Genomic DNA, 56,876 nt, shown 5'->3' on the forward strand with positions numbered 1-56,876 from the left:
TCTACGTCGCCAGCGGCGTCCAATTGACTGGGCGAATACACCAGGGACGAGCCCGTGGCGTTGCCTTCATTCGTGTCAATTCTTTGGCCGCCGCTGGCGCCGAAAAAAGAATCGGGCTGCAACCTGCTTTCAAGGAAAGAGCTGTCAACCTGGGCCCCGCCTGCGCGCTGGCGGTACCGGTAAAAGCCGAATCCGGCGAGCAACGCGACCAGAAGGCCTACGCCCGGCAATACCAGGGGGTTCTCCATCAGTTCGTCTAGCAGGCTGGGTTCAGGCGGCGGCGGCGGTGGCGCAACGACCGGCTTTTTGGGTACTACTGGAGCGGCTGCGACCGGAGCAGCGGGCTCACTGGCCGCGGGGGCTGGTTGTGAAGCCGCTACAAGCGGCTCGGCGCTTGCGGCCGTCGCTGAGGCCGCAGAGGCGGGTGCCATGGCAACCGCAGGCGTCGTGCCGGCAACTGCTGCTGCGCTGGCCGCCTGTGTGGTTGTAGCGGCTGCTTTGGCGGAGGTTGCCGATGATGCGGCGATGGAAGGCGCCGAAGCTGCCGGAGCCGCCGCGGGCACCGTGACGCTGGACGGGGCTGGAACAGCCACACCTGGCGTTTTGGCCGCGCTGGCTGCGGGTGCCGCTGCCGGACCGCTTCCGAGTTTGTTGAGCTCGTTAATATTTTTGGACAGCTCCGCAACCCGTGTCGAGGCTTCTTTGGCTTGCCGTTCCTTGGCAATCTTTTCTTCGGCGGCTGTCGCTGCCTTGCCCTTGACGGCTCCCTTGGACAGGGTGAGCTTGTCGGGGGTGGTGCTGGCAGGCGCCCGGTCTTCCACCTTGGCCTCCACCTTGCCGCCGGCCTGGCGGTCGGCACCGGCTACCTGTGCCGCCGGCACGCCTTCTGCGAGTTTTCGGCGGAAAGTGTTGAAGTCCTTGCTTTGCGCGACGATGGTCTGGGTAGCTTCGCCGGGGGAGACAGCACCGGCCGATTCCGCGGTCGGAATGTCCAGCACGGCGCCGGACTTGATGCGGTTGACGTTGCCGCCGATGAAGGCATCCGGGTTGCTTCGGAGCAAGGCGACCAGCATCTGGTCCAGTGAAATGCTGGACGGCTTGTTCTGGGCAGCGATTTTGCCTGCGGTGTCACCGGATTTGACGGTGACCTGCGTGTCGCCAGCAGGGGCTTTTTCCGCCTTTGCCGCAGGTGCCTTGGCTACGGGGGCGGGCCTGGTGGCACTGGAGCCGGGGCCTGACGGGGAATAGGGGATGGACGCGATGCCTTTGGAGGGCGGCGCGGCATTGGGCGAACCGGGGCGTGACAGCACAGGTGCAGTTGGCGCAACTGCTGTGCCGCTACTGCCGGACCGCAGGGCCGGCGGGTCAAACAGCATGGTGTAGTCGCGTGTAATTCGCCCGTTCGACCAATTGGCCTCCAGGATGAGGTCCACGAAAGGCTCGGTAACGGGGCGGTTGCTGCTCAATCGAAGGAAAGCCCGTCCGTCCGTCCGACGTTGCAGGCTGACTTCGACGCCGGTGACCACCGTGCCGTATTCCATGCCTGCTGCCCTGAAGGCTTCTGCCGGTGCAACACCGGCCCGAAGGCTGGCTGCTTCATCGGGCTTGAGGTCCGTGATCTCGATTTCGGCGCGAAGGGGTTCACCCAGTGCCGATTGAACGGTGATCCGGCCCAGCGCGAGCGCATGGGCTTCAAGACTTGCCAGGCTGCCCAGCAATGCAATGGCACTCGCCAGGGCGCCAATACGCCAACGACCGCGTTTATTCATGGGGTTGGGAGCCTCCAGTGCTCGGTCTGCATGTAACTTTATTCTGCTTAAGCGCACAAAAACCTCGATGCGAATTTTCGAAAAACAACCTTAACATCAAGGCATTAGGCTGACAAGCTAAGACACCACTTAAGTTTTGACACATCGAGTTAGCATCAACTTACATGTTCAGGATGTTGTCAGACGACAACGCACGGAAACAAGTGGTTACGGATGAGCGGCCGCATGTTGGCAACCGCTTACCCCGAATTATTCACCCCTGAAGCAGTATACGGAGCATGCGGCGCAGCGGTTCGGCCGCACCCCAGAGCAACTGATCGCCCACGGTGAAGGCACCGAGGTAGTCGGGGCCCATGGCCAGTTTGCGCAGGCGACCCACCGGAATCTGCATGGTGCCCGTCACGGCGACTGGTGTGAGGTCCTTGATCGAGGCCTCACGCGTGTTGGGCACAACTTTGACCCATTCGTTGTCGGCGGCGATCATGGCCTCGATATCGGCCAGCGGCACGTCCTTCTTCAGCTTGAAGGTCAGGGCCTGACTGTGGCAGCGCATCGCGCCTATGCGCACGCAGAAGCCGTCGACCGGCGTTTCAGCCGTGCCGAAGCCAGCGCCCTGGCCCAGGATCTTGTTGGTTTCCGCGCCGCCCTTCCATTCTTCCTTGCTCATGCCGTTACCCAGGTCCTTGTCGATCCAGGGGATCAGCGAGCCACCCAGCGGCACGCCGAAATTGGCCGTCTCATCGCTATTCAGTGATTGCTGTTTGGCCAGCACGCGGCGGTCGATTTCCAGGATGGCTGATTTGGGATCGTCCAGCAAGGCGCGGACTTCGCTATTGAGCGTGCCATATTGCGTCAGCAGCTCGCGCATGTGCTGGGCGCCGCCGCCGGACGCCGCCTGGTAGGTCATGCTGGTCATCCATTCGACGAGGCCGGCCTTGTACAGCGCACCCACGCCCATCAGCATGCAGCTCACCGTGCAGTTGCCGCCAATCCAGTTCTTGCCGCCCTTGGCCATGGCGTTCTGGATGACCGGGAGGTTAACCGGATCCAGGATGATGATGGCATCGTCGTTCATGCGCAGCGTGGAGGCCGCGTCAATCCAGTGGCCCGTCCAGCCGGCGGCGCGCAGCTTGGGGAAGACTTCAGTGGTGTAGTCGCCGCCCTGTGCCGTGATGATGATGTCGCACTTCTTCAACGCTTCAATGTCAAAGGCGTTCTTCAGGGTAGTTTCGTTTTTGGCCTGGGCCGGGGCTTTGCCGCCGGCGTTCGAGGTCGAGAAGAAAACCGGCTCGATCAGGTCGAAGTCGCCTTCAGCCTGCATGCGGTCGATCAGGACGGAGCCGACCATGCCGCGCCAGCCGACGAGTCCCGTGAGATTGCCTTTGAGTTTCATTGCGTTGCCCTTCAAAAAGTCAAAAATAAGGCTTTTTGGCCCGGCTCATCGAGCCGGCAGGGCACGACGAACCAGGCTTGCTAGCCTTTAATGGTGGTCGTTTTGGTGATCTGGGCAAAAACCGGCGCAGCGCCGATCGCGCGCGTAGCGGCGATAAAGCGGGTGAGTGCGGGGTTTTTGCGCATGGTGTTAATTGTAGCCAGGCTTGGCTTTATCGGGGCTGACAGCCGCCTCAAACCCGTTTTTACCCTTGGTTTGAGGCGATTTGCGGTAAAAAAACGTCAGGTCAGCGCTTTTACGACTGCGTTGCCCATCTCCACCGTGCCGACCTTCGTCGTGCCTTCGCTATAGATGTCAGGCGTGCGCAGGCCCTGGCTCAACACGGCGTCCACGGCTTTTTCGATGCGGGCGGCGGCTTCGGGCTGGTTCAGGCTGAAGCGCAGCATCATCGCTGCGCTCAGGATGGTGGCCAGCGGATTGGCCACGCCCTTGCCGGCGATGTCGGGTGCGCTGCCGTGGCTGGGTTCGTACAGGCCCTGGTTTTTGTCGTTCAGACTGGCCGAAGGCAGCATGCCGATGGAGCCGGTCAGCATGGCGGCGGCATCAGACAGGATGTCGCCGAACATGTTGCCGGTGACGACCACGTCGAACTTCTTCGGTGCCTTCACCAGCTGCATGGCGGCGTTGTCGACATACATGTGGTCCAGCGCGACGTCGGGATACTGCTTGCCGACTTCGGTGACCACGTCTTTCCAGAGCTGGAAGGTTTCCAGCACGTTGGCCTTGTCGACGCTGGTGACGCGCTTGTCACGCTTGCGGGCCGCCTGGAAGGCCACGTGGGCGATGCGTTCGATCTCGGGGCGCGAATAGCGCATCGTGTCAAAGGCCTCTTCCGAGCCGGGGAAGTGGCCATCAGGCGAAACGCGGCGGCCGCGCGGCTGGCCGAAGTAGATGTCGCCGGTCAGCTCGCGGATGATGAGGATGTCCAGGCCGGACACCAGTTCGCGCTTGAGGCTAGAGGCGTCCACCAGCTGCGCATAGCAAATTGCCGGGCGGAAGTTGGCGAACAGGCCCAGGTTTTTACGCAGGCCCAGGATGGCCTGCTCGGGGCGCAACGGCCTGTCGAGCTTGTCGTATTTCCAGTCGCCGACGGCACCGAACAGTACGGCATCGGCTTCCTTGGCGAGCTTCAGCGTGCTTTCGGGCAGCGGATGGCCATGGGCCTCGTATGCTGCGCCGCCGACCAGTGCGCTTTCGGTTTCAAACTTCAGGTCGAGCGCCTTCAATACCTTGACGGCTTCCGCGACGATTTCGGTGCCGATGCCGTCACCAGGGAGGATTGCGATTTTCATGTGATTAATCCAGGATTTCAGAAAAACTGGCCGGGCAAGAGTAATTGCTGCCCGGCACGGGGATGGGGGTTGAACTGGTGGTGTCGTTGACCACGATGGTGCAACGCTTGTCTTTCCAGATCAGGTCGGCAGTGTATTTTTTCTGCGGATCGGCGACGAAGCGGACAGCTACCGGTCCACACTTTGACTTGTAGGTTATGTTGTTCGCAAAATGCTGCTCCTGCGCATAGGCGCGAATCTGCACCGGGCCAGCTTGCGGAAGTACTTCAACAATGTCTTTGCGTTCGCGGCCGGCGTAGGTCCGGCTGGGTTCTATGGTGTTCAGAGCAACACCTACATCCTTGAAGCCTTCGCATGACGCGCTTTGTGGGCTCACACCAAATCGCGCTGTGCCATTCGAGAAGGAGCGCAGCCGAAGCGTCGCGGCATTCGCAGGGGCGTTCTTTTCGATGGCTGCCAGCTGGGTTTGGTCGCGATTGACCGCTTCCATCGTCGAGCAGCCCGTCAGGCCGGTCAGCAGGGCAACAACCAGCCCTGCCATGCGCGAGTGCGCCATCATCCTGCCACCGTGTGGTTCAGCCAGGGTTTGGTTGCCAGGCGCTCGGCTTCAAAGGCCTTGATCTTGTCGCTCTGGCGCAAGGTCAGGCCAATGTCGTCCAGGCCGTTGAGCAGGCAGTACTTGCGGAAAGCCTGCACGTCGAACGGGAGCTCCTCGCCCTGCGGCTTGACGATCACCTGCCGTTCCAGGTCAACGGTGAGCTGGTAGCCGGGGAAGGCCAGCGCTTCGTCGAACAGCTGGGCCACCTGTGCCTCGGGCAGCACGATGGGCAGCAAGCCGTTCTTGAAGCTGTTGTTGAAGAAGATGTCGGCATAGCTGGGCGCGATGATCGTGCGAAAGCCGTATTGGTCCAGCGCCCAGGGCGCATGTTCACGCGAGGAGCCGCAACCGAAGTTCTTGCGAGCCAGCAGGATGGAGGCGCCGGCGTAGCGTGGCTGGTTCAGCACGAAGTCCGGGTTGGGCTTGCGGCTGGCCGGGTCCTGGCCGGGAAAGCCCGCATCCAGGTAGCGCCATTCGTCAAACAGGTTGGGGCCGAAGCCGGTCTTGCGGATGGACTTGAGGAACTGCTTGGGGATGATGGCGTCGGTGTCGACGTTCTCGCGGTCCATCGGGGCGACCAGGCCCTTGTGTACGGTGAATTTCTGCATGGTGCGGCTCTTTAAGAGAATTTTCTGATGTCAACGAAGTGACCGTGCACTGCCGCCGCCGCGGCCATGGCCGGGCTGACCAAATGCGTACGCCCGCCAGCGCCTTGCCGGCCTTCGAAGTTGCGGTTGGATGTCGATGCGCAACGCTCGCCTGGCTCCAGCCGGTCGGCGTTCATGGCCAGGCACATCGAGCAGCCTGGTTCGCGCCATTCAAAGCCGGCGGCCACAAAAATCTTGTCCAGGCCTTCGCGCTCGGCCTGTTCCTTGACCAGGCCGGAGCCCGGTACCACCAGCGCGAGCTTGACGTTCTTGGCAACCTTCTGGCCGATCTTTTTGATGACGGCGGCTGCCTCGCGCATGTCCTCGATGCGGCTGTTGGTGCAGGAACCGATGAACACCTTGTCGATGTACAGGTCGTTCAGCGCCTTGCCGGGCTCCAGGCCCATGTACTTCAACGCGCGTTCGATGGCATCGCGCTTGTTGGCGTCTTTTTCCTTGTCGGGGTCGGGCACGCGGTCGTCGATGGACAGCACCATTTCGGGCGAAGTGCCCCAGGTGACTTGCGGCAGGATCTGGCTGGCGTCGAGCTCGACGACGGCGTCGAACTTCGCGTCAGCATCCGAGTGCAGCGTGTTCCAGTATTTGGCGGCCATATCCCATTCGACGCCGGTGGGCGAGAGCAAGCGGCCTTTGACGTAATCAATGGTTTTCTGGTCGACCGCCACCAGGCCGGCGCGGGCGCCGGCTTCAATTGCCATGTTGCAGACCGTCATGCGGCCTTCCATGCTGAGCGCACGAATCGCCGATCCGGCGAATTCAATGGTGTAACCCGTGCCGCCTGCCGTGCCGATCTTGCCGATGATGGCCAGCACGATGTCCTTGCCCGTCAGGCCGGGGGCGAGCTTGCCTTCAACCTTCACGAGCATGTTTTTGGCTTTTTTGGCCAGCAGGGTTTGCGTCGCCATCACGTGCTCGACCTCGCTGGTGCCGATGCCGTGCGCCAGCGCGCCGAAAGCGCCGTGCGTGGAGGTGTGCGAGTCGCCGCAGACCACCGTCATGCCGGGCAGCGTGGCGCCGCTTTCGGGGCCGATGACATGCACGATGCCCTGGCGCTTGGAGAGGAAGGGGAAGAAGGCGGCCGCGCCGAATTCCTTGATGTTGCTGTCCAGCGTGGTGATCTGTTCCTTGCTCACCAGGTCGGTGATGCCGTCGTAGCCCAGTTCCCAGCCGGTGGTCGGCGTGTTGTGGTCGGCGGTGGCGACGATGGAGCTGATGCGCCAGACCTTGCGGCCGGCCTCGCGCAGGCCTTCAAAGGCCTGCGGGCTGGTGACTTCGTGCACCAGGTGGCGGTCGATGTAGAGGATGGCTGTGCCGTCGTCTTCGGTATGAACGACGTGCTCGTCCCAGATTTTGTCGTAGAGGGTGCGTCCCATGGTTTCCTTCGTGGTCTCTCGTTGTCGTCTGTCGTGAGGGTGATTTTAGGCCGCTGAACTCGCAGCCATGGCTGCGGTTTGGGCGGGTCGGGCTGCATTGGCGTGCGGTTCGGCGGGCTGTGTGAGGTGCTCCACCAGCAGCCGCGCCGTCAGGGGCAGGGTGGAAAAGTCTCGCGCCACCAGCTGGATCTGGCGCTCGGCCCAGGCGTCCAGCAGGGGTATGGACTCCAGCTCGCCGACGCCGTGCATGAGCTCAAAAGCGCGCTGCGGCATCACGCCGACGCCCAGGCCGTTGTGGATCATGCGGCACATGGCGTCCAGGCCGGTGACATGGATGCGCAGCTTGATGGTGCGGCCCAGCCGGGCGGCCGCCTCGCGCATGGCCAGGTAAATCGAGCTGTTGGAGTGCAGGCCGACCTGGTCGTAGTCCAGTGCTGCTTCAAATTTGATAGCGCCTTGCGCAAACAGGGCGTGGCCTCTGGGCACAATCAACACTAATTTATCGGTGCGGTAGGGCAGTACCTGCAGGTCACCCGCGCCGTCGGCGGTGTTGCAGATGCCCAGATCGGCCGCGCCTTCCTGCACCGCCCGGACCACCTCGGTGCTCAGGTGCTCTTCCAGATCGATCTTGATGCCCGAATGCTCGCGGGTGAACGCGCCCAGGTCTTCCGGCAAAAACTGCACGATGGCCGATATGCTGGCGTGCACGCGCACATGGCCGCGCACGCCGTCGGCGTATTCGCTGAGCTCGCTCTGCATCTTCTCCAGGCTGAACAGCACCGAGCGCGCATGGTGCAGCAGGCTTTCGCCGGCGGGCGTCAAATCGACCCCGCGGGTGTGGCGGTACAGCAGCGGTGTGTCCAGCGTGATTTCGAGGTCGGAGAGGCGTTTGCTCACGGCCGAGGCGGCAATGAATTCGCGCTCAGCCGCCTTGCCGATGCTGCCGAGCTCGCACACGGCCACAAAGAGCTGAAGCGAGGTCAGGTCAATGCGGCGGGCAAAGTTGCGTTCGGAGCTTTTCATGGCATGGGCGTGGCGTCATCGTGTTAGACGATGGTGAAACGCTATTTTGCTACCACGATTGATGTTTTGTCATCGCATTACGCGATGCCCTGCTTGCCAATAGGCGTTTTCGGCCTCGGACCACCAGAATTTTAGATGTTTTGAGGCTCTAGACTAATAGGGACGAGCGAAAGCAGCTATCAAAAACGTAGCAGGCAGCTGCAGGGCCTTGGGGCATAAAAAAGCCCGCCGGTGTTGCCACGGGCGGGCTTTGTGTCAACGCGAGGTGGCTTAGCGCTTGGCCAGCGGCAACACCTGACGGGTCGTGGAGCCGGTGAACAACTGGCGTGGACGGCCGATCTTGTACTCGGGGTCGCCGATCATTTCGTTGAGCTGGGCGATCCAGCCGACGGTGCGGGCCAGCGCGAAGATCGCCGTGAACAGCGGCACCGGGATGCCGATGGCGCGCTGCACGATGCCGGAGTAGAAGTCGACGTTGGGGTAGAGCTTGCGCGACACGAAGTATTCGTCTTCCAGGGCAATCTTTTCCAGCGCCATGGCGAGCTTGAACAGCGGGTCGTTTTCCAGGCCCATTTCCTTGAGCACTTCCTTGCAGGTTTCCTGCATCAGCTTGGCGCGCGGGTCGTAGTTCTTGTAGACGCGGTGGCCAAAACCCATCAGCTTGACGCCGGAGTTCTTGTCCTTGACCTGCTTGATGAAGTCACCGATTTTCTCGATGCCGCCGGCTTTCTGAATGTCGCCCAGCATGTTGAGTGCCGCTTCGTTGGCGCCGCCGTGTGCCGGGCCCCAGAGGCAAGCCACGCCGGCAGCAATCGCTGCAAATGGGTTGGTGCCGGACGAACCGCACAGGCGCACCGTGGAGGTCGAGGCGTTTTGCTCATGGTCTGCGTGCAGGATGAAGATGCGGTCCAGCGCGCGTTCTAGCACCGGGTTGACCTTGTACTCTTCGCACGGCGTGGCGAACATCATGTGCAGGAAGTTGCCGGCATAGCTCAGGTTGTTCTTGGGGTACATGTAGGGCTGGCCCACGGTGTACTTGTAAGCCATGGCGACCAGCGTCGGCATCTTGGCGATCAGGCGGATGGCGGAGATATCGCGGTGCTCGGGATTGGTGATGTCGGTGCTGTCATGGTAGAAGGCCGACAGGGCGCCGACCAGGCCGGTCATGATGGCCATCGGGTGCGCGTCACGGCGGAAACCGCGCAGGAAAAACTGCATCTGTTCGTTGACCATGGTGTGGTTGGTCACGCGGCTGACGAAGTCTATTTTCTGCTCGGTATTGGGCAGCTCTCCGTACAGCAGCAGGTTGCAGGTTTCCATGTAGTCGCAGTTGGTGGCCAGCTGCTCGATGGGGTAGCCGCGGTACAGCAGCTCGCCCTTGTCGCCGTCGATGTAAGTGATGGCCGACTGGCAGGCAGCGGTCGACAGGAAACCGGGGTCATAGGTGAACATGCCGGTCTGGGCATACAGCTTGCGGATATCAACGACGTCCGGACCTACGCTGCCCTGGTAGACCGGCAACTCGATGCTGGGGCTGCCGTTGCTGAAGGACAGGGTGGCTTTGTTGTCAGCTAGCTTCATTTCGTGCTTCTTTCTTTCGTATCAGTGTCAATGGAGGACGGACGCGTAATCAGGGGCCGGCGCTGCAGGCTGCAGCAACTTTAAAACTTCATGGGCTTCAGAAGTAGAGGCGCTTGCCTTGGCCGCTTCATCGGGCAGCTGGCTGGCAACTTTTCGTTTTAACAGCAGGTCCAGCAAATCGTTGTCGGACAAATCCATTAAATCATTTAACCCTTTAGCCTGCCTGACGGTTAGCGTCGCTTCGTGCGCCAAAAAGAAGCGCTCAATCAGCAAATCGTTTTCCAGCAGGCCGCGCCGGCAACGCCACTTGAGCTTGCTCAGGGCTCGCTCGTCCAGCAGGGCGTCGGCGGTTTCCATATCGTTCAGACCGTGGAGGTTTCGCCGCCGGGCCGCCCCAAGGCGAAACGCGCCCCCTCGGGGGGCAGCGAAGTACACGAAGTGACGAGCGTGGGGGCCATGGTCACGCCGCCGGGCCGCCCCAAGGCGAAACGCGCCCCCTCGGGGGGCAGCGAAGTACACGAAGTGACGAGCGTGGGGGCCATATTTTCAAACTGTCCTGAGGACCATCATTTCCTTGATCTTGCCAATCGCCTTGGTCGGGTTCAGGCCCTTGGGGCAGACGTCGACGCAGTTCATGATGGTGTGGCAGCGGAACAGGCGGTACGGGTCTTCCAGGTTGTCCAGGCGCTCGGCGGTGGCTTCGTCGCGACTGTCGGCGATGAAGCGGTAGGCTTGCAGCAGGCCGGCCGGGCCGACGAACTTGTCGGGGTTCCACCAGAAGCTGGGGCAGGAGGTGGAGCAGCTGGCGCACAAAATGCACTCGTAGAGGCCGTTGAGCTCATCACGCTCCTCGGGGCTCTGCAGGCGCTCTTTTTCGGGCGGCACGTTGTCGTTGATCAGGTAGGGCTTGATCGAGTTGTACTGCTTGAAGAACTGCGTCATGTCGACGATCAGGTCGCGCACCACGGGCAGGCCGGGCAGCGGCTTGAGGATGATGACCTCGGGCAGCGTGCGCATGTTGGTCAGGCACGCCAGGCCGTTCTTGCCGTTGATGTTCATGGCGTCGGAGCCGCATACGCCTTCGCGGCAAGAGCGGCGAAAGCTGATGGTCGGGTCCTGCGCCTTCAGCTTCATCAACGCGTCCAGCAGCATGCGCTCGTGGCCGTCGAGCTCCACCTCGATGGTCTGCATGTAGGGCTTGGCATCGGTGTCCGGGTCGTAGCGGTAGATCTTGAAGGTACGTTTGGTCATGGGGTTCTCGCTTCTTGTGGGGTCGCAGGGCGTCAGAGCAGTAAGGGCAACGTCTTCAGAAAGTACGCGTCTTGAGCGGGACCGAATCGACCGTGAGCGGTTTCATCTGCACCGGCTTGTAAGCCAGGCGGCTGCCTTCGCTGTACCAGAGCGTGTGTTTGTGCCAGTCGGTGTCGTTGCGGCCGTTCGGGTGCGCGGGGGTGTCGCCGTAGTCGTCGACAGAGTGCGCGCCGCGGCTTTCCTGGCGGGCGGCAGCGGACACGATGGTGGCCTGCGCTGCTTCGATCAGGTTTTCCACTTCCAGCGCTTCGATGCGCGCGGTGTTGAAAATCTTCGACTTGTCCTTGAGGCCGATGCTGTTGACGCGGGCACGCAGCGCGGCGATTTTCGTCACGCCTTCGTTCATGATGGCCTGTGTGCGGAACACGCCGGCATGCTGCTGCATGGCGGCGCGCAGGTCGTTGGCCACGTCTTGCGCGTATTCGCCGTCGGTCGCGTTGTCCAGGCGCGCGATGCGGGCCAGGGTCTTGTCGGCGGCATCCGCCGGCAGCGGCTTGTGCGTGGTTGTCTTGGCGAACTCGACGATGTGATTGCCGGCGGCCTTGCCGAACACCAGCAGGTCGAGCAGCGAGTTGGTGCCCAGGCGGTTGGCGCCGTGAACGCTGACACAGGAGCATTCGCCCACCGCGTACAGGCCGTTGACCACCTGGCTCTGGTTGCTGGCGTCCTGCGTGACAACCTGGCCATGGATGTTGGTCGGGATGCCGCCCATCTGGTAGTGGATGGTGGGCACCACGGGAATCGGTTCCTTGGTGATATCGACGTTGGCGAAGTTGTGGCCGATCTCGAACACCGAAGGCAGGCGCTTCATGATGGCGTCCACGCCCAGGTGGGTCATGTCCAGCAGGATGTAGTCCTTGTTGGGGCCGCAGCCGCGGCCTTCCTTGATTTCCTGGTCCATGGAGCGCGAGACGAAGTCGCGCGGCGCCAGGTCTTTCAGCGTGGGCGCATAACGCTCCATGAAACGCTCGCCGTTGCTGTTGCGCAGAATTGCGCCTTCGCCGCGGCAGCCTTCGGTCAGCAGCACGCCGGCGCCGGCCACGCCGGTGGGGTGGAACTGCCAGAACTCCATGTCTTCGAGCGGGATGCCGGCGCGCGCCGCCATGCCCAGGCCGTCGCCAGTGTTGATGAAGGCGTTGGTTGATGCGGCAAAAATGCGCCCTGCGCCGCCGGTGGCCAGCAGCGTGGTCTTGGCTTCAAAAATGTGGACATCGCCGGTTTCCATTTCGAGGGCGGTCACGCCCACGACGTCACCGGCGGAGTCGCGGATCAGGTCCAGCGCCATCCACTCGACGAAGAAGCTGGTTTTTTCCTTGACGTTTTGCTGGTACAGCGTGTGCAGCATGGCGTGGCCGGTGCGGTCGGCTGCGGCGCAGGCGCGCTGCACGGGCTTTTCGCCATAGTTGGCGGTGTGGCCGCCGAAGGGGCGCTGGTAAATCGTGCCGTCGGGGTTGCGGTCGAAAGGCATGCCCATGTGCTCGAGGTCATACACGACCTTGGGTGCTTCGCGGCACATGTATTCGATGGCATCCTGGTCGCCGAGCCAGTCGGAGCCCTTGACGGTGTCATAGAAGTGGTAGTGCCAGTTGTCTTCGCTCATGTTGCCGAGCGATGCGCCGATGCCGCCCTGGGCTGCAACGGTGTGCGAGCGGGTGGGGAACACTTTGGAAAGCACGGCCACGTTGAGGCCGGCGCGTGCCAGCTGCAGCGACGCGCGCATGCCGGAGCCGCCGGCACCGACGATGACGACGTCAAATTTGCGCTTGGGGAGTTTGGATGTTGCTGTCATGATTTTTGTGGGGGTGTCGGTCTTCTTGTCGGGTCTGTGGGGTCAGCGAGGGCTTAAAGGCGCCACAGGACCTGGATGCCCCAGCCGGCGCAGGCCACCAGCCAGACAATCGTGAAAACATTCAGAACCAGCTTGATGGAGGCTGGTTTGACGTAGTCCATCCAGATGTCGCGCATGCCGACCCACACGTGCAACAGCAGGGCAACGATGACCACAAACGTCAGCGTCTTCATCCATTGGGACGAGAAAATGCCGGCCCATTTGTCGTAGCCGATGGGGCCTTTGCTGAAGATGACCTGGGCCAGGACCAGCACGGTGAAGAGGGCCATCAGCGCGGCCGTGATGCGCTGCGCGAGCCAGTCGCGCAAACCATAGTGGGCACCGACAACGATGCGCTTGGAGCCGTAGTTAACTGCCATTTTTGTGCTCCTTGATTAGTACGCGCCGAAGAGCTTGAGTGCCAGCACGATTGAGATGCCTATGCTCACAGCCAGTGTGAAGAGGGCGGATGATTTGCCGAATTCCTTGCTGACGGCGGCGTGGCTCACGTCCATCCACAAGTGGCGCAGGCCGGCGATGAAATGGTGCAGGTAAGCCCAGATCAGGGCCAGCGCCACCAGTTTCCAGATGATGCCGGGAAGGCCCAGCATGCCAACATTGAAGGCCCCCTTGAATTTCTCGAACGAGATTTCAGAGGAGATCGAAGTGTCGAACATCCAGATGATGAAGGGCATCAGCAAAAACATGATGAACCCGCTGATACGGTGAAGGATGGAGACAATGCCTGCGAGGGGGAGGCGATAGGAGGGGAGGTCGGTCAGAGCGTTGATGTTGCGGAACTCGGGCCGCTTCTTCGCTACGGTTGTCGCTGATTCGGACATACTTGGCTTTCTGTGTTTTTGAGTAACGGCTTTGTAACTGCCAAAGCGGCTCAACCCGAAATTCTATTGCAATGCAGCAACAATCCCGGCTGCTTCGGGTGATGGCCGGAAATTTTTGTCGGGAAAAGTGCGTTTGGCTGCGCAACAGTTCGCAATTGCTGCGCGAAGGTCGTCGTAACTGACATGACGATTACAAATCACCCCATCCGGACGGCAATTCAGCGGCGCGCATATATCGCTGCTGACGCCTCGTTGGTGTCATGGCTTGAAGGGTTTTCATCGTCAGTCATGTCGTTATGGGTTGCACCGGCGGGCTCTCGCGGCCATGCTGCGGCAGGTTAGCCTGGCAGGGTTTTCTGTTGCCCTTGAGCCTGCTGCCGCTGTTCAGTTCAGTGTGTTGTGATAGTGATGTGTGTCGGTGCGGTAGTAGCCGCGGCGCAGCTCCATGGGGGCATCGTTGTAGGTGTAGGCGATGCGCTCCACGCTCAAAAGCGGTGCTCCGTGCTCTACTTTTAATAGCAGCTCGCGCCCGTCAGTGGCTGCTTCAGCGCGTATTTTTTCTTCGGCGCGAACCATCCGCACGTTGAATTCGGTCTCAAACAACGCATACATGGGGCCGTGGTAGTCGGCCAGCCGCTCGGCTGTCAGGCCCTTGAAGGGTGCGGCAGGAAGCCAGATGTCTTCAAGAATGGTGGGTGTGCCGGCAAAGCTCAGCACGCGTCGGGCCTGCAGCACGGCGTCCCCGGTGCGCAAGGCCAGCGTGCGTGCAATCTCGGCGCTGGCGCGCACGCGCCGGCAGTCGATGATGTCGCGTTGGGCCGGGCCTTCGCTGCCCGGCGTGCCGCTGTCGGGGACCAGCTTGAGAAAGCGGAACTGGACATGTTGCTCGGCGTGGGTGGCGACAAAGGTGCCCTTGCCCTGGCGGCGGACCACCAGGTTGTCGGTGGCCAGCTCGTCGATGGCCTTACGCACCGTGCCCTGGCTGACGCGGTAGCGCGCTGCCAGGTCCATCTCGGAAGGGATGGCTTCGCCCGGTTTCCATTCGCCTGATTGCAGGCTTTGCAGGATCAGGGCCTTGATCTGCTGGTACAGCGGACTGAACGCCGGCGTGGCACCTGGAAAGTCATCGGCGGGTAGGGCGGGAATGGCGGTCATGGGTTGGATTCTGGCTGGCCGTATCATATCTTATATAAGACATAAGACAAATTGACGCCCGCTGCTTTTCAAGCGTAAAATCTTTGGCTGAGCCAGCGCGCGGCCTGCCGTTTTGCGGTGATTTTGACGGGTAAAAGCATAAGACCCGTCAGTAATCACTTCCAGATATTCCAGGGTCGCGCCAGACATCTCACACCACATCCCTCATCTCAACCGATTTTCAACTTCCTGGAGTCCTCCCATCATGAGCAAAAAACCCGTCCGCGTTGCAGTCACCGGTGCAGCAGGCCAAATCGGTTACGCATTGTTGTTCCGCATTGCTTCCGGCGAAATGCTCGGCAAGGACCAGCCCGTCATTCTTCAATTGCTCGAAGTGCCCGTTGAAGGCCCGCAAAAAGCGCTCAAGGGCGTGATGATGGAACTCGACGACTGCGCGTTCCCGCTGCTGGTCGGCATGGAAGCCCACAGCGACCCGATGACCGCCTTCAAGGATGCCGACTACGCGCTGCTGGTCGGTTCGCGCCCACGCGGCCCCGGCATGGAACGTGCCGAGCTGTTGGCCGTTAACGGCGCCATCTTCACGGCGCAGGGCAAGGCGCTCAACGCCGTCGCCAGCCGCAACGTCAAGGTGCTGGTGGTTGGCAACCCCGCCAACACCAATGCCTACATTGCCATGAAGAGCGCCCCTGACCTGCCGCGCAAGAACTTCACCGCCATGCTGCGCCTGGACCACAACCGCGCCGCCAGCCAGATCGCAGCCAAGACCGGCAAGGCCGTGGCCGACATTGAAAAACTCACCGTCTGGGGCAACCACTCGCCCACGATGTACGCCGATTACCGTTTTGCCACCATCAAGGGCGAAAGCGTCGCCAAGATGATCAACGACCAGGAATGGAACGCCAACGTGTTCCTGCCTACCGTCGGCAAGCGCGGCGCCGCCATCATTGAAGCGCGCGGCCTGTCCTCGGCCGCATCGGCCGCCAATGCCGCCATCGACCACATGCGCGACTGGGCCCTGGGCACCAACGGCAAGTGGGTCACCATGGGTATCCCTTCGGACGGCCAGTACGGCATTCCGAAAGACGTCATGTTCGGTTTCCCCGTGACCTGCGAAAACGGCGAATACAAACTGGTCGAAGGCCTGGAAATCGACGCTTTCAGCCAGGAACGCATTACCAAGACCCTGGACGAGCTTAAGGGTGAGCAAGACGGCGTCAAGCACCTGCTCTGAGCAATTAATGAGCGATGTGCGCCGCGCAGGGCCGCCCCAAGCAAGCACGGCCCCCTCGGGGGGCAGCGTAGTACACGAAGTGACAAGCGTGGGGGCTCGCCAACATCCGCGCGACGTTCTGTTGGGTGCCCAGGCACAAGCCGGGTTTCTTCCGGTTTGTGATCACTACAGCGGTGTTGAAGCCCGCATGCGCAAAAGCCTGCAATTGCAGGCCGAGATGATCGAGGAGTTCGGCGCCTGCGTGTTTGACGTGACGCTGGATTGCGAAGACGGCGCACCCGTGGGCGGCGAAGCCGACCATGCCGCGATGGTCGTGGCGCTGGCGGCCCTGGCCAGCGACAAGGCCCGCGTCGCGGTGCGCATCCATTCGGTGGACCACCCCGCCTTTGATGCCGACATGGCTGTCATTGCCGGGAAGCTGTCCCGCCATCTCTCACACATCATGGTTCCCAAGGTGGAATCGGTTGCCGATGTGGTCAGGGCCGAGCAGGCTCTGCTCGCAGCATCGGCCGGTGGCCTGCCGCTGCACGTGCTGATCGAGTCTCCACTCGCGGTGCGAAACGCTTTCGACATTGCTGCTCATCCGCGCGTGCAGTCGTTGAGTTTTGGCCTGATGGATTTTGTCTCGGCGCATGGCGGTGCGATTCCCGCCGACGGCATGAGCAGCCGCGGCCAGTTCACGCATCCGCTGGTGATGCGCGCCAAGCTCGAAATCGCGTCGGCTTGCCATGCCCACGGCAAAGTGCCGTCGCATTGTGTTGTCACAGAGTTCAATGACACTGAGGCCATGACTTCCGCCGCACGCCATGCCGCCCGTGAACTGGGCTACACCCGCATGTGGAGCATCCACCCCAACCAGATCCGGCCTATCCTGGCGGCTTTTGCGCCCACCGAGGGCGAGATTGAAAGTGCTACAAAAATAATAGCTGCTGCCGCAAGCTCAGACTGGGCCCCCATCAGTTTTGAAGGCAAGCTGCACGACCGCGCGAGCTACCGCTACTTCTGGCAGGTTCTGGAGCGCGCGCACCAGACCGGCCGTGTCTTGCCGCACGAGGCGCAGGCATATTTTTCTGCGCCGCTTCACTGATTTTTCCGATTGACTGTTGACCGTTCCAAAGGACCCCCCATGAAACATTTCGCTCTCTCTGCCTTGATGCTGGCCGCCCCGGCCCTGTTGCTGGCCCAGACGGCGGCCCCTAAAGCCGCCGCACCCAAGGCTGCAGCCGCAGCTGACCAGCCTGCCCAGGCCGCCAAGCGTGCACCGATCAGGCGCTCTGCCGCCAAGGTGGTGGAAGAAAGGACGCCCATTGACGATGACCCGTCTGTCACCTTGACCCCTGAAGACCTGGAGCTCGCCAAGCGGGTTTACATTGGCACGATTCCCTGCGAACTGGGTGCCTCCGTCACCATCACGCCGAATGAAAAACGCCCGGGCTTCTTCCTGGTGCAGACGGGCAAGATGCGTTTTCGCATGCACCCGGTCGGAAGCCGCACCGGTGCCATCCGCCTGGAAGACGGCCGTGCAGGCGCCATGTGGCTCCAGTTGGGCAACAAGTCGATGCTGATGAGCCAGAAAATGGGCCAGCGCCTGGCTGACGAGTGCATGAGCCCGGCGCAGGTGACTTTTGCCGATGACATGAAGAAGAACCCCCCGACCAGCATTCTGGAGGCCTTGCCTGCCGCCAAAGCTGCGCCAGCTCAGGCTGGCACGGGTTCTGCTCAGCCAGAAACTGCCCCGGCCAAAGCCCCATAAAGCCCGATAAAGCCCAATACAGACACAGACCGCGACCGCACGCGCATCGACCGTGCAAATTTTGAGTACAGGAGAAGAAAACCATGATGCCCGAGTTCATACAAACCTACCGCAACCATGTGGCCGAGCGCGCCGCGCTGGGTATTCCCCCGCTGCCGCTGTCGGCCCAGCAGACCGGTGAGGTCATTGAGCTGCTGAAGAACCCGCCCAAGGGCGAAGAGGCCTTTCTGGTGGAGCTGATCACGCACCGCGTGCCGGCCGGGGTTGATGCGGCCGCCAAGGTCAAGGCCAGCTATCTTGCTGCCGTGGCGCACGGCACCGAAAAGTGCTCGCTGATCTCCCGTGAGAAAGCAACGCAGTTGCTGGGCACCATGCTGGGCGGCTACAACATCAGCCCCATGGTCGAGCTGCTCGACGACGCTGAAGACAGCGTCGCCACGCAAGCGGCCAACGGCCTGAAGCACACGTTGCTGATGTTCGACCAGTTCCACGATGTGCAGGAAAAGGCCGGCAAGGGCAACAAATACGCCAAGGCCGTGCTGCAAAGCTGGGCCGATGCCGAGTGGTTCACCAGCCGCCCGGAAGTGCCAGAGTCGATCAAGCTCACCATTTTCAAGGTGGCTGGTGAAATCAACACCGACGATCTCTCCCCTGCACCCGATGCCTGGAGCCGCCCTGACATCCCGCTGCACGCGCTGGCCATGCACAAGAATGCCCGCCCCGGCGTGACGCCCGAAGAAGACGGCAAGCGCGGCCCGGTCAAGTTCATTGAAGAGCTGAAAGCCAAGGGCAACCTTGTGGCCTATGTGGGCGACGTGGTCGGTACCGGCTCCTCGCGCAAGTCCGCAACTAACTCGGTGTTGTGGTTCACCGGTGAAGACATTCCCTTTGTGCCGAACAAGCGTTTCGGCGGTGTCTGCCTCGGCTCCAAGATCGCGCCGATTTTTTACAACACCATGGAAGACTCGGGCGCGCTGCCGATCGAACTCGACGTGAGCCAGATGGCCATGGGCGATGTGATCGAACTGCGCCCCTATGAGGGCAAGGCGCTGAAAGACGGCAAGGTCATCGCCGAGTTCAAACTCAAGAGCGACGTGCTGTTTGACGAAGTGCGCGCCGGCGGCCGCATTCCGCTGATCGTCGGCCGCGGCCTCACGGCCAAGGCGCGTTTTGCGCTGGGCCTTCCCGTGTCTACCCAGTTCCGCTTGCCGCAGAACCCGGCCGACAACGGCCGCGGCTTTACGCTGGCACAAAAAATGGTTGGCCGTGCGGTCGGCTTGCCTGAAGGCCAGGGCGTACGCCCCGGCACGTACTGCGAGCCCAAGATGACTTCTGTCGGCTCGCAGGACACCACCGGTCCGATGACGCGCGACGAATTGAAAGACCTGGCTTGCCTGGGTTTCAGCGCCGACCTGGTGATGCAGTCCTTCTGCCACACGGCGGCTTATCCCAAGCCGGTCGATGTGAAGATGCACCACGAGCTGCCCGAGTTCATGAGCGACCGCGGTGGCATCCCGCTGCGTCCGGGCGACGGCATCATCCACAGCTGGCTCAACCGCATGCTGCTGCCCGACACCGTCGGCACCGGCGGCGACAGCCACACGCGTTTTCCCATCGGCATCAGCTTCCCCGCGGGCTCAGGCCTGGTGGCTTTCGGTGCTGCCACCGGCGTCATGCCGCTGGACATGCCTGAGTCGGTGCTGGTGCGCTTCAAGGGCGAAATGCAGCCCGGTATCACGCTGCGCGACCTGGTCAACGCAATCCCGTTGTACGCCATCAAGGCCGGTCTGCTGACGGTCGCCAAGCAAGGCAAGAAGAACATCTTCTCGGGCCGCATCCTGGAAATCGAAGGCTTGCCCGACCTCAAGGTGGAGCAGGCTTTTGAATTGAGCGATGCCTCGGCCGAGCGTTCTGCCGGCGGTTGCACGGTGCACCTGAACAAGGAGCCCATCATCGAATACATCAACAGCAACATCACGATGCTGAAGTGGATGATCGCCACGGGTTACTCGGATGTGCGCACCATCAAGCGCCGCATCGCCGCCATGGAAGCCTGGCTGGCCGACCCGCAATTGCTCAAGGGCGATGCGGACGCCGAATACGCTGCCGTCATCGAGATCGACCTGGCCGACATTCATGAGCCTATCGTGGCTTGCCCGAACGACCCTGACGACGTGAAGACGCTGAGCGAAGTGGCCGGCAGCAAGATCGACGAAGTCTTTATCGGCAGCTGCATGACCAACATCGGCCATTTCCGCGCCGCTTCCAAGCTGCTCGAAAACAAGCGCGACATCCCCGTCAAACTGTGGATGGCGCCGCCGACCAAGATGGATGCCAAGCAGCTGACCGAAGAAGGCCACTACGGCGTGCTGGGATCTGCCGGCGCACGCATGGAAATGCCGGGTTGCAGCCTGTGCATGGGAAACCAGGCGCAGGTGAAAGAGGGCGCGACGGTGTTTTCCACCTCCACCCGCAACTTCCCGAACCGCCTCGGGAAAAACTCCAACGTCTATCTCGGTTCCGCCGAGCTGGCGGCGATCTGCTCCAAGCTGGGCCGCATCCCCACCAAGGCCGAATACATGGCCGACATGGGTGTGCTGACAGCTGCCAGCGACAAGATCTATCAGTACCTCAACTTCGACCAGGTCAAGGACTACACCGACATGGCTGACACGGTGAAGGACGGCGTGGCCGCTTAAGTGGGCACCCTGCCGTCGGCTTGACAGCCGCAAGCTGAAATGGAAGGATGAAGTGATGAAGAAACCGTCACTTCTTTCCTTCCTTTTTTTTGTTCTTTTTTTGGCCACCGGTGCAGCCGCTCGAGCTCAGGAAGCGCGCACCAACGCCTTCAACGACCCCTTCCTGCAGGTCACTTCGGCGATCAATCCGTGCCCTGTGCCGGAGGGGCCGCTCTATACCGAGCAGGAAGTGCGCGACGTAGCCCATGTGCGGGCGCAGCACGGCGGCAGTTGCTACCGCGTGGGGCGTTGCCGCCTGGCCAACTCGTATTGGTACGATGCCGAAATCATTCCGCGCGTGTCGCAATACATCAAGCTCGACGGCCGGTTCGACGACACCAGTGTGTGGGTGCAGGGCGAGCGGCGTTTGGTCTTTCTCAAAGGTTGCGTCAAGACACGCGAGCAGTCCGAGGCGCTTGAAAAAGCGGTCTGGCTGGTCGACGACGTCATGGGGGTGGTGAACTACCTGCGTGTGGGTGATGAGCCTGTGCGTTACGTGCCGGCGCAGGTTGAAAAGAAATAACGTCCTCCTTTCGACATGAAACACAAAAAGTCCCGCAAGAAATTGCGGGACTTTTTGCTTTTCAATGATCGGAAGTTACAGCCCCGAAGGCAGCGGGTCCACCACCCGCAGTTCCGAGCCATCGACAAACTTCAGGTACCAGAACTCCGGCGCGAGCGGCAGATTGGGGCGCATGTGGCTGATGTTGGCGGGCAGCACATAGACCGTGCTGGCACCATCGTCTGGTGGCGGCGCGAGGTAGTGGCGCTTGACTGCCACCAATCCGCCTATGGTGGAAACCACGGTGCCTATCGATTCGGTGACGGCATTGACGGTGGTGCCCTGGCCCAGCATGTGGATGGTGGTCTGGCCCATCAGGTCGGGGCGTGAGGCTTCTATGTACAGCACTGCCGCGGTGTTGATGCGCAAATCGTCGGGCGCGCTGGGCTCAGTGGCTTTGTTGAACGAGATAAAGGGCATGGATAGGGCCGGTTGGAGACAGGTTTTCGGGCGAATTCTCAGGAAATATGCAGCTCTTTGTGCTCACCCAGCTTGCGCGGCAACTCGCCCAGGATGGCCGCCTTGGCCATCCTGGCCAGCTGCACCATCTTGCTTTCCTTCACATCCCAGTATTCGGCGTGATGAATGCGCACTTCCAGCAGCGCCAGGTCCGGGTCGTTGACGCCCGCAGGAAACCAGGCGCGGGCAAGCGGTGACCAGAGTTCTTCTTTTTTGGCCTGGTCTTCCGCGATCACGGCCTGGCCCGACACCGATACGTAGCTGTCGGCGCCCGGGTCGGCGTAGGACACGTTGACGTTGCCGTCATGCTGCAGCCGCTGGGCCATCTCGCTTTTGCGTGAGATGAAGAAATACAAATGAGATTCCGCATCGAGCGACTGGTTCTGCGTGGTCAGGGGATGGGCGTGCAACATGCCGCTGGCCTGTCGGTGCGTCAGCATGCCGAACTTGATGCCCTGGATCAGCTCCCAAAGGGTGTCGTGGTCTGATTTTGTTGCGCTCATGAAAACTCCCGTGGGTGGTGGCCAATGCGTCGATGCTAGGCATCAAGCCGCGGGCCGCTCATCAGCGGGCGGCGCGGGCAGCTGTCAGCAAGTACCGACAGCCCCGGTTTCCAGGCGCAGCCTGTGTAAACCATCGCCCTGCGGGGGAACTAATGGCGCGAGCGGTTACCATATAGATGCAAGTAATTCGCATTTGTATTACGGTTTGCTTACAGGCGCCCCGTAGGCTTCAATGCCTGCGCCGCGCCCGGCCCGGTTCGGGCGAACCGGGCCGCTTTGATCTCTAAAAGGTGTTTCATGAAACTGTCGTTCCCATTCTTTGCCGGCGCTGTGCTGGCTGCTGGCCTGTTGGCCGCGCCAATGGCCTCCACCGCCCAAACCGTCACGCCCACCGCCGAAGGCATCGTGGTTTACAACGCCCAGCACGCCAGCCTGACCAAAGCCTGGGCTGAAGCCTTCAGCAAGGAAACCGGCATCAAGGTCACTTTGCGCAACGGCAGTGACACCGAGCTGGGCAACCAGATCGTGCAGGAAGGCAAGGCCTCGCCCGCCGACGTGTTCCTGACGGAGAATTCGCCGGCCATGGCGCTGGTCGACACGGCAGGGCTGTTCGCTCCGCTGGACGCGGCCACGCTGTCTGAAGTGCCTGCCAACTTCCGCCCCGCGCATGGCCGCTGGACGGGCATCGCCGCGCGCAGCACGGTGTTTGTCTACAACAAGGCCAAGCTCACGCCGGCGCAGTTGCCCAAGTCCATGCTGGACCTGGCCACGCCCGCCTGGAAGGGCCGCTGGGCCGCGTCGCCCTCCGGCGCTGATTTCCAGGCCATCGTGAGCGCGTTGCTCGAACTCAAGGGCGAAGCCGCCACGGCCGCCTGGCTCAAGGCCATGAAGGAAAACGCCACGCCTTACAAAGGCAACGGCACCGTGCTCAAGGCCGTCAATGCCGGCCAGATCGAAGGTGGCGTGATTTACCACTATTACTACTACGGCGACCAGGCGAAGACCGGCGAGAACAGCAACAACGCCCAGCTGCATTACTTCCGCAACCAGGACCCTGGCGCTTTTGTGAGCATTTCCGGTGGCGGCGTGCTGGCCTCGAGCAAGCACCAGCCCGAAGCCCAGGCCTTCGTGAAGTGGGTTGCCGGCAAAGGCGGACAGGACATCCTGAGAACCGGCGACGCGTATGAGTACGCCGTCGGCACCGGCGTAGCCTCCAACCCCAAACTGGTACCTTTGGCTGAGCTGCAGGCGCCCAAGGTGGAGCCTTCCAAACTCAACAGCAAAAAAGTCACCGACCTGATGACCCAGGCCGGCCTGCTGTAAACCACTTCCAATCGCTCCTAACCACTTCAGGTCCGCGGATCTGACACCTGCCTTGAGTGCCTTGCCCTTTGATGTCGGCGCCGATTCCCTTAACCCGGCGAGTGCGGCCCTGCGGCCTTCGCCTGTAGCCGGGCGCGGCGGCTGGCGCCTGTCGGGGGTGGGCAGCGCGGCCCTGCTGGTCTCGTTGCTCGCTTTGTTGCCGCTGGGTTTTGTCATCTGGGTCGGCATCCAGGCGGGTTGGGACACGGCCTCTGCGTTGATCTTCCGGCCCCGTGTGGGTGAACTGCTCGTCAACACTGCTTTGCTGGTAGCGCTGACGGTGCCCTTGTGCGCCGTGCTGGCCGTGGCCCTGGCCTGGCTCACCGAGCGCAGCGACCTGCCCGGTGCGCGCACCTGGGCCTGGCTGGCCGTCGCGCCGCTGGCCGTGCCGGCTTTTGTGCACAGCTATGCCTGGATGACGGTCGCCCCCGGCCTGCACGGCTTGCCCGCCGGCGTGATGGTTTCGGTCATCGCCTACTTTCCATTTTTGTATTTGCCGGTGGCCGCAGCCTTGCGGCGGCTGGATCCGGGCATGGAAGACAGCGCCGCCTCGCTGGGCTTGAGCCCTTTGGCGGTGTTCTTCCGCGTGGTGCTGCCGCAGCTGCGGCTGGCGGTATGCGGCGGCTCACTGCTGGTGGGCCTCCACTTGCTGGCCGAGTACGGCCTTTACGTGATGATCCGCTTCGACACCTTCACCACGGCCATCGTCGACCAGTTCCAGTCGACCTACAACGGGCCTGCGGCCAACATGCTTTCCGGCGTGCTGGTGGTGTGCTGCTTCGCGTTGCTGGGACTGGAATCGGCCGCGCGCGGCAAGGAGCGTTATGCGCGCGTAGGTTCCGGCGCGGCGCGCATGCCTTTCAAACGCAAGCTGGGCCGTTTCACCGGCCTGTGCCTGCTGTTGCCCGCGCTGGTCACCGCTTTGGCGCTGGGCGTGCCGCTGGTTACCCTGGGCCGCTGGCTGGTGGCAGGCGGGGCTGCCGTATGGCGCGTGGATGAAATCGGCCCGGCGATTTTTCAGACCCTGGGGCTGGCGCTGGCCGGTGCGCTGTTGACCACATTGGCCGCTGTGCCCATGGCCTGGCTGTCGATACGCTCGCCCGGCCGGCTGCAGCGCGTGCTGGAGGCCTGCAACTACATGGTCGGTTCGCTGCCCGGTGTGGTGGTGGCGCTGGCGCTCGTCACGGTGACGGTACGCATGCCGATTTACCAGACAGCGCTCACGGTGCTGCTGGCCTATTTGCTGATGTTTTTGCCACGCGCCCTCATCAGCCTGCGCGCCGGCATCGCGCAGGCGCCGGTGGAGCTGGAGCAGGCCGCGCGCAGCCTGGGCCGCACGCCCGCGCAGGCGCTGTGGGCCATCACCCTGCGGCTGGCCGCGCCCAGCGCGGCGGCCGGCGCGGCGCTGGTGGGCCTGGGCATTACCAATGAACTCACCGCCACACTGATGCTCGCGCCCAACGGCACGCGCACCCTGGCGACTTCCTTCTGGGCCTACAGCAGCGAGATCGACTACGCAGCCGCTGCGCCCTACGCGCTCATCATGGTGCTGTTGTCGCTGCCCATGACCTGGCTGCTCTATACCCAATCCAAACGCACGGCGGGACGATGACAACTTCTCTTGAACTGAAGGGCCTGCGCAAACACTATGGCCCTGTGGAAGCACTGGGCGGCGTTCACTTGCACGTGCCGGCCGGCAGCCGCACCGCCATCGTGGGTCCGTCGGGTTCCGGTAAAACCACCTTGCTGCGCATCATTGCCGGCTTCGAAGTGCCCGACGCCGGCCGCGTCGTGCTGGGCGGGCGGCAACTGGCAGACGGGCCGGAGGCCGTGCCGGCGCACCAGCGCGGCATCGGTTTTGTGCCGCAGGACGGCGCGCTGTTTCCGCACCTGACGATTGAGGGCAACGTCGGCTTTGGCCTGCCGCGCAATACGCCCCGGCGCGCTGAACGCATTGCCGAATTGATGGAAATGGTCGCGCTCGACATCGCCATGCTCAGCCGTCGCCCGCATGAGTTGTCTGGCGGCCAGCAGCAACGCGTGGCGCTGGCCCGCGCGCTGGCCCAGCGCCCGCAGCTGATGTTGCTCGATGAGCCTTTTTCCGCCCTGGACACGGGCCTGCGCGCCAGCACCCGCAAAGCTGTCGCGCAATTGCTCAGTGGCGCCGGTATCACCACCATCCTGGTCACGCACGACCAGGCGGAGGCCCTGTCATTTGCCGACCAGGTGGCCGTGATGCGTGAAGGGCAACTGGTGCAGGCTGGCCGCCCGGTGGATCTTTATCTGCGGCCCCGTGATGCCGCGGTGGCCGGCTTCCTGGGCGAAGCCATCGTGCTGCCGGCGCAGCTGGCGGGCGGCTGGGCTGACTGCGCGCTGGGGCGAGTCGCGGTCAACAACGGCCAGCGCAGCGGTGCGGCGCAGATCATGCTGCGGCCAGAGCAACTGCAGGTGGCTGAAGTCCCGGCGCAGGCGGCCGCGCACAGTGCGGATGCCGCTGCGTGCTACGGCGCGGTTATCGACACCGATTTTGGCGGTCCGGTCTGCGTGCTGTCGGTGCGCCTGGTGCGCGGCGCTGGACTGGGCACGGCAGAAGAAACACCCGCGGCGACGGAGCTTGCTGCGTGGGACGTACCGCTGCTGGTGCGCAGCTCCGGCCTGCATGCCCCGGCGCCGGGCGCCATGGTCCGCATCACGGTGGCTGGCCAGGCCCACGTGTTCGAATAAACCGGCCTGGGTGCCGGTTTCCGGAATTTAAGAAAATAGTGGCCGTAGCCCAATAAGAACGGGCGCAAGCAGCTATTAAATTAATAGCATTTTTCCTACTTCTACGGGTGCGATGAACCCAGCTGGAGGAGGACGTTTACCCGGCACGCCCCGCGCAAAGCGGCATGGCTCGACCAGTACATGCCTTGTTACGAATCTTTAAGGCGTCTTACACAGGTCTTTGGGTATATTGTGTACGGTGTACACAAATTAATGGTTGTGCACTTGCACGCCGGCAACTTGATCGGTTGTTGCAGCGTTTCAGGTGACAGCTGCTTACCCAAGGAGATTTCCCATGGCCCGTTACGTAGATGGATTCATCGTTGCCGTTCCCGCCAAGAAAGTGGAGGACTACCGCAAGCTGTCCCGCAAGGCCGGCAAGATCTGGAAGGAGTACGGCGCGATCGAATACACCGAGTGCATCGCCGACGACGTGAAACCGGGCAAGGTCACGTCCTTTCCGCAAAGCGTGAAGCTCAAGGCCGGCGAGGTGGTGGTGTTCTCGTGGATCACCTACAAGTCACGCAAGCAGCGCGACAGCGTCAACAAAAAGGTCATGTCCGACCCGCGCCTGGAGGCCATGATGGATCCGAAGAATCTGCCCTTCGATGGGAAGCGGATGATTTTTGGCGGCTTTAAAACGATTGTTGAGCTTTAAGCATCTAGCCCTGCGCCGCCAGCGCGTGCAGCGCCTGGCGCGTGAAATCGTCCGCCGGGAAAAACGTTTCCATCGCCAGCTCCTGCAGCGTCACATCCACCGGCGAGCCGAAGATAGTGGTGGTGCTGATAAAGCTCAGCACCCCTGAAGGCGTGTTGAATTTGAATGGCATCACCACGCCCGGGTGCTCGCCCTCCAGATTGGGGCCCTTGGCCTCTTCCGGCACGGGGTAGGCCTTCAGCTCTTCCAGCAACGCCACCAGCGCCGGGTCGGCCGTCGCCGTGATCTGCTGGCGCAGGCGTTCAAACAAATGGTCGCGCCACTGCAGCAGGTTGGCGATGCGCGGCGCCAGGCCCTTGGGGTGCAGGCTCAGGCGCAGCACGTTGATGGGCGCCTCCAGCAGCGACGCATCGGCGCCCGCCATCAAATGCGGCACCATGCGGTTGGTGGCCACGATGTTCCAGTGGCGGTCCAGCGCCAGGGCCGGGTAGGGCTCATGGCTTTTGAGCAGCAGCTCCACCGCCTGGCGGGCCGAAGCCAGCGCCGGGTCGTTTAGCGGCCGCTCGCGGTACATGGGCGCATAGCCGGCCGCCACCAGCAGCGCATTGCGCTCGCGCAACGGGATGGCCAGCCGCTCCGCGAGGCGTAGCACCATTTCCCGGCTGGGCATCGAGCGGCCGGTTTCCACAAAACTCAGATGCCGGGTGGATATCTCTGCTTCCTGGGCCAGGTCCAGCTGGCTCAGGCGCCGGTGCTGGCGCCAGTGGCGCAGGTGGTCGCCAAAGGGTTGTGGCGCACTGCGCTGCGCGGGGCGGCTGGGGTGGTGGGTGCTGGCGGTCATGGTCCTCATCGTAAAGCTATGTGAGCAGGTTTCCATTACCTGCCAGGTTATCGACGGGCTGCTGCAGCGCAGGAATGATGACCTCCATGCGCACCGACCGGCGGCCCGGAGCGCTGATCAATATCACCGGCTGCTACTTTCAGGAGTTTTGCCATGTCTTCGAGTTCCATCCTTTCCTCTCCCAACTTCCTGCGCAATGTGCTGCGTGTGGATGCGCTGTCGTGCATCGCTTGCGGTGTATTGCAAGTCACCTTTCCAGCCGCGATGGCCCGCCTGCTGAACCTGCCCGAGGGCCTGATTGCCTACACCGGAGAGTTCTTGCTGGTCTATGCGGCAGTCGTTGCGTTTGTTTCAACGCGTAATCCTTTGCCGCGCGGCGTTATCTGGGCGCTGGTGGCGGGCAATATCGGCTGGGCGCTGGCCTGCGTGCTGATGCTGGCCAGCGGTCGTGTGTCGCCCTCCATGCTGGGCGTGGCCTATGTGGTGATGCAGGCGCTGACGGTGGCGCTGCTGGCCGAACTGCAGTACTTCGGCTTGCGCCGCGCAGCGCCGCAGCCGGCCTGGTGAGAACGCACAAGACTCGGTAGAGGGGCAGGGTATGCGGCGCCGGACTCCCACGGGGTCGCAGTGCCTGCCAGAATGGGGGCTGCCGTCAATAAAAAGGAGTCCGCCATGGCCAAACCGCCTCCCCACGCTTTTTCCTCCACGCTCAAAAGCTTCAAGACCGCCTCCGGCAAAACCGGCAAGTTCTACTCCTTGCCGGAACTCGCCAAACAATTTCCCAAAGTTTCCCGCCTGCCGGTGTCCATGCGCATCGTGCTTGAGTCGGTGCTGCGCAATTGCGACGGCAAAAAGGTCACGGCCGAACACGTGGCGCAACTGGCCCACTGGCTGCCCCAGGCCGAGCGCACCGAAGAAATCCCGTTTGTTGTCTCGCGCGTGGTGCTGCAGGATTTCACCGGTGTGCCGCTTTTGGCCGACCTGGCCGCCATGCGCAGCGTGGCGCTGAAGCTGGGCAAGAACCCAAAAGCCATCGAGCCGCTGGTACCGGTCGACCTGGTGGTCGACCACTCCATCATGGTCGACTACTACGGCAAGAAAAATTCGCTGGACCTCAACATGAAGCTGGAGTTCCAGCGCAACCGTGAGCGCTACGAGTTCATGAAATGGGGCATGCAGGCTTTTGACACCTTTGGCGTGGTACCGCCGGGCTTCGGCATCGTGCACCAGGTCAACCTCGAATACCTCTCGCGCGGCGTGCACAAAAGCAGGGACGGCGTGTACTACCCCGACTCGCTGGTGGGCACCGACAGCCACACCACCATGATCAACGGCATCGGCGTGGTGGCCTGGGGCTGCGGCGGCATCGAGGCCGAGGCTGCCATGCTGGGCCAGCCGGTCTACTTCCTCACGCCCGACGTGGTGGGCTTTGAGCTGACCGGCCGCCTGCGTGAAGGCGTCACAGCCACCGACCTGGTGCTGCGGGTGACCGAGCAGTTGCGCAAAGAAAAAGTCGTCGGCAAGTTTGTCGAATTTTTCGGCGAAGGCACGCGCACGCTGGCCCTGCCGGACCGCGCCACCATCGGCAACATGGCGCCCGAATACGGCGCCACCATGGGCTTCTTCCCGGTCGACGAAAAAACCATTGACTACTTCAAGGGCACGGGCCGCACCAAAGAAGAGATCGAAGCCTTCGAGGCCTACTTCAAGGCGCAGGGCCTCTTCGGCGTGGCCAAGGCCGGCGAGATTGATTATTCGCACGTGGTCAAACTCGACCTGGGCGACGTCACGCCCAGTCTGGCCGGCCCCAAGCGCCCGCAAGATCGCATCGAGCTCGGCAACGTCGCAAGCCAGTTCAAGTCGCTCTTCAGCAAATCGATTGCCGAGAATGGTTTTAACCAGCCCGCCGGCATGCTCAACACCCGCCACCTGGTGCGTCGCACCGATGAAGGCCGGCAAGACACCTTGCCGGCCGCACCGCCCACACCGGCCGGTGCCGCACGCCCCGTGATGGAGATGGAAGGCAACCGCCCCACACTGGCGCACGCACGCGCCAGCAACACCACGGACGCGCCCGCCAAGGCGCAGACCGAGGTGGTTCATTCAGCCCCCGGCATTACGGTGGGGAATGGCGATGTGCTGATCGCCGCCATCACCAGCTGCACCAATACCTCCAATCCCAGTGTGCTGCTGGCCGCGGGCCTGCTGGCCAAGAAGGCGGTGGAGGCGGGCCTGAAGGTCCAGCCGCATATCAAGACCTCGCTCGCGCCAGGCTCACGCATCGTGACCGAGTACCTCACCGAGACCGGCCTGCTGCCTTACCTGGAGAAGCTCGGCTTCGCACTGGCCGGCTACGGTTGCACCACCTGCATCGGCAATGCCGGCGACCTGACGCCCGAACTCAATGAGGCCATCAGCAAGAGCGACCTGGTCTGCGCGGCCGTGCTGTCGGGCAACCGCAACTTCGAGGCTCGCATCCACCCCAACCTCAAGGCCAACTTTCTGGCCAGCCCGCCGCTGGTGGTGGCCTACGCCATTGCCGGCACGGTGATGCGCGACCTGATGACCGAACCCGTCGGCAAAGGCAAGGGCGGCAAAGACGTGTACCTGGGCGACATCTGGCCGACCAGCGACGAAATCTACAAGCTCATGAAGTACGCGATGAACGGCAAAGCTTTTCGCGCCAATTACGCCAAGGTCAAGACCGAGCCGGGCAAGCTCTGGGAAAACATCAAGGGAGTCAAAGGCACGTCATACACCTGGCCCGCCAGCACTTACATTGCCGAGCCGCCTTTCTTTAAAGACTTCACCATGAAAGCGGGCGAGGCGGGCAGTGTGTCCGTCAAGGGCGCGCGCATCATGGCGCTCTTTGCCGACTCCATCACCACCGACCACATCTCGCCGGCCGGGTCCATCAAGGCCAGCTCGCCCGCGGGCCTGTGGCTGCAGGAAAACGGCGTGCAGAAGGCCGACTTCAACAGCTACGGCGCACGCCGCGGCAACCACGATGTGATGATGCGCGGCACCTTCGCCAATGTGCGCATCAAGAATTTGATGATTCCGCCCGATGCGGAAGGCTCGCGCGAAGAAGGCGGCGTCACATTGTTCCAGCCCGGCAACGAAAAGATGTTCATCTACGACGCGGCCATGAAGTACATGGACCAAGGCACGCCCACCGTGATCTTTGCCGGCGAGGAATACGGCACCGGCTCATCGCGTGACTGGGCCGCCAAGGGCACGCAGCTGCTGGGTATCAAGGCCGTGGTGGCGCGCAGCTTTGAGCGCATCCACCGCAGCAACCTGGTGGGCATGGGCGTGTTGCCCCTGCAGTTCAAGCCGGGCGAATCGTGGCAGACCCTGAAACTCACCGGCACCGAAGTCATCGACGTGATTCCGCACCCCGAGCTCAAACCGCAAAGTGAAGCCAGGCTGGTGATCACGCGCGCCGACGGCTCGCGCGAAGAAGTCACCGTCATCCTGCGTGTGGATACACCGATTGAGGTGGATTACTACCGCAATGGCGGCATCTTGCCTTTTGTGCTGCGCCAATTGCTGGCTTGAGGGCCTTGCGGCCCGCGCTGCAATGATCGGGTGTCAGGGCACAGGCCGAAACTGGCCAAAGTTGCCGTGGGCTTCACAGCGTTCCCAGTGATGCTGCAGGCCGCAGAGTTGCTGATGGTTGTGATTGGCGTGCTGGCGGATGTTCCAGGTGTCGTAATTGCCCGAGCCGGTCCAGGCAGTGGCTCCCGCCAGCCACGCATACTGGGCCAGCGCGTGGTTTTCACGCACGAGTTGGCAGGTCAGGCCTGAACCGTACACACCGATGACAAAGGGTGACAGGCCGCCCGCCTCCTGGTCCATACCCTCTTTGACACCCTCGAAATAAGGAAGGATCTCGTCATTGATTTGCTCCGGGTTAACGTCCATGTCCACCGCAAAATAGATGGCGCTGCCTGGGGGTTGCCTTAGCCGCGTCGCATAGTCGTGTGCAGACTGCCCGTCAAGCTTTCCACGGGCCTGGCCAAAATCGGTGAGTGCTGTGGCCCGATCCTGGTAGACCGTCACGATATCCAGCCCGCTTTGCGCCATAGCGTTCGCCTCCGCGGGCGTGATCCGCTTTTGAGGATCGCTCGTGGTGCGGGAGTAGTAGCGGATCACAAATGTCTTGCCTTCTGTGGCCAGACAGGGCGCAAAGGGATGGCAAGGCCGGTTGGTGGAAAGACCTTCTTTGTTCATGGCTGAGCTTTCTCTTGGCGCGGGGCCTCAGGTTTGGAAGTAGCGTCGCAAATCCCTCAGTGAGGGCGAACCGCCATCACTCCGCCAGGCAATCGTCTGTGGACTTCAGGCGCAAACTCCAGTCCCGTTCGGACGGCTTGCTGGTGATTCCCGCTGCAAAGAGCAGCGCCTGTGACAGGACGGCCTGCGAATATTTGCCAGCATTGCCTGCGGGGCATGTCACCGTCACCTCCAGTGTTTTGGTGTCAATCCGGCTGGGCGGCGTAGAAGGGGGAAACACAAACTTCCTGCCGCCAGAATAAAACTCCTTCAACCGGCTGATGGCTGCCAGCGCCGCGTCGGCGGTACGCGTATCTCGCGACCTTTGGGCTTGTGTGCCTGGCAGTGAGGACCCGCGGAACTGCACCGGTGTCGTATTTGCGGCGGTGATGGTCACCGGCACATTGACGACACGTGCTGTGGGCGAACTGTCGGTGATCCGTATCGACAACGCATAGGTTTTGGTGACCTTGCTCCCGGTAATGCTCAGTTCCGCCCGCGTATCAAAACGGATAGGCGGCTTGAGTGTGATGCCGTCAATCGGAACGCCCTCCAGTTCTGCGAAGTAGGGTTTGACACCGCCGGAAATCTCGATGCTGCGCCGGTCATCTGTGCCTGCTACCAGGTTGCTTAGCGAGGCGGGCGAGGTGGCCAGTGCAGTGATCACCTGTGCCACGCCGCAGTCCTTGAAGGCGTCCTCTGGCCAGGTGACCACCCTTCCAGTCAACCGGTCATTCACATCTTGCGTCAGAAGGAGGGTTTCAGAGGCCGCAAGAATMAGTTCCTCAATGATTTGAGGCGTGCCGGATCGGCTGCGCACATTGCCTGCTGGCGTATCAGCCGTTGCAGCTGTGCTCATGGTGTTTGCCTTTTTCAGCGCGTCGCTCAGCCCGGTGTCGACGCCGGCCCCTGGTGCAAATTGCCCGGCCATACTGGCAAGACCGGAAATCGCCGAGGGAACATTGTTGAGGGCGGGTGTGGACTCGACCAGTGACCGAACTACCGCCGCGTCAATCAGGTTGACGGTGGCGATCAACTCGCCGGCGGCCCGGTTGGCTGACTCCGTGTATTTCCTGCCGGATTTCAGGGCACTGTCGGCGGAGGCTTGTACCTGCGTTGCCGCCGCGAGGGCAACGGTGAGCGCCGGCATTTGCGGGTCGCTGGGGGGCGATACGGCAGTCACGGACTGTGCTTTGGCCACCGCCATGCCCAGCCTGCGTCTTGAGCTTTCCAGTTGGGACAACTGCCTGCCGAGGTCCCGAAGCTCTTCCGAACTGATATTGAAATGGAGCACCGCACGTCTTGCGCAGTTCAGCGCATCTACACCGGCGAGATAGATCATGACCGTAGGGCGCCGCAGGTTCATGTTGCCCAGGGTATAGGCCGTGCCGCCTGCCAGGGACACTCCCAGTATGGCGTTGCGGTGTGCGCCGCCGGCTGCCAGCGCCGCCACCAGCGCGCCTGTCACGACCAGGCCGCTGGCCAGCGAAGTTTCGCGGTCCATCTGATCCGCGACGGCGGAGCGATACGCGTCGCGCGCCTTGTCCGCATATTCCAGCGCACCAGGCATGCCTGGCGTGGTGGGTGATGACTGGTTCCAGCGCACCATTGGGCTGGCGCAGCCCGTGAGTACGAGGGCGCAAAAAATGGCGATCCATTTCTGGCATGCATGTGTGTTCATTGGCTCCCCCTTTTTTTCTTAAAAATGATGCGCAATGCTCTTCGAGCCATTGCAGAATAAGTCTGTAAGGATTTGTCTGCATCCTTTAAACGGAGTAGGCGGGGCGTCATTTGTCGTATTTGCCTTATCCCACGGCACAATCCGGGGTATGGGAAGTGTTCAGATTCTTGTGGCGGGTGGAGGTATTGGCGGACTGGCGGCTGCGTTGGCTGCAACGCGAGCCGGCTGTGATGTTCGTCTGTTTGAACGCGCCAGCGTCTTCAGCGAAGTCGGCGCGGGCATTCAGCTTGGTCCGAATGTGGTCAAGGTACTGCACAGCTGGGGATTGGTTGATGCACTGCAGGCCGTGGCCGCCTTTCCGGAACGCTTGCAGATACGCGGTGCGATGTCCGGAAAGCAACTGGGTGAATTGGGCCTGGGTGCGGCAATGGTCCAGCGGTATGGCGCGCCTTATCTCTCCATTCATCGCGCCGACCTTCACGGGATGCTGCTGCAGGCCGTGCAGCAGCATGCCGACGTAAGGCTGCACCTGAGCCGGCCTCTGCAGTCCTTCAGCCAGACCGCGCAAGCCGTCACGGTGCAGGCCGACGACGGCCCTGGCATTGAAGGCGACGCCCTCATAGGTGCTGACGGCATCTGGAGCACAGTGCGCCAGGAACTGCTGGGTGACGGCCTGCCGCGCCGCACCGGCCACCTGGCTTACCGCGCCTTGGTGCGGCAATCCGATCTACCTGAATTGCTCAGGAGCCGGCAGATCACGGTCTGGCTGGGGCCGCGCATGCACGTGGTGCAGTACCCGGTGCGCGGCGGTGAATGGCTCAATGTGGTGGCCATCGTGCAGGGTGAAGCCGCTGCCGAAGCCGACCTCTGGGACCACAGTGCCAACACCTCCGATCTGGGCGCGGCGACGGCCGGCTGTTGCGCTGCGCTGCGCGAGGTACTGGATGCCATCGGGGGCTGGCGCTTGTGGGTGCTGCATGACCGCGCGCCGATGCGGGGTGCCCACCAGCACGCTGTAGGCCGCGTGGCCTTGTTGGGCGATGCCGCCCACCCGATGCGGCCGTATCTGGCACAAGGAGCGGGTATGGCGATTGAAGACGCTGCCGAACTGGGCCATGCCTTGGCTCAGGCGCTGGACCCGGCGTTCGACGTGCCCACCATGCTGCAACGTTATGCGCTCAACCGTTGGCAGCGCAATGCGCGCGTGCAGGCGAGGGCCTTGCGCAATGGGCAGATATTCCACGCCAATGGGGTGTCGCGGTGGGGCAGGGATACCGCAATGCGTCTGTTGGGTGAGAAGCTGCTGGATATGCCCTGGCTATACGGGGCGAGCCCAACCTACCTTGATGGGCCTTGAGCCCATAGGACGACGGCTGTTTGCGCAGGCCTTGCACGGTTGATACGCGCTTTCACCGCGGGCAGTGCGTCAATTTGTGGTCCGGGCTTCATGACGGCAAGGAATTCCGCCCGGACTGGGAAAAAACTCGCGGGACCGCGGTCACGCCCGGGTGAAGTTTTGGGGACGCTTGCGGATGCGGTCGCTATTTATTCACGGGATTTTGTTTTTCTCGGACTTTGGAACTTGTATGTACTTCCTCATCCTGTCGAATTTTTCATCGTAAACCAGCACAGTGTCCCTCTGTTCGGGCCGGAGAATTCTCAAGCTGTTGTACCTGGTTTCCACTTTCTCTTCGGTGTTCATAAAAATCTTGTGATCCCACCGCTCTTCCGGGTCTTTATAAACAGTTTCGATGATGACCTTGCCTGGGAAAACTTCGTTAAATGCGATGTAGTACTCCGGATGAAGGGAGGGGTCGTTCTTTCTGAGGAGCACCAGGAGGAGGTAGGCATCGTTCAGTCCTTCCCGCGTGTCCTTGAGCAGAATGGCGATTTCTTTCTTGTCCTGGCCGCTGAAATCGCCTTCCCTTAACAGGCTTGAGTATTTGAGATTTCCGGAATTCACGAACCGATAGGCCGCTCCTTCATCGGATGAATAGAAATCGAGAAGCTTTTCCTTGACGCCATACGGCAATTCCTTGAGATAAAACGCATCGAAGTCGCTGCCGTATTTTCTGCTGAAGCCTTCTGCTGAAATCAGGTAGTTGTCGTTAAGCAGGGCGGGCAGCAGGGTGGGGTATTCGACGGCACCTTTCATCGCGAGCTTTAAATAAGCTTTCCAGTTTTCCTGGCCGACCTTCGGTTGATACTTTTCCAGATCCTGCGGCGTATTTGCTTCAATCACGGAGTACCCGCGTTGCTTTTCGCCTTTGCCGTCTTTGCAGGTAGCGCAATAAATGGTTTCACCAAAACTGAGTGCGTAGAGTTTTTCAGGAAGTTGGTCGTACTCTTTTTTGTAGCTTGCATCCAGGAGTTTTCCCTTGGTGATATGACCGGTATCACCGGTAAAGATGGCGAGTGTCTTTGACTCGGCGACAGCCTTTGCCGCCGTGTCTCCCGTTGTATTACCTGTTGTATCCGCTAACGCGGCATACCTATCGCTTTCGTGCGTAAAGTCGTAGACGTAGTATTTGAAATATTCAAAATCATTTTTTGCAAAGAAAATCCCGAGCGCAAACACAATCACTGCAAGCGCTGATAAGGTCTTTTTGGTCTTGGACAGGGTCGAAAAATTCATATCAGATGAGTGGTTGGTGAACAGCAGGCGAGCAATATATGCTGATTGAAGGGGTGGCCCGTGAAGCGGAGTCAAGAATGGAGCCGGACAATCGAAGTATCGCTGACGATTTTGGCTGATACAACAACGCAGGATTCTGCTCAAGCTTGGCTCGCATCCAGGTTGGGTAGGGGGCCTACCTTTGCATTTGTCCTTTTTTCGCCAAGATATCGTCAGCCCCGATAACGTGTGGCATGGTGGCCCGCTATGGCAAATTGAGGAATTGGGGAGGGATAGCAACTTAGTCGAATTGCTATAGAAGTGATAGCGGTTTGCGCTGTATTTGTAAGGGTTTCGGCTATTTTTTTATAAATTCTTGCAGATCTGTTCGTAGCTTCCATATCTCCGGAAACACCACCACATCCAGCATCTTGCGCAGGTAGCTGACGCCGCCGGTGGTGGTCTACGCCATTGCCGGCACGGTGATGCGCGACCTGATAGGCCGCCCACTGGCATGCCGTGGGCCGCGTGACCCTGCTGCGCGATGCCGCCCCCCCGATGAGGCCCTACCTGGCGCAAGGCACGGGCATGGCGATCGAAGACGCCGCAGAACTCGGCCACACCCCGGCCCAGTCGCTGAACCCGGCGCTCGATGTATCCACCGTGCTGCAGCGTTATGCGCTCAACCGCTGGCAGCGCAATGCGCGTGTGCAGGCGAGGGCGCTGCGCAACGGGCAGGTGTTCCACGCCGATGGGGTGCGGTGGGGGCGGGATGTGGCGATGAATGTGTTGGATTTGTCTCGGTTGTATGGAACGACAAGCAGGCGCTCCCTGATGATCGGAAAAACAATCGGGATTTATGGATTACGTTTCCGGCCAGCCCTAGTCCGCGTAGGCCCCCGCCGCCTTGATCACCGGCGTCCAGCGTGCAATTTCGCTGTGCAAATATTCGCGATGGCCCGCGGGTGTGTTGCGCGCGTCTCGAACCACCTCGATCCCCGAAGCGAGTTGTGCCCGTTTGAATGTGTCCGTCTGGATTGCGCCCAGCAATGCAGCGTTGATCCTGGTTTGTATCGCCTGAGGCGTGTTCTTCGGCGCATACAAGCCGTACCAGACGCCAAGCCGGACAGAGGGAATCCCGAATTTCTCGAGCGTCGGGATCGCCGAGGCACCGGGAACGTTGAGCGGCCTGGCTGATGTCACGCCGACGGGCCTGGTTTTTCCGCTAAATACATGAGGGAGCACGTTGGCTGTCAAATCGCACATCAGGTCTACATGGCCTCCCAGTAAATCCGCCAACGCCGGAGCGGTCCCGCGATAGGGAACGGTGGTCATGCCGATGCCCAGCGAAGACTGGAGGAGAAGGCCGCACAGATGCGACGCCGACCCAATGCCGCCGTTGGCAAGCTTGACCTGTGGTTGCGTGGCTATCCACCGCACCAGCTCAACCGCTGAGCCCGTAGCTATCTGTGGGCGCGTCACCAGCATCAGTGGCGATTCAGCCATGATGCCCAAAGGTTCGAAATCTGTTTCCGGGTTGAAACCGAGGCGGCGGTATAGCGCAGGGGCTGTCGCCATCCCGATATGGTTCAACAGCAGGGTATAGCCGTCGGCAGTCGCACGCAAGGCGATGGTACTGCCCAGGTTTCCACCGGCGCCTGACAGGTTCTGGATGATGATGGATTGCCCTAACTGCTTTTCCAGCGGTAAGGCAAGCTCCCGCGCGAGCTTGTCCATAGGACCTCCTGCGGGGTAGGGAACAATCAATGTCACCGGTTTCGAGGGGTAAACACCTTGCGCCTGCGCGCCCATGCCGCATGCCAGCAAGGCCCAAAAAACCAGTGAAAACAGTTTCTTGCTCATAAGTTTCTCCAGGGTTACCGGTACTTTTCAGACTGGCATGCGAAGGGCCGCATAGCCGACGGCCGAGGCCCGCAGGGCTCGCCGCGCCTGCGTCGCTGCCAGGCATTTCTCGACGATGGCCGGCTCCGATGTAAAGGGCGTACCACCTGGAAAGGGCGGCTTGGGGTCGTATTCGATCTGGAGCTGGATTTGCTTGGCTGTTTCGTCTCCCTTCAGCATTGCGACGACCTTCAAGGCCATGTCGATGCCGGATGTCACGCCGCCCGCAGTGAAGATATTTCCGTCCACGCACATGCGCTCTCTGGTGACGACGGCACCGAACGCCGGCAGAAAATCGATGGCCTGCCAGTGGCAGGTGCTTCGCCTGCCCTTGAGAAGGCCCGCGGCGCCGAGCAGCAGCGAACCCGTACAGATGCCGAAGATGTACTTTGCTGACTTTGCTTGCCTGCGGGTGAAATTGACCCACTCGGCATCCAGTATGGCGTCGTCGGTTCCAGGTCCCCCCGGCACCACCAGCAGGTCGCAGGGCGGTGCGTTTGCGATGGTCGTGGTGGGTGTCAGCGTGAGGCCGCGGTCCGAGCGGACTGGCTCCAGTGACTTCCCTACGAGCTCGACGTGCACCCCCGGCACACGTGCCAGTACTTCAAAAGGCCCTGTCAAATCAAGTTGTGTCAGTGCATTGAAGAGAATAATATTAACTTTCATGAACACCCTCCTTAATACGCTGACGGTAAGGCCAGGTGCCGCAGGGACAGTGCCAAAAGCGGGCGAATGTGCGCCAAAATGGGTGGCATTTCTCTTGTTCGACGGCTTCCAGCCCATTGACCTCGCCGGGCCGTGGCAGGCATTTGCCACGGCAAATGAAGAGGTGGGCGTTCCGGCGTATTGCCTGATCACCATGGCACAGAAGGACGTTGTAACGAGCGCCGATGGTGCACTGAAAATCCATGTGAACCACGATCTGGGGGCTGCCGCGGCATTGCCGATCGATGCGCTGGTGGTACCGGGCGGTGGCGGTATCCATGCGGCATGTGCCGATCTTCAATTGGTCAACTGGCTGCGGGAAAGAGACCAGGCCACACGTAGAACCTGCAGCGTTTGCACGGGGGCCTTCCTGCTCGCCGCCACCGGGCTGTTGAGTGGCCGGGAGGTCACCACCCACTGGCGATCCGCCGAGAGATTGCAGCGGGACTTTCCGGACCTCAGGGTTAACGACGACAAGATCTACTGCGAAAGCGGCAAGTACTGGACCACGGCGGGTGTTACCGCCGGTATCGACCTCGCGCTGGCCCTTATCGAGCGCGACCATGGCGCCGACATCTCGCAGCGCGTTGCGCGGCGGCTGCTTGTCTATTTACGCAGGGACGGCGATCAGCGCCAGTACAGCCAGGCCCTGAGGATTCAGGATCGGGCCGTTGCACCATTTCGCCAGTTGATCGAGTTGTTGCAGGCCCGGCTTGATCACGAATGGTCCGTCGACGAGATGGCGGATATGTGCAATATGTCCCGGCGCACTTTTCAGCGCAAGTTTGCGGAAAACTTCGGCATGGGCCCCATGGCCGCACTCAACAGCTTGCGGTGTGAACAGGCGGAAATCCTCGCCAGCTCGGGGCGTTTGTCGGGGAAGGAAGTCCAGAGGCATACCAGATCGACCCGGGGTATTTCCAGGACAGCGGCGCTTGCTGATCACCAAAGCCCCCGGGATTCACCGTCTGCACCCCGGGGGCGCCTATAAGTCAGTGCGTAGTTTCCAGATCTCAGGAAATAAAACCACATCCAGCATCTTGCGCAGGTAGCTGACGCCGCCGGTCCCACCCGTGCCGCGCTTGAACCCGATCACGCGTTCCACCGTGGTCACATGCCGGAAGCGCCAGAGCCGGAAAGCGTCTTCCAGGTCGGTGAGTTCTTCGCCGAGCTGGTAGAGGTCCCAGTATTTCTTCGGATCGCGATACACCACGAGCCAGGCCTGCTCAACCTCATCGCTTTCGACATAGCCTTGCGTCCAGTCGCGCTGCGTGTGGCTGGCCGGTACGGCCAGGCCGCGGCGGGCCAGCAGGCGCAGGGCTTCGTCGTAGAGTGACGGGGCCTCATACGCGGCTTGTACCTGCGCGAGCAGGTCGGGCCGGTGCGCATGCGGCTTGAGCATGGCGGCGTTCTTGTTGCCGAGTGCGAATTCGATGCAGCGGTATTGCGCGCTTTGAAAGCCGCTGGAGTTGGCCAGGTAAGGGCGTATCGCGCTGTACTCGGGCGGCGTCATGGTGGCCAGCACGTCCCAGGCGTGTACCAGCTGCTCCATGATCTTGCTCACGCGGGCCAGCATCTTGAAAGCGGCGCCCAGTTCGTCTTTCGCGACGTTGGCAATTGCCGCGCGCAGCTCGTGCAGCATCAGCTTCATCCAGAGTTCACTGGTCTGGTGCTGGATGATGAACAGCATTTCGTTGTGGTCGGGCGAGAGCGGTTTTTGTGCGCTGAGGATCGCGTCGAGCTGCAGGTAGTCGCCATAGCTCATCGACTGACTGAAGTCGAGCTGCGCTTTTTCGTCCCGTACGATGTCTGCGGGCGCTTGGGGTTTGTTGTCGTTGTTGTGGTTGTTCATCAGGTGACCGCGTGCTTCTGGTTGAATTCGGCCTTTTGCCACTCGGCGGTTGCCAGCACCTGCTTCAGATGCTCGACGGCATTCCACACGTCTTCAAAACCGATGTAGAGCGGCGTGAAGCCGAAGCGGAGGATGTCGAGGTGCTTGCCGGCGCCGCCGTCTCCGGCGCGGAAGTCGCCGATGACGCCGCGTGCGATCAGCGCCTGCACGATGGCGTAGGCGCCTTGGGTTTTGGTCAGACAGACCTGCGAGCCACGCTGGGCATGTTCGCGCGGTGTGGCCAGGCCCAGGCCGTGGCCGGCGCAGCGTTCTTCCACGAGTTGAATAAACAGGTCGGTCAGTGCCAGCGATTTTTTGCGCAGGGCCTGCATGCCACCGAACGTCTCGGCGGCCAGCACAGTGTCCAGTCCGCACTCCAGCGCGGTCATGCTCAGGATGGGCTGGGTGCCGCAGAGGTAACGTGAGATGCCTGCGGCAGGCCGGTAGTCCGGAGTGAATTCAAAAGGTGCTGCATGGCCCCACCAGCCGGCCAGCGGCTGCCAGAAGCGGTCTGCATGTTTGGGGTTGACCCAGACAAAGGCCGGCGCGCCGGGGCCACCGTTGAGGTACTTGTAGCCGCAGCCAATCGAGAAATCGGCTTTCGCCGCATTCAGGTCTACCGGCACGGCGCCCGCGCTGTGCGCCAGGTCCCAGACGGTGAGTACGCCTGCTGCATGCGCTGCGGCGGTTACGGCGGCCATGTCGTGCATGGCGCCGGTGCGGTAGTTCACGTGGGTCAGCATCAGCACGGCCACTTCGCTGGTGAGCGCGGCGGCAAGCTCTTCGGGCTCGACCAGTCGCAGCCGAAAGCCACGTTCACGGCACAGGGCTTCTGCGATGTAGAGGTCGGTCGGGAAGTTGCTGCGCTCGCTGACGATGACCTTGCGCGTGGGCGCGTCCTGGGCCGCGATGTGCAGTGCAGCGCTCAGCACCTTGTAGAGGTTGATGGACGTGCTGTCGGTGGCCACTACTTCGCCGGGGGCAGCACCTATCAGCCGGGCAATCTTGTTGCCCAGGCGTTGCGGCAGCTCAAACCAGCCGGCATTGTTCCAGGAGCGGATCAGGCCCTGGCCCCATTCGGCCGTCACGGCTTCAGCGACGCGAGCGGCGGCTGTTTTGGGCAGCACGCCCAGCGAATTGCCGTCGAGGTAGATCACATCTTCGGGCAAGGTGAATTGCTGGCGCAGCGTGCGCAGCGGGTCTTGCGCATCGAGGGCGCGGCAGTCTTGCAGAGTGGTCATGGAGTGGTCTTCATGGAAGTTCACGCAGGACTGCGCGAACGGGTGAGGCGTCGGCCCGGGTGAGTTTGAGCGGCAGGGCAATGAGTTCGTAGTCGCCTTCGGCCACGTCGTCGAGTACCAGGTTTTCGAGCACGCGCAGGCCGTGCGCCAGCAACTGGTGGTGGCTGGGCAAATCCTGGCTGGTGGCGGGGTCCACGCTGGGCGTGTCAATGCCGATAAGTGCTATGTTTTTGGTAGCTAGCAGCGCAAGCGTGGCGGGGGCTATGGCCGTAAATGACCCCCATGACTGACTGGCTGCCGCTGAGGTACGCAGCAACACGCGGGGCGGCAGGTTTTCCAGCGCATGGGCGATGTGTTCCGGCTGCACCAGCGGGCCGCAGTCCATGCAGTGGATCACGCGGCACGGCCCGAGGTAGGGCGCGAGGTCGAGTTCGCCGACGCTTGTTTCACCGTTGGCATAGTGCAGCGGCGCATCGGCATGCGCGCCGGTGTGGGGCGATAGTGTGATGCTGTTGACGTTGACCGGGCAGTCCGGCGCCAGTGAAAAATGCAACTGCTGCGAATAGGCCGTGTCGCCGGGGAACACCGGGGCGTTTTCATCCACCGACGGTGAGATGTCCCAGAGTTTTCGCGGTGGTGATCTGGTGGAAGCGGGGGTGCGGGCTGTCATGGGTGCAAAGGTAGCACCGGCAAAAAAGCCGTGGTGTCGGTTATTTCCAACAATCTCAAAAATAGTTGAAACCTAAAGTACCTGACAAAAGCGGGCCGCGCAGTCGTCGGGCGCGGCCTGTGGAATCCGTCAGCCTCGGGCACAATTAAAGGCTGTAGCGCTCGTTGCGGCATCGATTTACCAGAACACCTTTACAACCCCCTTCAAAGAGACAAAAGGCACACCATGAATTCCGAGAACAAGTCCAGCGGCAAAGTCGCACTCGTCACCGGTGCGGGCACCGGAATTGGCAAGGCTGTGGCCCTGGCCCTGCTGCGTGAAGGCTACAGCGTGGCGCTGGTGGGCCGTCGCGCCGAACCGCTCAACGAGGTTGCCAAAGAGTCGGGCACAGACCGCGCACTGGCTTTGCCGACCGACGTGAGCCAGCCTGACTCCGTGGCGGCGGCATTCGCCAGGGTCAAGGAAAAGTTCGGCCGGCTGGACTTGCTGTTCAACAACGCCGGTGTGGGCGCGCCGCCCGTCAACCTCGAAGACATCACGTTTGAGCAGTGGACCAATGTGGTCAACATCAACCTGACCGGCTCCTTTCTCTGTGCGCAGGCCGCCATCAAGCTGATGAAAGACCAGTTGCCCCAGGGCGGCCGCATCATCAACAACGGCTCGATTTCCGCCCATGCGCCTCGGCCCAACTCAGCGCCTTATACCTCGACCAAACACGCCATCACGGGCCTGACCAAGTCGATCTCGCTGGACGGGCGCAAGTACAACATCGCCTGCGGCCAGATCGACATCGGCAATGCCATGACGGAGCTTGCGGCCCGCATGGCCAAGGGCGTGCCCCAGGCCAACGGCGAGATCGCCATTGAGCCGATGATGGATGCGAAGGAAGTCGCCGATGCGGTGGTGCACATGGCGTCGCTGCCGCTGTCGACCAATGTGCAGTTCATGACCATCATGGCCACGAAGATGCCGTTTGTGGGCCGCGGTTGAGGGATGTTGTGTTGAGCCCGACGCATATTGCTCAAGGTATGCATGGTGCATAGCCAGGGCAATTGAGGGTTGCATGAAATGTGTTGTATTGTATGTATATGAGCAATACAGCATCTGATCTGGAACAGTACCTCGAAGAGTTGGCACGTACTGCCCAGCCCGGGGATCGCCTTCCGACCATTCGGGATTTGATGCGCCGGTTTGCCGTCTCCCAGATGGTGATTCAGCGCGCCTTCCAGGGCTTGAAAGCCAGGGGACTGATTGCATCGCAGGTAGGCCGTGGCACCTATTTTCGCGTGGAGGGTGAAGCCACCGGTGCCAGTCCGGGCGCCCAGCCATCGGCCGGCAGATCCGTGTTGCTGCTGCGCCGTTCCATCAGCATTGCCCGCGGCCGTGTGTTGATAGAAGGGCTTCAGCGCCGCTTTACCGCCGACGGCCACCGTGTACTGGAAGTTTCCTACACCGATCCCGCCCACGCGCGGACCATCTTGAAGGGTTCGCCCCGCTTTGACGCCTGCGTGGTTCAGTCGAGCTACAAAACCATCACGATTGATTTGCTCGCAGCGCTGAAAGAGAAATGTGATGCGTTGGCCGTGGATGGCGCGGCCCTCGCTGGAGCTGACGTCGAGGTGGTCGGCATGGAATGGGGAGAGCCRCTGGCTGCGGCGATCACGCTTTTGCAGCAGCAAGGCCATACGCGCATTGCGTATGCAACGACGTCGCACCCATTTCTGGCAACCCAGATGGGACGGCGGCGGTTCGACTACCTACAGACCACCCTGACAGGAATTGAGCTTCAGGCGATCACTGTGCCGCACCTGCCTGATGAGAACTACGAAGCGGTGCTTGTGGGGATGATCAAGGCCAGTCTGGATGCCTCGGGGCAGCTACCTTTCACCGCGTTGGTGGCGTGGGGCATCGAAGATGGCGCCAGATTCCGGGAACTGCTGCAAGAAGCCGGCGTTGGCATACCCGCACTGCTGAGCGTGGTGTTGCTGGGGCGTACGGATCTGGCGAACGAGCACGCCAACTTCTTTGACACGGTCGGATGCAGCGTGGCCGATCAGATCGAATATTTGTATCAGGCCATCAATGCACGATGGGCCGACCCCTCAATCCCCTATGGCGTACGCCTGATTCCTGTCACCCGAAAAGCGGGTCAATCCATTGCAGTGCTGCCGTCTGCTGGCCAGCCGGCGGCGCAGGCTTCCCGCAAACCCGTCAAAACCCCCGGCGAAGCGCTTGCCGGGTCTTGATCATTTAGCCGAACGCGTGCTGTTACGCCTGGAATTCGATGGCAGAAACGGGCAGTGTGCGACCCTCTCGCGCACTCCGCAGTCCTAGCTCAATCAAACCGATGACCTGCATCGCCTCATTGGCCGTGACGGGGTTGACTCCCTTGCCATGGATGGCATCGCGTACTGCGCTGTAGTAGGCAGGGTAGTCACCCGCAACGCAGTTTATTTCGCGCCTTGCGCAAACGCCGTCAAGCCAAACTGAAACCGCGGCAGGCAAGTGATCAACCCCCCAGTCCCGCGCGGGCGGTCGCTTTCCGGCTTTTAGCGCATCCTCTTGTGGATCAAGCCCCATCTTGACGAAACTGCCCAGGCTTCCATGCAGCGTGAAGCGCGGCCCCGGGATCAGCGCCAGAGCGCTGCCATGCAGAATGATCCGGCTTTGGCCATAGCGCAACACGGCGTGAAACCAGTCGGGAGTTTTTGCGCCATTGCGTTGCTGAGCGAGGTCAAGCGCAATCGATTCGGGAAGCCCGAATAGCTGCAGTGCCTGATCCAGTAAATGTGCTCCAAGGTCGTACCACAGTCCGCCGCCCGTATCAGCTTGTTCGCGCCAACGGCCAAGAACTTCCGGCCGGTAACGATCAAAGTGCGACTCAAAATGAACGATTTTCCCCAGTTCACCGGAAGCAATGACCTGGCGCACCGTAAGGAAGTCTGCATCCCAGCGCCGATTGTGGAAGACGGAGAGCAGGCACCCAGTGGTTTGCTCTTTTGCCTGCAATTGCCGCGCTTCGTCCAACGTTACCGTAAAGGGTTTGTCGACCACCACATGCTTGCCTGCGGCCAGCCCCGCGCAAGCGAGCGAAAAATGTGTGTCGTTGGGTGTTGGTATCACCACAAGGTCAATGTCCGGACGCGCAAAAAGCCGCTCTGCAGTTGCCTCGACCTGCACATCGGGCCAGTCGGCATACACTTTGGAAGGATCGCTGCTTGAAATCGCAGCAAGCCTGAGCCCCGGGACTCCTGCTATCAAAGGCGCATGAAACGTTTTGGTGGCGTAACCGTAACCGACGATGCCAACGGAGAGAGTTTTAAGCACTAGGTGTCCCTTTTAGGTTGACCGCTTATCGAGGTTGCGTCACGCGCTCGACCGTCTCAATCGTGATTGCCGCCGATTCGCCCACATAGTTGCTCGCAACAAGTGCCAGGGCCAGGCCCTCAGGAAGCCCATGCTTTGCAAACATCGGGTGCTCACTGATGCTTGTTATAAACGGAACGCCTTCGGATTGGGACCGTTGCGCTGCTTCGTAGAGTACCTTGTGTGCTTCGTGGCGTCCCATCAGCCTGGTCAGCCGCATCATGACGGCTTCTGAAGCGATCAGGCCGTTCGATAATTCAAGATTGTGCCGCATCGCCTCAGTGTTCACGGTGAGACCCTTTGCCAGTGTGGCAAGGGTTTCGGCAATAGACGCCGAGATGATGGCGATTTCTGGAAGCAAGGTGTCGGTCACGTTGGTTGCCGACGAGTCGCCTTCGTCCATGCGCACCATGGCTTCAAGGGCCGCAGGCACCCGCATCCGCATCATGCGCGCAAGACTGACCAGCAGCAGCGCGGTGGAAGGATTGCGTTTCTGCGCCATGGTCGAGCTGCCTACCTTGCCCATATGAAACGCCTCCGCAACCTCCCCGATTTCTGTGCGCTGCATGAATACGATGTCTTGCGCGATTTTCTGCGCCGTCCCCGCAAGCAGTCCCAGCGCTGAAATGTAGTCGCACACGCGGTCGTAAGACGAACGGCTTGGCAGCCCGGCTGGCGGTAACCCGAGTTGCTCAGCCATGCGGGCTTCCACGGCCCGGCCTTTGATGCCCATCGCCGCGAATGTGCCTATCGCACCGCCCATACAAGCGACGAACGACGAGGCCAGACGCTGCGTCAGGCGATCCCGATCCCGATCCAGTTCGTCGATCCAGCCGGCAAGCTTGAAGCCGAACGTCATTGGCAACGCATGCTGGCCGTGTGTGCGGCCCGCCATCGCCGTTGCCCGGTGTTCCTGCGCCAGCTTGCCAAGTGCGGCGATGGCTGCATCCAGATGGCCCGTCAACAAGTGGTGTGTCTCACGCATCTGCAGTGAACTGGCGGTATCGAAGATGTTCTGGGTCGTCGCCCCCCAATGGATATAGCCCGCTGCCGGGTCGCCACACAGTTCTTCGAACTGGGAGAGGACGGGAACGAGCGGATGTTGAGCAAACGCGATGTCCCGGGACAGGCGTTCCAGATCGAAGAGCCGGGCATCGGCCTTCTTCCCGATGATTTGCGCGGCCTCGGCGGGAATGACACCAAGCTCGGCCTGGGCACGAGCCAGTGCTGCTTCGACATCGAGCCATACCTGCAAAGTGGCCCTGTCGCTCCAGATGCGCTTGGCTTCGCCGCTGAACCAGTGGCCGGTGATAAATGACTCAAACATACTTGTATTCATGGGTTGCTTTGCTTGAAGCGGTATGCCTGTATTGGCCATGCTCGCTTAAAAATTTGTGATAGATACATATTGTATTTAAGTAATATCATGTTTTATATTGGATAAATTAGAAATTAATACAATTTACAATAAATATAAATACAATATACTCGCCATGCATTCAGCTGGTACATAAAACATGGAGACACGTCATGGAAGATCTTTTCGCTCGCCAGCGAGCCGGGCGTCGCAGGCTGTTGAACCAGCTTGCCTTGCTGGGCGCCGGCGCGTTATTGCCGGGCATTGGCCGCACGCAACCGGACAAGCCTGTATCGCTGATAGTCGGGTACTCTGCCGGCGGCAGTGCCGATCTGGTCGCACGCGTTGTGGGTACCGAGCTGTCAAAGCGCCTGGGGCGTCAGGTCATCGTCGAGAACGTTGCGGGCGCCAGCGGCATGATTGCCGCGCAAAAAGTGCTCAATGCGCCAGCCGACGGTAACCTCATCTACATGGGAGGTACGGATACCGTGCTGGTGCCCATGGTCAATCCGAAGACCAGGCTTGATTGGGAGATGGACCTTCTGCCGGTTGGAAGAATGACCACGGTGCCCCTGGTATTCGCGGTCCCCGCGGGTTCGCCCCACGCGACGCTTTCCGACCTGGCGGGCGCGCTGAGAAAAAGCGGTAAAGAGAACTTCAATTACGCAACGCCCGGAATTGCGACGATGCAACATCTCTACGGGTCGCTTATCAATAAGCGGGCGAAGGTGGAAATGTTGCATATCCCGTACCGTGGTGGTGCCCAGATCGTGAATGATCTTGTTGGTGGCCAGGTGGACAGCGCGGTACTGGTCTTGTCGACGGCAATGCCCTTTCTCAAGGAGGGCAAGATCAAGGCCTTGTCGGTGTCTGATGGTGCACGCGTTCCGCAGCTGCCGAATGTCAGGCGCATTGGCGAGGAAGAGGGCTTCAACGGAATTTCACTGCCGCTCTGGCAAGGCCTGTTTGTGAAAGCGGGAACCTCCCCCTCTATCGTGGCCGCTTATGAAAAGGCATTGCTGGACGCCCTCGCGCAGCCCGACGTGCGCACAAAGCTGGCGGAAGCCGGCATCACGGTCGCTCCGATGACCGGCCGTGAGCTTCGTGCGTTCGTCGGTCCACAGGCCGCGCTGTACCGCGAGATTGTGAAGACCGCAAAAATCACCATGGAATGACAAGCGGCTCATCCTGGCCCGGTTGCGATGAAAAAAAGATGACGGCATTGCCCGTCAGTCCTGGCGGCGATGGGCGGCTTTTGGCCGACATAGGCGGGACCAATGCGCGCTTCGCATGGCAGACCAGTGCCGGGGAATCCATCAATGACCTGGTGATATTGCCTTGTGCAGGATACGCCAGCCTTGCGGATGCAATCCGGCATTACCTGGGCGTCATGGGGCGAAGCGCCCCTCCTGACTGCGCAATCGCGATTGCCAATCCAGTGCATGGGGATCAGGTGCGAATGACCAATCATCGTTGGACTTTCTCGATCAAGGCACTGAAAGAGCAATTTGGATTCGCGAAGCTGCGGGTGCTGAATGACTTTACGGCGCTGGCCCTGGCGCTGCCCACGCTGAAGCCAGAGGAGTTGCGTCAGGTTCAGGGGGCAAAGGCCGCCCCTTTCGCTGCGATGGGTTTGATCGGGCCCGGTACCGGTTTGGGCGTTTCGGGGCTGTTGCCTGACGGGCAGGGTGGTTGGATCCCGATCGAGGGGGAAGGCGGACATGCCACTTTGGCGGCTTGCACTCCGCGTGAGCAAGCGGTACTTCATTGGTTAAGCCGCCGCTACGGTCACGTTTCGGCCGAGAGAGCCGTGTGCGGCCAGGGCCTGGTGGATATTTACCATGCCGTCAAAGAAGCCGACGGCTACGCACCTGATGTCAGACTTGATGCGGCGGGCGTAGCGTCAGCGGCTCTGGATGGGCGTGATCCCTGGTCCCGTGAGGCGCTCGATCTTTTCTGCGCATTCCTCGGAACGGTCGCGGGTAATCTGGCACTGACGCTCGGCGCTCGCGGCGGGATATTTATCGGCGGCGGCATCGTTCCGCGCATGGGAAAAGTTTTCGAGCGTACGGCGTTTGGGCAACGCTTCAAGGCAAAGGGCCGCTTTACAGCGTTCCTGGCAGACGTGCCGGTGTATGTCATTCAGTCCGGGCAATCACCTGCGCTTCGCGGTGCCGCAATTGCGTTGGACAGCCCGTCCGCTTCAGCGCCTGGTGTTCCGCGAGAAGGGTGACACGGCTCGCAGTGCCGATGGAGCCCACGCTCTATCGTTGATCCCTCAGCGTTTACGCGAGCTGCCCGAGCAAAAGGAACTCCATGAGTGCCTTTTGTGCGTGCATCCTGTTTTGGCTTCGGCACGCAGCCTGCGGTTGCTTCACGTGCGCTTTGCGCACATGAGCCTGCACCGAAACAGGCTACCGGCGCTTTGCGCCTGCACTCGCGTGTTACGCGAGCTGCCCGAGCAAAAGGAACTCCATGAGTGCCTTTTGTGCGTGCATCCTGTTTTCAGCCTCATCCCAGACCACGGACTGCGGGCCGTCGATCACGTCGGCTTCGACTTCTTCTCCGCGGTGGGCAGGCAGGCAGTGCATGAAAAGCGCATCAGGCTTGGCTGCGGCCATCATCTCGGCATCCACGCACCAGTCCGCAAAAGCTTTCTTGCGTGCTTCGTTTTCGGCCTCATAGCCCATGCTGGTCCATACGTCGGTGGTGACCAGGTCGGCACCAGCGCAGGCCTGCATCGGGTCCTTGAAGACTTTGTAGCTTTCGGCCGAACGGATGCCCGCGATGGACTGGTCAACCTCGTAGCCGCCCGGGGTGCTCACGTGCACCTTGAAGCCGAGGATTTCGCTGGCCTGCAGCCAGGTATTGGCCATGTTGTTGCCGTCGCCCACCCAGGCCACTGTCTTGCCTTTGATGGAGCCGCGGTGCTCGATGTAGGTGAAGATGTCGGCCAGGATCTGGCAGGGATGGAATTCGTTGGTCAGGCCGTTGATGACCGGCACGCGCGAGTGCTCGGCGAAGCGGTCGATCTTGGTCTGCTCGAAGGTGCGGATCATCACCAGGTCGACCATGCGGCTGATGACCTTGGCGCTGTCTTCAATCGGCTCGGCGCGGCCCAGCTGGCTGTCGCCGGTGGTCAGGTGCACCACGCTGCCGCCCAGTTGGTACATGCCGGCTTCAAAGCTCACGCGCGTACGCGTCGAGGCCTTTTCGAAAATCATCGCCAGCGTGCGGTCGACCAGTGGCTGGTGTTTTTCGTAGGTCTTGAATTTCTTCTTGATGATGGCGGCACGCTCAAACAAGTAGGCGTATTCGGCCGCGTTCAGGTCACTGAACTGCAGGTAATGCCGCACTAAAGGAGCCCCCACGCTTGCCACTGCGTGTGCTGCGCTGCCCCCCGAGGGGGCTAATTTTCCTTGGGGCGGCCCGGCGGAAAATTCTTTCGTTGCGGTCATGCTGATTTTTCTTTCAAAAGCTGCTTGATCAGCGGAACCAGGATGGCCACCGCTTCGTCGGCCTCGGCCGTGGTCATGATCAGTGAAGGCACCATGCGGATCACGGTGTCGGCGGTCACGCTCAGCAGCAAGCCGTTTTCTGCGGCGCGGGCGAGAAGTTCGCCGCAGGGCACCGTGAGCTCAATGCCCAGCATCAGGCCGCGGCCGCGGATTTCTTTCAGGCCCTTTTCACCGGCGAGTTCGCGAGCCAGCGCCGCGCGCAGGTGTTCGCCCACCTTTACCGCATTGGCCAGCAGGCCTTCTTCTTCCATGATACGCAGGGTTTCCACACCGGCGCGCATGGCGAGCGGGTTGCCGCCGAACGTGGTGCCGTGGTTGCCGGGGCCAAAGATGTGGGCGGCTTTGGGGCCGGCCACCACCGCGCCAATCGGCACACCGGAACCCAGGCCTTTGGCCAGCGGCATCACGTCAGGCTTGATGCCCGACCATTGGTGGGCAAACCATTTGCCGGTGCGGCCCATGCCGCACTGCACCTCGTCGATCATCAGCAGCCAGTCGCGCTCGTCGCAGAGGGCCCGCACTTCGCGCAGGTAGTCGTCCTTCATGCTGTTGATGCCGCCTTCGCCCTGGATGGCTTCAAAAAACAACGCGACCACGTTGGGGTTGTTGGCGGTGGCGGCTTTCAGCGCGTCGATGTTGTTCAGCGGTACCCGGATAAAGCCTTCGACCAGCGGGCCGAAGCCGGCCTGCACCTTGGGGTTGCCGGTGGCGCTCAGGGTGGCGATGCTGCGGCCGTGGAAGGCTTTTTCATAGACGACGATTTCCGGGCGCTCAATGCCTTTGTCGTGGCCGAACTTGCGCGCCAGCTTGAGCGCGGCTTCGTTGGCTTCCAGGCCGGTAGAGCAGAAAAACACGTTTTCCAGGCCCGACAGTTCGACCAGTTTGGCGGCCAGGGTTTCCTGCAGCGGCACATGGTAGTAATTGGAGCTGTGAATGATCTTGGCAATCTGCTCTTGCAGGGCCGGCACCAGCTTGGGGTGGTTGTGGCCCAGAGTGTTGACGGCGATGCCGCCCAGCGCGTCGAGGTAAGCCTTGCCGTTGACGTCCCAGACGCGGCAGCCCTGGCCGTGGTCCAGCGCGATGGGCAGGCGGCCATAGGTGTTCATCACGTGAGGGGAGGCGGCTTCGATGTGCTTGGGCAGGGCTGCGGTCATGGAGAACTCCGGAACAAGGGCTGTGACAGTGTGGAAAATCGGAGGCCCGCGACAAGTGAAGCGGGCCTGGGCTGATTTTAGGCGCAGAGTTTGCGGGCTTTTGTGACGATCCTGCATCACTGCAATGCAGGCGCCTGGCGCCTCCTGATGTTGAAAATCAGGCATCAAGTCTTATATAAGAGTCGCAAATAAGATAGAATTGTTGTGCGGTGCAGCATGGGGTGAATACGATCCCCTTCCCACGTCAGGCGCCGCAAAAACCCTCCATCCGATGGTCTCCAACACCGCCAAAGAAGTCTTCATTCAGGGTATTACCCGCGACGGCAAAACCTTCCGGCCCAGCGACTGGGCCGACAGGTTGTGCGGCGTGATGAGTCATTTCCGCCCGGGCGGCCCGCAGCCCGGCAGCCACCTGACCTACTCCCCCTGGTGCGTGCCCACCGTCATCAACGGCGTCAAGTGTGTGGTCGTTAACTCAGAGCTGCGCGAGGCCGAGCCCATGGCCTGGGACTTCGCCATCAACTTCGCCAAAGACAACGATTTACAGGTGGCCGAAGCCTGTTTAATTCCGGATCCCCCGCGCAAAGACTGAGGTTTTCGAAGCGCCCAACAAAAAAGCCGTCTTTCGACGGCTTTTTTGCTTTGCTGCAGCGCACCCTACAAAACGGCGGACGGTATTTTCGTTAGAAAGATGCCGTCCGGGCGATTTGCCTGATTGCTCAGGCGGCCTTTGCGGGGGCCAGTGCCAGGGCTTTCACCTTGGCGGACAGGCGGCTCTTGTCGCGCGCTGCCTTGTTCTTGTGGAAGATGCCCTTGTCGGCAACCGTGTCCACAATGCTTTGGGCCTTGGCGAACAGGTCCTTGGCTTTGTCTTTGTCACCGGCTGCAACGGCTTTTTCGACGTTTTTCACAGCGGTGCGGTATTTGGAGCGCAGCGAGGTGTTCGCAGCGTTGAGTTTGACGTCCTGGCGGACGCGTTTACGGCCCGACGCGAGGCGGGGGTTCTTTTTCTTGGGTTTGGCGGTAGCCATATATAAATTCCTTTAATCCTGGGGAGGAGTCTGTGGATGTTGCAGCAAAGCCCACGATTATAGCCCCCACAGTCGTTCACTGCGTGTAACTCCTTGCCCCCCGAGGGGCCCGCCCGCCTGTGGCCCGGCAAAGCCGGTTCCACGGCTCATGCTGGTGAAGAGGGGTTTGACAGTCAATTGCTATCAAATTGGTAGCGACTTTCGCTTGTTTTATAAGGGCTTGAAGCCGATTTGATGCCTGGATTCAGCGCTTTGAGCCGATTTTTCGGCACCGTATCAAGCCAGCTTGACATTGGTTGGGCGGTGCAAGGCCGAGGCTAAACTCCACGGGTGTCCCTATTCAAATCCGCCTCTACCGTCTCCCTTCTGACCCTGGTCTCCCGAATCACCGGTTTGGTGCGGGAACTGCTGATTGCCTCGACTTTTGGCGCCAGCGCCATGACGGATGCCTTCAATGTGGCATTTCGCATTCCCAACCTGTTCCGGCGGCTGTTTGCCGAAGGGGCTTTCAGCCAGGCTTTTGTGCCGGTGCTGGCGGCCACTAAGGCCCAAAACGGCGAAGCCGAGACCAAACTGCTGATAGACCGGGTCGCCACTTTACTGGCCTGGGCGCTGCTTTTGACTTGCGTGGCCGGCGTGGCGGCAGCCCCGGTGCTGGTCTGGGCCATGGCCAGCGGCCTGAAGCAGGAGGCGCGCGGCTTCGAGGCCGCCGTGTTCATGACGCGCTGGATGTTTCCTTACATCGGCTTCATGTCGCTGGTAGCGCTGTCCTCGGGCGTGCTCAACACCTGGCGCCGGTTTGCCGTGCCGGCTGCCACGCCGGTATTGCTCAACCTTTCCATGATTCTGGCGGCCTGGCTGGGCGCTCCCTGGTTCAAGGCACACGGGATCGAGCCGGTTTACGCCCTGGGCGGCGGCGTGATGGTGGGTGGCATCCTTCAACTGGCGGTGCAGGTGCCGGCGCTGTTCCGGCTGGGGCTGCTGCCGCGCATTGGCTGGAACCCTTCTGCGATCAAGGCGGCCTGGGCCGACCCCGCTACCCAAAACATCACCCGGCTCATGGTGCCGGCCCTGCTGGGTGTCAGCGTGGCGCAAATTTCGCTTCTTATCAATACGCAGATCGCTTCGCACCTCACGCCCGGCAGCGTCAGCTGGCTCACTTATGCCGACCGCCTGATGGAGTTCCCGACCGCCATGCTGGGTGTGGCCATCGGTGTCGTGCTGATGCCGCAGCTGTCGGCTGCCAAAGCCGCCGGCGATGCGGCGCGCTATTCGGCCATGCTTGACTGGGGCCTGCGCATTGTGGTGCTGCTGGCCGTTCCCTGTGCCGTGGCCCTGATGACGTTTGCCCAGCCCCTGGTGGCCACGCTTTATCACTATGGTGCTTTTACCGACCGCGACGTGCAGCAGACCACCACGGCCTTGATGGGCTACGGCGCGGGCCTGTTGGGACTGGTGGCCATCAAGGTGCTGGCGCCCGGTTTTTATGCCAGCCAGGACATCAAGACGCCGGTGCGCATTGCGGTGGTCGTCCTGGTGGTGACACAGCTGCTCAATCTGGCGCTGGTGCCGTTTTTGCAACATGCCGGGCTGGCGCTGGCCATCGGTATTGGCGCGCTCATCAATGCGCTCTGGCTGCTGTGGGGGCTCAAGCGGCGCGGCAGCTACACGCCGGCGCCCGGTTGGGGCATGTTTTCGGCACAGGTGGTGGGTGCCAGTGCGTTGCTGGCGGTTTTCCTGCTGTGGGCGGCCGGGGCCGTGAACTGGGTCGGTCTGAAAGGCCAGTACCTGGAGAGAATAGGGCTGCTGGCGCTTGTCCTGATTGCGTCAGGCGCTATTTATTTCATAGCGCTATGGGCATCGGGCCTGAAGGTGCGAAAACTCCTGAAACACTGAGCTGTCGCCTTTTTCAGACTCTTCAAGGGCATTCCTTGATTCCCTTTTTGCGCCGGTTTATGAGACAGTAGGGTATGCAATTAAATCTGACCGTACCGTCTCCATTGCAGTATTTCTCCAGCCTTGTGGAAAGCGACGAGCATTTCCCTCTGCTGGAAGCCGCCGTCAGCCTGGCGCAGGACGAATACCCCGACCTTGACGTGCAGCAGGTGCTGGGCGACGTAGACCAGTTGCTGGCCCGCCTCAAGCGCCGCCTGCCTGCCGACGCTCCCGCGCTGCAGCGCCTGCGGGCACTGAACCAGTTCTTCTTCCACGACCTGAACTTTGGCGGCAACGTCAATGATTACTACGATCCCGACAACAGCTACCTGAATGCCGTGCTGCGCACACGCCGCGGCATTCCCATCACGCTGGCAGTGCTATGGCTTGAGCTGGCCCTGGGCCTGGGCCTGAACGCGCGCGGCGTGGCCTTTCCCGGGCATTTCATGGTGAAGGTCAACCTGCCCAAAGGCCAGGTTGTGATTGATCCGTTCAGCGGCCAGTCGCTCAGCCGGGAAGAGTTGTCCGAGCGGCTGGAGCCTTTCCGGCAACGCAGCAGTGCCGACGAAGAATTTGAGGTGCCGATGGGCCTGTACCTGCAGTCGGCGCCGCCGCGCGAAATCATCAGCCGCATGCTGCGCAATCTCAAGGAAATCCACAAGACACAGGAAGACTGGCAGCGCCTGATTCCCGTGCAGGACCGCCTGATCGTTCTGCAGCCCGAAGCATGGACCGAATACCGCGACCGCGGCCTGGCCTGGGCCGCGCATGGCGAGCCCGAGCGTGCCATTGCCGACCTGGAAATCTATCTTGCCAACGCCGAAGACGCGCTTGACATCGACACCATGGCCGAACGGCTGACCCAGCTGCGCCAGAGCCGTCACTGAGTCGCTCTGCCATCTCCCTGGTTTTTCTGCGGCTATTTGCTATTGATTTGATAGCTGCTTGCGCTTGTCAGAAGCGCGCTACGGCCACTTTCTCTCAAAGAAGTTCGATCTCGCTGAGCGTGAGAAAGCAGCTTTCCCGTGTGATCGCCACAAAGTCTTCCAGCCAGGGCCGGCCTGACATGGCTTGCGTGCACGCAACATAGAGGCGTCCCGTCAGGCCCTTTTTGCCCACCGGCCTTGCGGTCACGTAACCCCGGTCCAGATAACTTTGCACGGCCCATTTGGGCAGGGCGGCGATGCCGCGGCCACTGGCCACCAGTTGCAGCATGGCAATCGTCAGCTCGGTCGTACGGCGCGCAGGCCTGACGCCGGCCGGCTCCAGCACCTGGCGCACCACGTCGAGCATTTCGTCGGGTACTGGGTAGGTGATCAGGGTTTCGTTGGCGAAGTCCCTGGCCGTGAGATGCGTTTTCGCCGTCAGCGCATGCTCATTCGCCAGCAGCGCCATGATTTCAAAGCGGAACAGCGGGTGGAAATCCACGGCTTCGCTGGCGTCTTCTTCCGAGACGATGGCGATGTCGGCGCGGTCCTGCAGCACGAGTGCAATCGGGTCGGGGTGAAAGCCCGAAACAATGTCCAGTTCCACCTCGGGCCAGCGTGAGCGAAACGAATCCATGGCCGGCATCAGCCAGTCAAAACAGGTGTGGCATTCCACAGCGATGCGCAACTGGCCTGAACGCCCTGTGGCCAGTCGCGCCACATCCCGCTCGGCTTCCTCGACTTGCGACAGCACCGCGTCGGCCAGCGCCAGCAGCCTGAGGCCCGTGGTGCTGAACTGCGGGGGTACGGACTTGCGCTCGAACAGCGGCGTGGCGTAGCGCTCTTC

General features: G+C 61.4%; 51 protein-coding genes and 2 pseudogenes (2 of these 53 running past the window's edge). 22 read left to right on the forward strand and 31 right to left on the reverse strand.

The features are described 5' to 3' along the window. From AC1D13_RS00760 to AC1D13_RS00825, 14 genes are all read right to left on the reverse strand, one after another. A protein-coding gene (locus AC1D13_RS00760; protein ID WP_477688768.1) for a FimV/HubP family polar landmark protein crosses the window boundary here: on the reverse strand, positions 1-1,769 show its 5' portion. It extends 967 nt beyond the left edge of the window; 1,769 of the gene's 2,736 nt are visible here — the first part of the coding sequence; it begins with the start codon at positions 1,767-1,769; its stop codon lies off the left edge, out of view. Positions 1,770-2,022: 253 nt separating this feature from the next. Further along, positions 2,023-3,162: an aspartate-semialdehyde dehydrogenase gene (gene asd / locus AC1D13_RS00765; protein WP_457279344.1), complete on the reverse strand. Its 1,140-nt coding sequence runs from the start codon at positions 3,160-3,162 to the stop codon at positions 2,023-2,025. Positions 3,163-3,443: 281 nt separating this feature from the next. Next, positions 3,444-4,514 carry a 3-isopropylmalate dehydrogenase gene (gene leuB / locus AC1D13_RS00770; RefSeq protein ID WP_457279343.1) on the reverse strand — a complete coding sequence of 357 codons (1,071 nt, stop codon included), beginning with the start codon at positions 4,512-4,514 and terminating at the stop codon, positions 3,444-3,446. Between the two features lie 4 nt (positions 4,515-4,518). Continuing rightward, the gene (locus tag AC1D13_RS00775) at positions 4,519-5,055 is read right to left on the reverse strand and encodes a hypothetical protein (RefSeq protein ID WP_457279342.1); all 537 of its coding nucleotides are present in this window, start codon (positions 5,053-5,055) and stop codon (positions 4,519-4,521) included. A gap of 14 nt (positions 5,056-5,069) precedes the next feature. Beyond that, a complete protein-coding gene (leuD, locus tag AC1D13_RS00780; RefSeq protein ID WP_457279341.1) occupies positions 5,070-5,720 on the reverse strand; it encodes a 3-isopropylmalate dehydratase small subunit in 651 nt (216 codons plus the stop codon). Between the two features lie 11 nt (positions 5,721-5,731). Then, entirely contained in the window at positions 5,732-7,153 is a 1,422-nt protein-coding gene (gene leuC / locus AC1D13_RS00785; protein WP_457279340.1) for a 3-isopropylmalate dehydratase large subunit, read from the reverse strand. A 45-nt stretch (positions 7,154-7,198) separates the two neighbouring features. After that, complete coding sequence (locus AC1D13_RS00790) at positions 7,199-8,176, reverse strand: LysR family transcriptional regulator (RefSeq protein ID WP_457279339.1); 978 nt, start codon at positions 8,174-8,176, stop codon at positions 7,199-7,201. 270 nt (positions 8,177-8,446) lie between these two features. Next, positions 8,447-9,757, reverse strand: a complete 1,311-nt coding sequence (gene gltA / locus AC1D13_RS00795) for a citrate synthase (protein WP_457279338.1) — start codon at positions 9,755-9,757, stop codon at positions 8,447-8,449. Between the two features lie 27 nt (positions 9,758-9,784). Further along, complete coding sequence (locus tag AC1D13_RS00800; protein ID WP_457279337.1) at positions 9,785-10,114, reverse strand: FAD assembly factor SdhE; 330 nt, start codon at positions 10,112-10,114, stop codon at positions 9,785-9,787. 189 nt (positions 10,115-10,303) lie between these two features. After that, positions 10,304-11,008 (reverse strand): succinate dehydrogenase iron-sulfur subunit, encoded by a 705-nt coding sequence (locus tag AC1D13_RS00805; protein ID WP_122955671.1) that lies wholly within the window; start codon positions 11,006-11,008, stop codon positions 10,304-10,306. Between the two features lie 55 nt (positions 11,009-11,063). Next, positions 11,064-12,857, reverse strand: coding sequence for a succinate dehydrogenase flavoprotein subunit (gene sdhA, locus AC1D13_RS00810; protein WP_477688769.1), 1,794 nt, complete (start codon positions 12,855-12,857; stop codon positions 11,064-11,066). Between the two features lie 53 nt (positions 12,858-12,910). Beyond that, positions 12,911-13,276, reverse strand: coding sequence for a succinate dehydrogenase, hydrophobic membrane anchor protein (gene sdhD / locus AC1D13_RS00815; protein ID WP_457279335.1), 366 nt, complete (start codon positions 13,274-13,276; stop codon positions 12,911-12,913). A gap of 15 nt (positions 13,277-13,291) precedes the next feature. Further along, entirely contained in the window at positions 13,292-13,738 is a 447-nt protein-coding gene (gene sdhC, locus AC1D13_RS00820; RefSeq protein ID WP_457279334.1) for a succinate dehydrogenase, cytochrome b556 subunit, read from the reverse strand. A gap of 384 nt (positions 13,739-14,122) precedes the next feature. Continuing rightward, positions 14,123-14,893, reverse strand: a complete 771-nt coding sequence (locus AC1D13_RS00825; protein WP_457279333.1) for a GntR family transcriptional regulator — start codon at positions 14,891-14,893, stop codon at positions 14,123-14,125. 244 nt (positions 14,894-15,137) lie between these two features. Between AC1D13_RS00825 and AC1D13_RS00830 the strand changes: the two genes are divergently transcribed. The 5 genes from AC1D13_RS00830 to AC1D13_RS00850 all read left to right on the forward strand — a co-directional run bounded on the left by AC1D13_RS00830 (position 15,138) and on the right by AC1D13_RS00850 (position 21,138). Beyond that, positions 15,138-16,124 carry a malate dehydrogenase gene (locus AC1D13_RS00830; RefSeq protein ID WP_457279332.1) on the forward strand — a complete coding sequence of 329 codons (987 nt, stop codon included), beginning with the start codon at positions 15,138-15,140 and terminating at the stop codon, positions 16,122-16,124. 88 nt (positions 16,125-16,212) lie between these two features. Then, positions 16,213-17,211 carry an HpcH/HpaI aldolase/citrate lyase family protein gene (locus tag AC1D13_RS00835; RefSeq protein ID WP_457279331.1) on the forward strand — a complete coding sequence of 333 codons (999 nt, stop codon included), beginning with the start codon at positions 16,213-16,215 and terminating at the stop codon, positions 17,209-17,211. Positions 17,212-17,250: 39 nt separating this feature from the next. Next, positions 17,251-17,877 (forward strand): hypothetical protein, encoded by a 627-nt coding sequence (locus tag AC1D13_RS00840; RefSeq protein WP_457279330.1) that lies wholly within the window; start codon positions 17,251-17,253, stop codon positions 17,875-17,877. An 83-nt stretch (positions 17,878-17,960) separates the two neighbouring features. Beyond that, complete coding sequence (locus AC1D13_RS00845) at positions 17,961-20,576, forward strand: bifunctional aconitate hydratase 2/2-methylisocitrate dehydratase (RefSeq protein ID WP_457279329.1); 2,616 nt, start codon at positions 17,961-17,963, stop codon at positions 20,574-20,576. 55 nt (positions 20,577-20,631) lie between these two features. Beyond that, the gene (locus AC1D13_RS00850; protein ID WP_457279328.1) at positions 20,632-21,138 is read left to right on the forward strand and encodes a BON domain-containing protein; all 507 of its coding nucleotides are present in this window, start codon (positions 20,632-20,634) and stop codon (positions 21,136-21,138) included. 75 nt (positions 21,139-21,213) lie between these two features. Here AC1D13_RS00850 and AC1D13_RS00855 read toward each other — a convergent pair whose 3' ends face one another. Continuing rightward, on the reverse strand, positions 21,214-21,597 hold the full coding sequence (locus AC1D13_RS00855; protein ID WP_457279327.1) for a hypothetical protein: 384 nt from the start codon (positions 21,595-21,597) through the stop codon (positions 21,214-21,216). A gap of 38 nt (positions 21,598-21,635) precedes the next feature. Further along, positions 21,636-22,139: a pyridoxamine 5'-phosphate oxidase family protein gene (locus AC1D13_RS00860; protein WP_457279326.1), complete on the reverse strand. Its 504-nt coding sequence runs from the start codon at positions 22,137-22,139 to the stop codon at positions 21,636-21,638. Between the two features lie 297 nt (positions 22,140-22,436). On the opposite strand from AC1D13_RS00860, the gene AC1D13_RS00865 reads away from it, so the two are divergent. From AC1D13_RS00865 to AC1D13_RS00880, 4 genes are all read left to right on the forward strand, one after another. Continuing rightward, positions 22,437-23,462, forward strand: coding sequence for an iron ABC transporter substrate-binding protein (locus AC1D13_RS00865; protein ID WP_457279325.1), 1,026 nt, complete (start codon positions 22,437-22,439; stop codon positions 23,460-23,462). A 52-nt stretch (positions 23,463-23,514) separates the two neighbouring features. Continuing rightward, a complete protein-coding gene (locus AC1D13_RS00870; protein WP_477688770.1) occupies positions 23,515-25,113 on the forward strand; it encodes an ABC transporter permease in 1,599 nt (532 codons plus the stop codon). Beyond that, a complete protein-coding gene (locus tag AC1D13_RS00875; RefSeq protein ID WP_477688771.1) occupies positions 25,110-26,225 on the forward strand; it encodes an ABC transporter ATP-binding protein in 1,116 nt (371 codons plus the stop codon). Before AC1D13_RS00870 ends, AC1D13_RS00875 begins: the two co-directional genes overlap by 4 nt. A gap of 334 nt (positions 26,226-26,559) precedes the next feature. Then, positions 26,560-26,922 (forward strand): DUF1428 domain-containing protein, encoded by a 363-nt coding sequence (locus AC1D13_RS00880; RefSeq protein WP_457279322.1) that lies wholly within the window; start codon positions 26,560-26,562, stop codon positions 26,920-26,922. Between the two features lie 4 nt (positions 26,923-26,926). On the opposite strand, the gene AC1D13_RS00885 is transcribed toward AC1D13_RS00880, so the two are convergent. Next, positions 26,927-27,763 carry a helix-turn-helix domain-containing protein gene (locus AC1D13_RS00885; RefSeq protein WP_457279321.1) on the reverse strand — a complete coding sequence of 279 codons (837 nt, stop codon included), beginning with the start codon at positions 27,761-27,763 and terminating at the stop codon, positions 26,927-26,929. A gap of 153 nt (positions 27,764-27,916) precedes the next feature. On the opposite strand from AC1D13_RS00885, the gene AC1D13_RS00890 reads away from it, so the two are divergent. Beyond that, positions 27,917-28,330, forward strand: coding sequence for a hypothetical protein (locus tag AC1D13_RS00890; protein ID WP_477688772.1), 414 nt, complete (start codon positions 27,917-27,919; stop codon positions 28,328-28,330). A gap of 105 nt (positions 28,331-28,435) precedes the next feature. Beyond that, a complete protein-coding gene (locus AC1D13_RS00895) occupies positions 28,436-31,324 on the forward strand; it encodes an aconitate hydratase (RefSeq protein ID WP_477688773.1) in 2,889 nt (962 codons plus the stop codon). 33 nt (positions 31,325-31,357) lie between these two features. Here the strand turns inward: AC1D13_RS00895 and AC1D13_RS00900 are convergent, their stop codons facing one another. Next, positions 31,358-31,999, reverse strand: coding sequence for a DUF1906 domain-containing protein (locus AC1D13_RS00900; RefSeq protein ID WP_477688774.1), 642 nt, complete (start codon positions 31,997-31,999; stop codon positions 31,358-31,360). Between the two features lie 76 nt (positions 32,000-32,075). Continuing rightward, on the reverse strand, positions 32,076-33,719 hold the full coding sequence (locus tag AC1D13_RS00905) for a hypothetical protein (RefSeq protein ID WP_477688775.1): 1,644 nt from the start codon (positions 33,717-33,719) through the stop codon (positions 32,076-32,078). Positions 33,720-33,867: 148 nt separating this feature from the next. Here AC1D13_RS00905 and AC1D13_RS00910 point away from each other — a divergent pair, with 148 nt between their 5' ends. Continuing rightward, on the forward strand, positions 33,868-35,076 hold the full coding sequence (locus AC1D13_RS00910; RefSeq protein WP_477688776.1) for an FAD-dependent monooxygenase: 1,209 nt from the start codon (positions 33,868-33,870) through the stop codon (positions 35,074-35,076). 192 nt (positions 35,077-35,268) lie between these two features. On the opposite strand, the gene AC1D13_RS00915 is transcribed toward AC1D13_RS00910, so the two are convergent. Further along, entirely contained in the window at positions 35,269-36,354 is a 1,086-nt protein-coding gene (locus tag AC1D13_RS00915; protein WP_457279315.1) for a hypothetical protein, read from the reverse strand. 483 nt (positions 36,355-36,837) lie between these two features. On the opposite strand from AC1D13_RS00915, the pseudogene AC1D13_RS00920 reads away from it, so the two are divergent. Further along, positions 36,838-37,125 (forward strand): annotated as a pseudogene (locus AC1D13_RS00920) (FAD-dependent monooxygenase); the annotation flags it as partial. 90 nt (positions 37,126-37,215) lie between these two features. Here AC1D13_RS00920 and AC1D13_RS00925 read toward each other — a convergent pair. Together AC1D13_RS00925 and AC1D13_RS00930 are read right to left on the reverse strand one after the other, a co-directional pair. Next, positions 37,216-38,196, reverse strand: coding sequence for a tripartite tricarboxylate transporter substrate-binding protein (locus tag AC1D13_RS00925; RefSeq protein ID WP_477688777.1), 981 nt, complete (start codon positions 38,194-38,196; stop codon positions 37,216-37,218). A gap of 27 nt (positions 38,197-38,223) precedes the next feature. After that, positions 38,224-38,901 (reverse strand): DJ-1/PfpI family protein, encoded by a 678-nt coding sequence (locus AC1D13_RS00930; protein WP_457279313.1) that lies wholly within the window; start codon positions 38,899-38,901, stop codon positions 38,224-38,226. 82 nt (positions 38,902-38,983) lie between these two features. Between AC1D13_RS00930 and AC1D13_RS00935 the strand changes: the two genes are divergently transcribed. Then, positions 38,984-39,931 (forward strand): GlxA family transcriptional regulator, encoded by a 948-nt coding sequence (locus tag AC1D13_RS00935; RefSeq protein WP_477666393.1) that lies wholly within the window; start codon positions 38,984-38,986, stop codon positions 39,929-39,931. On the opposite strand, the gene kynA is transcribed toward AC1D13_RS00935, so the two are convergent. From kynA to kynB, 3 genes are read right to left on the reverse strand one after another with little or no spacing between them, the layout of a single operon-like run. Next, the gene (gene kynA, locus AC1D13_RS00940) at positions 39,926-40,792 is read right to left on the reverse strand and encodes a tryptophan 2,3-dioxygenase (protein WP_457279312.1); all 867 of its coding nucleotides are present in this window, start codon (positions 40,790-40,792) and stop codon (positions 39,926-39,928) included. The genes AC1D13_RS00935 and kynA overlap by 6 nt on opposite strands. Then, positions 40,792-42,072: a kynureninase gene (kynU, locus tag AC1D13_RS00945; RefSeq protein WP_477666270.1), complete on the reverse strand. Its 1,281-nt coding sequence runs from the start codon at positions 42,070-42,072 to the stop codon at positions 40,792-40,794. Before kynU ends, kynA begins: the two co-directional genes overlap by 1 nt. Before the next feature lie 10 nt (positions 42,073-42,082). Next, complete coding sequence (gene kynB / locus AC1D13_RS00950; protein ID WP_477688778.1) at positions 42,083-42,742, reverse strand: arylformamidase; 660 nt, start codon at positions 42,740-42,742, stop codon at positions 42,083-42,085. 225 nt (positions 42,743-42,967) lie between these two features. Between kynB and AC1D13_RS00955 the strand changes: the two genes are divergently transcribed. The 3 genes and pseudogenes from AC1D13_RS00955 (at position 42,968) to AC1D13_RS00965 (ending at position 44,988) form a co-directional block, all read left to right on the forward strand. Next, positions 42,968-43,732, forward strand: coding sequence for an SDR family oxidoreductase (locus tag AC1D13_RS00955; RefSeq protein WP_477666272.1), 765 nt, complete (start codon positions 42,968-42,970; stop codon positions 43,730-43,732). A 98-nt stretch (positions 43,733-43,830) separates the two neighbouring features. After that, positions 43,831-44,010 (forward strand): annotated as a pseudogene (locus AC1D13_RS00960) (GntR family transcriptional regulator); the annotation flags it as partial. 75 nt (positions 44,011-44,085) lie between these two features. After that, positions 44,086-44,988, forward strand: a complete 903-nt coding sequence (locus AC1D13_RS00965; RefSeq protein ID WP_477689131.1) for a substrate-binding domain-containing protein — start codon at positions 44,086-44,088, stop codon at positions 44,986-44,988. Between the two features lie 22 nt (positions 44,989-45,010). Here AC1D13_RS00965 and AC1D13_RS00970 read toward each other — a convergent pair whose 3' ends face one another. Together AC1D13_RS00970 and AC1D13_RS00975 are read right to left on the reverse strand one after the other, a co-directional pair. After that, positions 45,011-46,069, reverse strand: a complete 1,059-nt coding sequence (locus AC1D13_RS00970; protein WP_477688779.1) for an oxidoreductase — start codon at positions 46,067-46,069, stop codon at positions 45,011-45,013. 25 nt (positions 46,070-46,094) lie between these two features. After that, positions 46,095-47,447 carry a class-II fumarase/aspartase family protein gene (locus tag AC1D13_RS00975; RefSeq protein WP_477688780.1) on the reverse strand — a complete coding sequence of 451 codons (1,353 nt, stop codon included), beginning with the start codon at positions 47,445-47,447 and terminating at the stop codon, positions 46,095-46,097. Positions 47,448-47,638: 191 nt separating this feature from the next. Between AC1D13_RS00975 and AC1D13_RS00980 the strand changes: the two genes are divergently transcribed. Further along, positions 47,639-48,640 carry a Bug family tripartite tricarboxylate transporter substrate binding protein gene (locus AC1D13_RS00980; RefSeq protein WP_477688781.1) on the forward strand — a complete coding sequence of 334 codons (1,002 nt, stop codon included), beginning with the start codon at positions 47,639-47,641 and terminating at the stop codon, positions 48,638-48,640. Positions 48,641-48,678: 38 nt separating this feature from the next. Beyond that, complete coding sequence (glk, locus tag AC1D13_RS00985; protein WP_477688782.1) at positions 48,679-49,698, forward strand: glucokinase; 1,020 nt, start codon at positions 48,679-48,681, stop codon at positions 49,696-49,698. Positions 49,699-49,909: 211 nt separating this feature from the next. On the opposite strand, the gene argF is transcribed toward glk, so the two are convergent. Then, a complete protein-coding gene (argF, locus tag AC1D13_RS00990) occupies positions 49,910-50,821 on the reverse strand; it encodes an ornithine carbamoyltransferase (protein ID WP_457279796.1) in 912 nt (303 codons plus the stop codon). A 98-nt stretch (positions 50,822-50,919) separates the two neighbouring features. Then, complete coding sequence (locus AC1D13_RS00995) at positions 50,920-52,137, reverse strand: acetylornithine/succinylornithine family transaminase (RefSeq protein ID WP_477688783.1); 1,218 nt, start codon at positions 52,135-52,137, stop codon at positions 50,920-50,922. A gap of 271 nt (positions 52,138-52,408) precedes the next feature. On the opposite strand from AC1D13_RS00995, the gene AC1D13_RS01000 reads away from it, so the two are divergent. Continuing rightward, positions 52,409-52,729, forward strand: a complete 321-nt coding sequence (locus tag AC1D13_RS01000) for a DUF3579 domain-containing protein (protein ID WP_411885285.1) — start codon at positions 52,409-52,411, stop codon at positions 52,727-52,729. Between the two features lie 127 nt (positions 52,730-52,856). Here AC1D13_RS01000 and rpsT read toward each other — a convergent pair whose 3' ends face one another. Further along, the gene (rpsT, locus tag AC1D13_RS01005) at positions 52,857-53,168 is read right to left on the reverse strand and encodes a 30S ribosomal protein S20 (RefSeq protein WP_007864125.1); all 312 of its coding nucleotides are present in this window, start codon (positions 53,166-53,168) and stop codon (positions 52,857-52,859) included. Between the two features lie 330 nt (positions 53,169-53,498). Between rpsT and murJ the strand changes: the two genes are divergently transcribed. Both murJ and AC1D13_RS01015 read left to right on the forward strand, forming a co-directional pair. Further along, positions 53,499-55,064: a murein biosynthesis integral membrane protein MurJ gene (gene murJ, locus AC1D13_RS01010; protein WP_457279302.1), complete on the forward strand. Its 1,566-nt coding sequence runs from the start codon at positions 53,499-53,501 to the stop codon at positions 55,062-55,064. Positions 55,065-55,138: 74 nt separating this feature from the next. After that, positions 55,139-55,990: a SirB1 family protein gene (locus tag AC1D13_RS01015; protein WP_457279301.1), complete on the forward strand. Its 852-nt coding sequence runs from the start codon at positions 55,139-55,141 to the stop codon at positions 55,988-55,990. A 94-nt stretch (positions 55,991-56,084) separates the two neighbouring features. Here AC1D13_RS01015 and AC1D13_RS01020 read toward each other — a convergent pair whose 3' ends face one another. Next, positions 56,085-56,876, reverse strand: partial view of a LysR family transcriptional regulator gene (locus tag AC1D13_RS01020; RefSeq protein WP_457279300.1) — the 3' portion only. The gene runs 132 nt beyond the window's last position; only the last 792 of its 924 coding nucleotides appear in the window; its start codon lies off the right edge, out of view; it ends in the stop codon at positions 56,085-56,087.

It is taken from the genome of Polaromonas sp. P1_E12 (assembly GCF_056405975.1).

Bases quoted from the DNA above. Each gene is read 5' to 3' on its own strand.
- asd (WP_457279344.1), bottom strand. From the start codon at position 3,162: ATGAAACTCAAAGGCAATCTCACGGGACTCGTCGGCTGGCGCGGCATG.
- leuB (WP_457279343.1), bottom strand. From the start codon at position 4,514: ATGAAAATCGCAATCCTCCCTGGTGACGGCATCGGCACCGAAATCGTC.
- AC1D13_RS00775 (WP_457279342.1), bottom strand. From the start codon at position 5,055: ATGGCAGGGCTGGTTGTTGCCCTGCTGACCGGCCTGACGGGCTGCTCG.
- leuD (WP_457279341.1), bottom strand. From the start codon at position 5,720: ATGCAGAAATTCACCGTACACAAGGGCCTGGTCGCCCCGATGGACCGC.
- leuC (WP_457279340.1), bottom strand. From the start codon at position 7,153: ATGGGACGCACCCTCTACGACAAAATCTGGGACGAGCACGTCGTTCAT.
- AC1D13_RS00790 (WP_457279339.1), bottom strand. From the start codon at position 8,176: ATGAAAAGCTCCGAACGCAACTTTGCCCGCCGCATTGACCTGACCTCG.
- gltA (WP_457279338.1), bottom strand. From the start codon at position 9,757: ATGAAGCTAGCTGACAACAAAGCCACCCTGTCCTTCAGCAACGGCAGC.
- AC1D13_RS00800 (WP_457279337.1), bottom strand. From the start codon at position 10,114: ATGGAAACCGCCGACGCCCTGCTGGACGAGCGAGCCCTGAGCAAGCTC.
- AC1D13_RS00805 (WP_122955671.1), bottom strand. From the start codon at position 11,008: ATGACCAAACGTACCTTCAAGATCTACCGCTACGACCCGGACACCGAT.
- sdhA (WP_477688769.1), bottom strand. From the start codon at position 12,857: ATGACAGCAACATCCAAACTCCCCAAGCGCAAATTTGACGTCGTCATC.
- sdhD (WP_457279335.1), bottom strand. From the start codon at position 13,276: ATGGCAGTTAACTACGGCTCCAAGCGCATCGTTGTCGGTGCCCACTAT.
- sdhC (WP_457279334.1), bottom strand. From the start codon at position 13,738: ATGTCCGAATCAGCGACAACCGTAGCGAAGAAGCGGCCCGAGTTCCGC.
- AC1D13_RS00825 (WP_457279333.1), bottom strand. From the start codon at position 14,893: ATGACCGCCATTCCCGCCCTACCCGCCGATGACTTTCCAGGTGCCACG.
- AC1D13_RS00830 (WP_457279332.1), top strand. From the start codon at position 15,138: ATGAGCAAAAAACCCGTCCGCGTTGCAGTCACCGGTGCAGCAGGCCAA.
- AC1D13_RS00840 (WP_457279330.1), top strand. From the start codon at position 17,251: ATGAAACATTTCGCTCTCTCTGCCTTGATGCTGGCCGCCCCGGCCCTG.
- AC1D13_RS00845 (WP_457279329.1), top strand. From the start codon at position 17,961: ATGATGCCCGAGTTCATACAAACCTACCGCAACCATGTGGCCGAGCGC.
- AC1D13_RS00850 (WP_457279328.1), top strand. From the start codon at position 20,632: ATGAAGAAACCGTCACTTCTTTCCTTCCTTTTTTTTGTTCTTTTTTTG.
- AC1D13_RS00855 (WP_457279327.1), bottom strand. From the start codon at position 21,597: ATGCCCTTTATCTCGTTCAACAAAGCCACTGAGCCCAGCGCGCCCGAC.
- AC1D13_RS00860 (WP_457279326.1), bottom strand. From the start codon at position 22,139: ATGAGCGCAACAAAATCAGACCACGACACCCTTTGGGAGCTGATCCAG.
- AC1D13_RS00865 (WP_457279325.1), top strand. From the start codon at position 22,437: ATGAAACTGTCGTTCCCATTCTTTGCCGGCGCTGTGCTGGCTGCTGGC.
- AC1D13_RS00875 (WP_477688771.1), top strand. From the start codon at position 25,110: ATGACAACTTCTCTTGAACTGAAGGGCCTGCGCAAACACTATGGCCCT.
- AC1D13_RS00880 (WP_457279322.1), top strand. From the start codon at position 26,560: ATGGCCCGTTACGTAGATGGATTCATCGTTGCCGTTCCCGCCAAGAAA.
- AC1D13_RS00885 (WP_457279321.1), bottom strand. From the start codon at position 27,763: ATGACCGCCAGCACCCACCACCCCAGCCGCCCCGCGCAGCGCAGTGCG.
- AC1D13_RS00890 (WP_477688772.1), top strand. From the start codon at position 27,917: ATGTCTTCGAGTTCCATCCTTTCCTCTCCCAACTTCCTGCGCAATGTG.
- AC1D13_RS00895 (WP_477688773.1), top strand. From the start codon at position 28,436: ATGGCCAAACCGCCTCCCCACGCTTTTTCCTCCACGCTCAAAAGCTTC.
- AC1D13_RS00900 (WP_477688774.1), bottom strand. From the start codon at position 31,999: ATGAACAAAGAAGGTCTTTCCACCAACCGGCCTTGCCATCCCTTTGCG.
- AC1D13_RS00910 (WP_477688776.1), top strand. From the start codon at position 33,868: ATGGGAAGTGTTCAGATTCTTGTGGCGGGTGGAGGTATTGGCGGACTG.
- AC1D13_RS00915 (WP_457279315.1), bottom strand. From the start codon at position 36,354: ATGAATTTTTCGACCCTGTCCAAGACCAAAAAGACCTTATCAGCGCTT.
- AC1D13_RS00925 (WP_477688777.1), bottom strand. From the start codon at position 38,196: ATGAGCAAGAAACTGTTTTCACTGGTTTTTTGGGCCTTGCTGGCATGC.
- AC1D13_RS00930 (WP_457279313.1), bottom strand. From the start codon at position 38,901: ATGAAAGTTAATATTATTCTCTTCAATGCACTGACACAACTTGATTTG.
- kynA (WP_457279312.1), bottom strand. From the start codon at position 40,792: ATGAACAACCACAACAACGACAACAAACCCCAAGCGCCCGCAGACATC.
- kynU (WP_477666270.1), bottom strand. From the start codon at position 42,072: ATGACCACTCTGCAAGACTGCCGCGCCCTCGATGCGCAAGACCCGCTG.
- kynB (WP_477688778.1), bottom strand. From the start codon at position 42,742: ATGACAGCCCGCACCCCCGCTTCCACCAGATCACCACCGCGAAAACTC.
- AC1D13_RS00955 (WP_477666272.1), top strand. From the start codon at position 42,968: ATGAATTCCGAGAACAAGTCCAGCGGCAAAGTCGCACTCGTCACCGGT.
- AC1D13_RS00975 (WP_477688780.1), bottom strand. From the start codon at position 47,447: ATGAATACAAGTATGTTTGAGTCATTTATCACCGGCCACTGGTTCAGC.
- AC1D13_RS00980 (WP_477688781.1), top strand. From the start codon at position 47,639: ATGGAAGATCTTTTCGCTCGCCAGCGAGCCGGGCGTCGCAGGCTGTTG.
- glk (WP_477688782.1), top strand. From the start codon at position 48,679: ATGACGGCATTGCCCGTCAGTCCTGGCGGCGATGGGCGGCTTTTGGCC.
- AC1D13_RS00995 (WP_477688783.1), bottom strand. From the start codon at position 52,137: ATGACCGCAGCCCTGCCCAAGCACATCGAAGCCGCCTCCCCTCACGTG.
- AC1D13_RS01000 (WP_411885285.1), top strand. From the start codon at position 52,409: ATGGTCTCCAACACCGCCAAAGAAGTCTTCATTCAGGGTATTACCCGC.
- rpsT (WP_007864125.1), bottom strand. From the start codon at position 53,168: ATGGCTACCGCCAAACCCAAGAAAAAGAACCCCCGCCTCGCGTCGGGC.
- AC1D13_RS01015 (WP_457279301.1), top strand. From the start codon at position 55,139: ATGCAATTAAATCTGACCGTACCGTCTCCATTGCAGTATTTCTCCAGC.